The organism is Acinetobacter sp., from assembly GCF_036666595.1.
In the GTDB taxonomy this organism is placed as follows: Bacteria; Pseudomonadota; Gammaproteobacteria; order Pseudomonadales; family Moraxellaceae; genus Acinetobacter.
The window spans coordinates 57,672-115,342 of record NZ_JAVWVO010000006.1 but is presented as its reverse complement, the minus strand read 5'-3'; the positions used below and the strand labels follow the sequence as shown (position 1 = coordinate 115,342).

The following is a 57,671-nucleotide window of genomic DNA, read 5'->3' as shown; positions in this document are numbered from 1 at the left end:
TTAAACACAAGATGACCACAGTCGGATGACGGTTTACAAAAGTCATTAATGGTTTCGATGCCAACAGCATGACTACCATGGCAACCACCATAGCCACCATCATCACATTAATGTTATCGACCATACCAATCGCTGTAATCACCGAATCCAGTGAGAACACTGCGTCAAGGATTACAATCTGTGCGACAACCGCGGTGAAACCTGCATAAACCACATTGGTGGTCAGCTTAACTTCTGGCTTACCTTCAATTTTTTCATGCAATTCGGTAACAGCTTTATAGACTAGGAATAAGCCACCAAATAAAAGAATCAGATCTCGCCCAGAGAATGTCCAATCCAACACAGTAATCAGCGGTCGAGTCAACGTGACTAACCAAGTGATGATAAACAGCAAGCCCAAGCGCATTAAAAGTGCAAGCGACAGACCAATGACACGCGCTTTATCGCGTTGCTCAGGAGGAAGTTTTTCAGCCAAAATGGCAATAAAGACTAGGTTATCAATACCTAAAACAATTTCTAATATAATAAGCGTAAGTAAACTTACCCATATTCCCGGATCTAATAAAAATTCCATTATTTCATTACCCCAGAATTATGTTTCTGTTTTAAAAGCATAGACCTGCACGGCGACGGATCCATATTTGTGACCTGTTCAACTAAAGATGAAATAATTATGCCTGAGATGTTTGAGTTGTAATAATTTTTTTATGGTTTTTAACAAAATTTTAATATTCGACCACTTATTATGCAAAAAATACATAAAAATATCGAAATCTCTGTTCGAAATTTTGTCACTTAATGCCAATTATCGCATTATATGAAGATTAGACGCAGCGGTCATTTTTTAGTTTTTCTAATTAAACACATCTCAAACAAAACACAAATTATTGTTTTTATTTAATTATTTATTTTAATAATAGTTAAAAAATATCAATTCACTACATTTATGATTTCCACGAATGACACTTTTTGTTAAAAACACTAGTTCACAAATCCATTTTTTTCACTAAAATGAAACACGACCAGCATTGTTGTAAAAGTGGTCAATTACCCAAACCAAGGATGCACGGATTGACAATCCGATCAAAGTAATCGAAGACAGGATTCATCGCTATGAACAATGAAAAAGCATTGACCTTCAATAAGACGTCAAAAATGCTTGCCAATACTAGCTATGAAGGCGCATATCTGCATTTAGACTCCTCATTTGATCAGCATCAAGTTAAAGTTGTGGTTTCGCATAATAACCAAAAGTTTGATATGCACTTGCCTATCGTTCTACAGGACGGTGTTCCCATGGCTAAACTCTCTTTGGATTCTCACCAGAATGCTGAAGTCGAAGATGAAGTTGTACAATTTGCACAAAGCATTGTGAGCTTCCATCAAGATAAAGACGGCTATACCCTGTCTCTTCTAAACAGCCACGCTTAACTTTTCTTGATCACTGGTAAAGGTTACCCATTAACAGATTTCGTTTATGGTGATAAATCCAGTAATTTTGTATTGATAAGTATATGAGTGTTCACATAAAATGTGTTCAAATGATCTATAAAATAAAAATACGATTCACGGGGAATCCGTCACATGACCAAAAAGTACAGTAAGTTCCTACCAGGTTCTGAAGATTTTTCTTTAGAAAGTTTTCCATTTTACTGGGTAACGCAAGTACATGCACAGTATGTACTCAATGTCGATCACGCTTTAAAAAAGTATGGTTTAGATAACTCACGTCGTCGTATTTTACTGGCTCTAGACTCAAAGCCACATGCCAGTGTTTCTGATTTATCTGACATGGTGGTCTCTAAAATGTCGACAACCACCAAAATTGTCTATCGTTTAAAAGATGAAGGATTGGTTGAAACTTATTCTTGTGAAGACGATGCCCGTATTACCCGTGTCCTTCTCACCGAAAAAGGTGTTGAAATGACCAATAAGATCAATGATCTCACCAGTGTTGTACTTGAGCAATCATTTGAAGGCTTAACACCTTTGCAAATTGAAAAAATGATGGAAAGCTTAAAACACGTGTTTAAAAATTTAGCTCGCTAAACCGCTTAAAAGTCGAAAAAGTTGAGTTGGGGACTCTCTTTTTCGACTTTTATTTTCGGCACATGTGAACACTCAAACTCTTCAATAGGAAAGCCTTGTACAAAGGATTGAATATTTGGTGATTTCCAGCTGAGCCACTCCTCTAAACGTTCATGTGGAATCACGATCACTGAGCGCTTCACATCCCCCGGCTCATGAAACTCCCGCATCATTGGATGGTCTATGGCATCCATCGTAAGCATGGTTGCTGAACGTACTACCTCGCCTGCTATACGACAGATTTCATATAGTGCAGCAACAAAAATAACCTGCCCATCCTATCGTCTGACACCCCATCTCTGCGGCTTTTGCTCTATATATTTTGACTCATAAAATTCAAAAACGGGAATCACCCCAAACTGATATTTTGAAGTGGCTTCAATAAAACTGGCCTTTTGCAGAAGTGTCTCGCTTCGAGCATTATAAGTTTTGCTTGCAATACTCTTATCTTCAGCCCATTTCGGTATTAAACCAAAATGCACCTTACGCCACTCAAAACCTAAATTTGATTTGAACAATAAAGGCAGCTCATAACCGGGATAGACCTCTTCAACATAATCAAAAGGAATTTCAGGTAGACCAAACTGTTGTACTTGAGCAAGGGTTAGAGGTTTAAAATTAGCGCACATGGATTTTCATCCAACTTGATGGTTAACAATAGTATGACGAGCTTTATATAGTGAATTGTATAAGGCTTTTATCCGCAGCGTCTAGTCGAGATACTTATTTCACACTACGCTTAAACCCATTCATAGCTCTAAGCAAGTGCTAATCTATAGGGCGCTATTACCCGAAATTAAATCAGTCTTATTCATTTCTTATATAAACGCAGTACGACTTATTTCATCCAATAAAAAAGCCTCCGAAGAGGCTTTTTTAGCTTTACAGATTAGTCACCTGTATAACCTTTTAACTTCAAACGTGCAGCATGCAGAAGTGGTTCTGTATAACCTGATGGCTGCTCACCACCTTTAAACACTAGGTCATACGCTGCTTTGTATGCATAACCATCGAAGCTAGGCGCCATAGGTGTGTAAAGCGGATCGTTTGCATTTTGCTCATCAACGATTTTCGCCATACGCTGCATCACTTCTTCAACTTGCGCTGCAGATACGATGCCATGACGCAACCAGTTTGCAACGTGTTGAGATGAAATACGTAAAGTTGCACGGTCTTCCATTAAACCAACGTTGTTGATATCTGGAACTTTCGAACAACCTACACCCAAGTCAACCCAACGCACAACATATCCCAAGATCCCTTGAAGGTTATTTTCAAGCTCTTTGGTTTTCTCTTCGTCAGTCCAGTTTGTGTCTGTCGCCAAAGGCGGTGTTAACAAATCATCTAATGATAAAGGCTCTGTATTCAATAATTCTTTTTGACGCTCAGACACATTGCACTGGTGGTAGTGAATCGCGTGAATGACAGCACCAGATGGAGATGGAACCCATGCACAGCTTGCGCCCGCTTCTGGATGTTCAATCTTAGTGTTGTACATGTCTAAAAGCATGTCTGGTTTTGGCCACATGCCTTTACCAATTTGCGCTTTACCACGTAATCCCGCTTGAAGACCGATCATTACATTACGGTTTTCATATGCAGGGAACCAAATTTGTGATTTCACTTCACCCTTACGAACAAATGGACCTGCTTCCATAAAGGTATGGATTTCATCACCTGTACGGTCCATGAAACCTGTGTTAATAAAGATCGTACGGTCTTTTGCTTGCGCAATACAGTTTTTCAAGTTTACAGATGTACGACGTTCTTCATCCATAATACCGATTTTTAAAGTTTTTGCAGGCAAGCCAAGCGCTTGTTCTGAACGCTCAAACAACTCAACAGCAAAAGCAACTTCTTCAGGACCATGCATTTTTGGTTTTACGATGTACATTGAACCTTTACGAGAGTTCTTGTTTTCGTTTTCACCTTTAATGTCTGCGAAAGACAATAGTGGAGTGATTAATGCATCCATAATCCCTTCGTAGATTTCAGCGCCATCTACAAGGATCGCAGGGTTGGTCATGAGGTGACCCACGTTACGAAGAAGCATCAATGAACGGCCATGAAGTTTCGTTTCACCACCAATCAAATTTTTGTGCGTACGGTCTTTATTCAAAGTACGCGTAACGGTTTTACCATTTTTCTCGATAGACTCTGAAAGTGTACCTTTCATCAAACCTAACCAGTTACGGTAGCCTTCAACTTTCTCTTCTGCATCTACAGCAGCGATCGAATCTTCTAAGTCTTGAATTGTGGTTAAAGCAGACTCAAGTACTAAATCTTTTACGCCAGCCGCATCTGTTTTACCAATTGGGCTGTTTGCATCAACTTCAATCACAACGTGTAAGCCATTGTTTAAAAGTACGATTTCTGTTGGTGCAGATTCTTCGCCATTGAAACCCACAAATTGTGCTTCTTTAGCCAAAGTCGATGTTGAACCGTCTTTTAACGTCACAACTAACTTTTTGCTTTCAACTGCATATTTTGTCGCATCAGCATGCGAACCATTTGCTAATGGGAAGGTTTCATTTAAGAAGTTTTTAGCAAATGCAATAACTTTGTCACCACGTACAGGGTTATAGCCTTTACCTTTTTCCGCGCCACCGTCTTCAGGGATCACGTCAAAACCGTAAAGTGCGTCATATAAAGAGCCCCAACGTGCGTTTGCAGCATTTAAGCAGTAACGTGCATTACGCACAGGTACCACCAATTGCGCACCAGCCAATAATGCGATTTCTTCATCTACATTTTCTGTGCTGATTTGGAAATCTTCTACTTCTGGTACTAAGTAGCCAATTTCAGTAAGGAAAGCTTTGTAAGCTCCAAGTTCAAATTTGTTGTTGCGGTGCCATTCATCGATCTTCGCTTGAATGTCGTCACGCTTAGCCAATAGTGCTTTGTTCTTTGGGCTAAGATCGACAACGACTTGTTCAAAGTTTTTCCAGTAAGTTTCACTGTCCAAACCTGAACCTGGAAGTGCTTCATTTTCGATGAAATCGTAAAGTTCTTTAGCAATCGCTAACTTGCCTTTTTGAATACGTGCAGTCATTGTCTTTCCTGATATTGCTACTTTTTATACAAGAGATTCTAGTATACCGATTTAAACTTGGCTGAATAGTAATATCACCGTGCGAAATAGTGATCATTTTTTATTTAATAAAGTATACAAACTACCAAATAAAATACTGCTCAAGGCACAAGCATTATCAATTTACAAAATGCTCTTTAGTAGTTTATTAAGTTTTTGAAATGCCGAAATTAGACTTAAGTGCAGTTTTGTATATTTTTTACACTTAAAACCAATGTTCTCCCTATTTTCAATCCTGATTAAGCCATGATTATTCAAAAAAGTCGATAAATTAATCGATGAAAATGCACATAAAAAAAGCACCCTTTTGGGTGCTTATATTTTTAAATTTCTTCTTGTTGTTTACTTGCCTCAGCTTGTATTTGTCGATGCGCTTCATTCAAGTAATCATCTGATTGCATTTCCAATAAACGTGAACGCGTGCGTTCAATTTCAAAGGCTAATTTATCACCAGAGTACAAATCAATAATTGTATCTTCTGAGGTTAAAATCAGTTTTACCCCACGGTCATAAAACTCATCAACCAAATAAATAAAACGACGTGTCCCTTCAGAAAGATAATCAGTCAAATGCGGAACATTACTCACCAACACAGTATTATAAATATTCGCAATTTCGATAAAATCAGCAGGACTACGTGGTTTTAAACACAACTCTGAATATTCACACCATAAGACATCTTCGGTATGTCCGATCGTTTCTACAATACGATTATTAATAATAATCGGCTCATCTGAAATGGTTTGGGTTTGGGTCAATGCGCTAAAACGCTGTGCGATCCAGCGTTGGTGCTCATGTGTTAAAGGAGATTTAAAGAGTTGCGCTTGCTTTAAAACACGCAAACGATAGTCCACGCCTGCATCTACATTTAAAATCACACACTGCTGTTTCACCATTTCAATGGTTGGAATGAAACGATCACGGTGAATGCCGTTTTTATATAAACCATCTGGCGCAATGTTTGAGGTCGCCACCAAGGTAATACCACGTGCAAAAAGCTTTTGGAACAAATCACTGAGAATCATGGCATCCGTCACATTCGAGACGAAGAACTCGTCGAAACAAATGACCACTGCTTCTTTATAAATTTGATCCGCAACCGCATCTAAAGGGTTACGCTGACCTGAAAGCTTGTTGAGCTCACGATGTACATGTTGCATAAAATGGTGAAAGTGCATCCGTGTTTTACGACGAAATGGAATTGAGTCATAAAACTGATCCATCAACCATGTTTTACCACGGCCTACACCACCCCACATATACACACCACGGGGAGAAGTTTGACGGCGGAAACGACGGAATGCTTTTTTAGATGCCTTAAAACGTTGAATTAATTCATGCCAAACGCGATCCAGCTCATGAACGGCCTGAGCTTGTGCCTCATCAGACATAAACTGCCCGGATGCTAAGGCTTGCGCATAACGCTCTGCAGGAGATAAGGGACTGAATGCGGTAGGTGAATTAAAATCTGACATATCATTTAATACTGTTTTTAGGCTATATCAATTATAGCGGAGTGGAAAAGTTAATATATAACACTTTGGCATAATTATGCTTAGGCTATTTCCCATATTGTCGTGGACTGTAACCAAACCACCGTTTAAACGCATGATTAAAAGCTGCAGGCTCCGAGTAACCCAATAACTCTGCAATCATTTCAATGGAATATTCCTGATATTCCATCAAATGAAGTGCACGGTCTTTCATTAATTGCTCACGAATTTTTTTATAACTGCTATTTAACTGTTGCAACTGGTGTCTTAAGGTTCGCTCTGGCAAATTCAACGCTTGCGCGGTTTCAGCCATGGTCGGCAGTAAACCACGTTGCAACTCCAAATAATCCTGTACCCGTTGAATCAGACTCGGCTGTTCTGCCGTTTCTTCCAAACGTTGTAATTCCGCCTGACATTTGCCCGCATAAACGTTAAATGTCATCAAATCTGCTGAAGGAATCGGCACATTTAAAACCCATTCATCAAACCAAAATTCAGCTTGTTGCGTACCAAAACTGACTTGCTGGCCATAGACCTGCTGATAGAGCGCCAGTTTTTTCGTACCTTCAGGTCGTGCAACAGGTAAAGTAATTCGAATCTCAGGCATTTCCAGCCCAATCATCTTATAAATATCTTGTAAAAACTTATAGGTTCCCGCTATCTCAGAATGTGCACGCAACTGTCCCACAGGTGTTTGCAAGTCTCGCGGTAGATAACACAGTGCGACTTGATCATTTTGTTTTTTCAAACCCAATAAGCCACTCAAATGCGTCAAACTTTGATAGCGAATACCTTGTTCTAACGCGGTGTGTGTCGTTGGACTGGTCATCAACAACATCAGTAAGGGGCCATATCCTGCCAAGACATAATGCTGACCAATGAACAAGCCTTGCTCAGGCTCAATATCCTCTGCAATGATTTTCAAAATATCCCACTCTAGAGCAGGATGGATGATCGCATTCGGATCAAGCGACTCCACACGTAAGCCAATGCTTTGTAACTTTTGATCGACTGCGACTCCTGCTTTACGCATTCCTTGAATCAAATACATCAAGCCAAGTACAGAACGTTTCATAATCAATTAAAAGCAAAATATTGGCCTATGTTTTACTACAGCCACCTAGCGTACAACAATTGCCGAATCTATCAATTTTCTTGTCAGGGCTATCATAGACCTTCTGGATAGTTGCTCTACAATAAAGTAAAACAAAAAGGAAAAAACAAATGCAGGCAGCAAATTCAACAACCCCTCAGGTAAAAATCGCCATTATTGGTGCAGGCTTTGGTGGTTTAGCGATGGCTATTCGCCTTTTGCAAAACAATATTCGTGATTTTGTAATTTTGGAAAAAGCCAGTGAAATAGGGGGCACATGGCGTGAAAACCAATATCCGGGCGCTGCTTGTGATGTACAGTCACATCTCTACTCCTTGTCTTTTTCACCCAAGACCGACTGGTCTAAACGTTATGCTGAAGCACCTGAAATTTATCAATACATGCAAACACTTACCGCTGAGCATCAATTGCAGCCTTATATCCGCTTTCACACCGAAGTCAGTGCTGCACATTACTTAGATAATCAGTGTTTATGGCAACTCACCCTTAATCAAAATGAAACTCTGACCGCTCAATTTGTCATTTTCGCATCTGGTCCACTGCATGTACCACAAATTCCACATATTGCGGGCATCAAGAAGTTTAAGGGCAAAGTTTTCCATTCATCACAGTGGGATCATAACTATGACCTCTGCAATAAAAATGTTGCCTCTATTGGCACTGGGGGAAGCGCGATTCAATATATTCCTGAAATTGCAGAAAAAGTGAAACAACTTTACGTACTACAAAGGACAGCAGCATGGGTTATTCCTCGGGATGAACGTCGTTATTTACCCATTGAGAAAACACTGTTTAATCGATTTGATTGGTTTCGAAAAATTCATCGAGCTCGTCTGTATTGGACAAATGAATCTCGTGTAGTTCCCATTATGAAACCACAGGTCATGAAATATGCACAAAAACTAGCAGAAACGTATATTCACCATCAAGTCAAAGATCCTGAAACCGCAGATAAGTTAATTCCCAACTATATTATGGGTTGTAAACGCATCCTGGTCTCCAACAAATATTATCCAAGCTTCAACCGTAAAAATGTGGAGTTGGTTACCAATGATATTTTGGAATTAACTGAGGACAGTATCATCACCAAAGATGGAAAAAAGCGTGCAATTGACTGCCTCATCTATGGTACAGGTTTTGTGACTGACCCTCGTATTTATCTTAAATCCTTTAGCTGCACAGGGCTGAATCATATTGAGCTTACAGACGCATGGCAAGATGGGGCCGAAAGTTACTATGGAATTAGCACCAAAGGTTTCCCAAACTTATTTCAGCTTTTAGGGCCCAATACAGTCTTAGGTCATAACTCAGTTATTTTTATGATTGAGTCACAAGTAAATTACATTCTACAGCTCATCGAGATGGCACAAAAAATCCAATCTCAAGCAATCGTTGTGAAAGCAGATATTCAAGACCAATTTAATCACCATTTACAAAGTCAATTTACAGATACCATTTGGCAATCTGGCTGTGTCAGCTGGTATCAACAAGCGGACGGGAAAAATTTCTCTTTATGGCCCAGCTATACATGGAAGTATTGGCTAAAAACACGAAAAGCCAATCCAGCAGACTATCGTTTTTTAAATTCTAAGCAAGATAGTCAAGCAATAAATTAAGATCGCGGTCATAATAAGTTAGTATTTTTTCACACTTTATTTGACATGCAATCGTTTTGGTTGATTTTTCAGCTTCTTATTTGTTTAGCACTTGGATTTGTTTTGGCTCGTCGTTTACCCAAATGGCTTGAACGACTTGCCTTTCAAATCCTGCCCTATTTTACTTATATTCTCTTAATCGCAATTGCGATTGAGTTTTCAACGACTTTACATAACATTGCCCAACCTTGGCAGATACTCAATCATGCAGCTCTTTTAGCAGTTATGACCAGTATCGGTGCTTTTGTCTGTTGTTATATATTATTTAAACTTTTGGGCTACCAACCGAGTCATGGCAAAGTGTCCATGAGACTTGTGAGCAAGTCATTAATCAATATCAGTTATGCATTTATCGCACTGGCCTTGGGTTATGGCTTGGCAGAGCTATCATCAGGTTTCGGCTATACCCTTCATATCAGTACATGGAACTTGTTACTGGTTTTCATGTTTTTGATCGGGCTTGATTTAGCCTATTCGCCACTAGATCGTTCATGGTTGAACTGGCAAATACTGCTCGTTCCCCTTGGTTGTATTTTAGGTTCAATTATCGGGGCGTTTGTAACGGCCTATTTTGTGCCGAGCATTCAACTAAAAGACTTGATTATGTTGTCTCAAGGTTATGGTTTCTACTCCATGACTGGCATTGTGGTCACGGAGTTAAAGAATGCACATTTAGGCAGTATTGCACTGATGAACGATTTGTTCAGAGAAATCTTTGCGATTGTGTTCATGTATATCATTGGCTGGCGTTACCCCCGCTCTGCGATTTCATCCGCAGGAGCTACAGCAATGGATGTTACCCTACCGATGGTCAAACAAGCCTGTGGGAATGACTTTATTCCACATGCTATGGTGAGTGGTTTCATCCTGTCAGTTTTGGCGCCAATTATCGTCAGTGTCTTGGCTGCTCTGTAAAGCATAGCGCTCTATTCAGTGCTGTCTTTTTATTTTGCTATTGCCACTTCGCTCACCAACAATTATTTTTAAAATTTAATCCATAAAAAAAGCCTTTCGAATGAAAGGCTTTTTAGATTTCTAGTCGCTTAAAGCGTCGCTAAAATATCTTTGAGCATCTGACACGGGTTTGCAGACTGCGTAATTGGTCGACCAATCACTAGATGTGTTGCACCGTCTAACATTGCTTGTTTTGGCGTTACGATACGCTTTTGGTCATCCGCACTTGAACCCTCAGGGCGGATGCCCGGTGTCACCAATGCAAACTCAGAACCTAAAGTCTCACGCAGCATTTTTGCTTCTTGCGCTGAACATACTACACCATCTAAACCACTGTCTTTAGTCAGTTTTGCTAAACGTTTGACTTGTTCAAATGGTTCAATATCCAGACCAATATCGGCTAAATCTTCACGGCCCATCGAGGTTAACACCGTTACCGCAATCAGCTGAGTGTTATAGTTACCCGCCTTTAAGCGCTCAACGCAGGTTTCCATCATTTTACGGCCACCTGAAGCATGGACATTTACCATCCAAACCCCCATATCTGCAGCAGCACATACCGCTTGCGCAGTCGTATTTGGAATATCGTGAAATTTTAGATCTAAAAAGACTTCAAAGCCTTCACCATGTAAAGCTTTAACAATAGATGAGCCTTCATGGGTAAATAATTCTTTACCGACTTTTACACGGCATAATTGAGGGTCTAATTGCCCAGCAATCGTCATTGCGTCATAATGACTTTTTGCATCTAAGGCAACAATAATACTCATGGGGAGACCCTTCAAACTCACAAAATTATGGCATTATACGGATTAAGCCTAAAACGACCAAGACTATTTTTCTAAAAACCATTTAAAATTCAAACTAAGTTCTTTATTCATATACTTTTTATATAGTTATCAATATTTTATAACACAATAAAAAACGCCTTTGGCTATATATCCAAAGGCGTTTAAATCAAACTTGCTTCAATACTTGGTAAGATAAAAACCTTACTTGATATTGTGGCTTAAAGCGGTGTAGATGGACGATCATTAGGATTGATGTCTAACACCGTTTTCTCATGTCTTGTATGTGCTGCAGCTTCAGCAGCAGCCAGCTGAGCAGATTGAATCTGCTCTTTACGAAGGTGATCAATGTCTTTACGTAGTCGCTTAATTTCCCAACCTTTCTGGAATACACGAAATACCTGAACACCAATTAACAAACCCAACACAATTCCTAAAGCCATTGTTAATAATAACAATAGACCTAAACGCATTGCTGGAACCTGTATAAACAACAGATCAACGGTTAGCTCAGTTCCGTTTTGTAGTACCAAAGCTAGGCAGTAGCCAAACAGTACAATTAATAATGCGAATAATACGTAACGCATAAGCACCCCAATAAATTTTATTCGCCTGCAGTCTCGTTTACTGCATCACGTAATGCTTTACCTGGTTTGAAATGTGGAACAGCTTTAGCAGCCACTTCTACCGACTTACCCGTTTTAGGATTACGCCCAACTCGAGGTTCACGGTGATGGAGTGCAAAACTACCAAAACCACGAATTTCAATACGATTATCAGAAGACAAAGATGCAATCATTTGATCAATCATAATCTTAACAGCTTCTTCCACTAATGGCTCTGCTAAGTGCGGGTTTTTAAGAGAAATACGCTCTATTAAGTCAGACTTATTAAGTGCTTCAGTAGTCATCTGCGACCTCTTTAATTATCAAGCTACCTTGTAGATAGATTGATAATAACCTGTTTAAATACAAAACGGTAGCGTAATAAGTGAATACTACGCTACCGTTTATTGTATTTGTGTAAAAAGTATTAGTTAACTTACATTAACAATACAATTCAAACATCTACTTAGTTGCCCATTTGAGCTTTGATCAAATCACCAATAGTCTTAGGACCATTGTCTTGACCAGTAGTTGCTGTCTTCAAGTTAGCAACTGCTTCTTTCTCTTCAGCTTCGTCTTTCGCTTTGATAGACAAGTTGATAGAGCGAGATTTACGATCTACGTTGATGATTTTCGCTTCAACTTCTTGACCAACTTCAAGGAACTTAGTTGCATCTTCAACGCGGTCGCGGTTGATTTCAGATGCTTTAAGAGTCGCTTCAACTTCGTCAGCTAACTTAAGTGTTGCGCCACGAGCGTCAACAGCAGTTACAGTACCTTTTACAAGCGCACCGCGTTCGTTAGCAGCTAAGAAATCGTTGAACGGATCGCTGTTCATTTGCTTGATGCCAAGGCTGATACGGTTGCCTTCAGCGTCTACAGACAAGATAACCGCTTCAACTGTGTCACCTTTCTTGTAACGACGGATAGCTTCTTCGCCTTGTTCGTTCCAAGAAATATCAGACAAGTGAACTAGACCATCGATACCACCTGGTAAACCGATGAAGATACCGAAGTCAGTAATTGACTTGATAGTACCTGAAACTTTTTCACCTTTGTCGTGGTTCTTAGCAAACTCTTCCCATGGGTTAGCACGAGTTTGTTTGATACCAAGAGAAATACGACGACGCTCTTCGTCAACTTCAAGAACCATAACATCAACTTCGTCACCAATCTGAACAACTTTAGATGGGTGGATGTTTTTGTTAGTGTGGTCCATTTCAGAAACGTGTACTAAACCTTCAACGCCTTCAGCGATTTCTGCAAAACAGCCGTAGTCAGTTAAGTTAGTTACGCGAGCTTTAACGATTGAACCTTTAGGGTAACGGTTCATGATCGCTAACCATGGATCTTCGCCTAATTGCTTAAGACCTAAAGATACGCGGTTACGTTCTTTGTCAAACTTAAGTACTTTAACAGTAACTTCTTGACCAACTTCAACAACTTCTGATGGATGCTTGATACGCTTCCAAGCCATGTCAGTGATGTGAAGAAGACCATCAATACCGCCAAGGTCAACGAATGCGCCGTAGTCAGTAAGATTTTTGATAGTACCAGTAACTGTTTGACCTTCTTCAAGCTGAGCAAGAAGAGCTTCACGGTCAGCTGAAGATTCAGCTTCCATAACAGCACGACGAGATACAACAACGTTGTTACGTTTAGCATCAAGTTTGATTACTTTAAATTCTAACTCTTTGCCTTCTAAGTGAGTAGTATCACGAATAGGACGAGTATCAACTAAAGAACCTGGAAGGAACGCACGAACTGGACCGATGTCAACAGTGAAACCGCCTTTAACTTTACCAGAGATAACACCAGTAACGATTTCGCCGTCTTCAAAGATTTTTTCAAGTTTAGTCCAAGTTTCAGCACGTTTCGCTTTTTCACGTGATAAAACTGTTTGACCCATGCCGTTGTCAAGCGCTTCAACAACAACATCAACAGTGTCGCCAACTTGAACTTCAAGTTCGCGTTGTTCATTTAAGAATTCAGCGCGGTCAACAATACCTTCTGATTTAAGGCCAGTGTCAACTGTTACCCAATCAGAATCGATGTTTACTACAACGCCTTGGATGACAGCACCCTTTTCAACGTTGAGGTTTAATTCGCTTTCTTCAAAGAGGGCTGCAAAAGATTCGGTCATGATATACCTGATAAAGTCAGCGGTCTTGGATCAGACAAGGCCGGTTTAGTTAAGCGTCTACATAGTCCATTTTGAACTGATCAAGCTATGCTTCTGCTGAATATAAAAATTCGTTAGTTTGCTAATTGCTTATCGATATAAGCCGTCATAAGCTGAAATACCTCATCAATGTTCAATTCAGAACTATCAATGATGTAGGCATCAGCTGCTGGTCTGAGTGGAGCAACTTCGCGCTCCATGTCACGTTTATCACGCGCCTCAATATTAGCTAAAATATCGTTTATTTTAGCATCCAGCCCCATACCCTGCAACTGCTTTACTCTGCGTTCAGCACGAGATTGGGCTGAAGCGGTTAAATAAATCTTGGCTTGAGCCTCTGGAAAGATGGATGTGGCCATGTCTCGGCCATCTGCAACCAATCCTGGTGCTTGTGCAAAAGCATGCTGGCGATCGACCAGTGCAGCTCTAAGCTCAGGAATTGTTGCAACTTTTGATGCAAACTCACCAACCCGTTCAGTTCGAATGGTTTGACTAACATCTTCACCATTAAGCAAGACTTGTGTGCCTTGTGCAGAGCTTAAAAATTGTATGTCTAAATGTTTAGCAATTTCGACACATTGACTCAGTTCGCTTGACAAAGCATCTAACAAATCCTGTTGATGCAATGACAGGCCCAACAAGCGATATAACGCTCCCGAATCAAGTAAATGAAATTGATAATGAGCTGCTATTTTTGCAGCCAGTGTGCCCTTACCCGAACCACTTGGACCATCAATTGTGATTATTTGAACTGTCATTGCTTACCCAAAGTTTGTTATACAGATTTAGCGAGTTTTGAAAAACCTAGTTTAATCGCAGATTTAAGCTGTGCAAGGATTAATTTACTTACAAAAGGTGCACGTGCCTGTAATTCAATCGTATAGGTCACTAACGTTTTATTCGAATCAATCGGCTCAAACTCAATAATACCCAAATGATGTTTAATGAGTGGATTTTTAATAATCTTGTATTCAATGCGCTCATTCACATTCATTAATGTAATTTGCTCTTGCAACGGTTTAATTGGCCCAAACCCCATACGGCGTACAGAACCAAGTCCATCCGGACGTTCTGGATCTGCTGAATCTTTCACTCGCACCACTTGAACTGGTGCAAAAGCGACGTTATACGTTGAGTGTTTAGAAAGTAGATCAAACACCTGCTCTACGGGTGCATTAAATTCTTTTTTAATCTGAATATTATTCATGGTTGTTCCAGCGCCTTATTTGACAATAATTATTGTCATTTCATTTTACATGAAATTATTATTTTACGAATTCATTCATCCCTTTTCTTGTAGACGGGATAGTCGCTTTTGTTCGCGGCGCATTTTAAAAAAGTGACTGAGCTGCTGTGAGCATTGCTCATGTAAACAACCTGACTCAACCAAGAACTGATGATTATAATAACCCGTTTCAAATAATTTACGTGCACTTATAAGAGAGCCCGCTTTCGGTTCTGTCGCACCAAATACCACTTTTGAAACGCGTGCATGCACCAAAGCGCCCACGCACATAGTACAAGGCTCAAGTGTCACATACATGACCGCATCATCAGGTAAACGATAGTTTTGTATATTTTGACAGGCATCGCGCAGTGCTTGAACCTCAGCATGTGCGGTAGGATCATTTAGCGTAATAGGCGCATTAAAGCCCGAACCAATAATTTTATTTTGACTCACAATGACTGCCCCAACCGGGACTTCACCTTTTGACGCTGCAATAGCAGCCTGCTCTAAAGCAAGCTGCATCCATTCACTATCTGTTTTTAAAACATCAGTCATAAAGATTAGATTACATCGTAATGTTTAAGGAGTTCATTCCAGCTTTCAATACTCGTTGTCGGTGGATTACCAGCAAAAATACCCTTCAAGCTGTTACTAGCCCCTTGTTTCCATGCTGGTGACAAGTCTTTATCCACTAAACGCGCACGCACACCCTCAACAAAGTCTGCATGACGAATTTTCCAGTCCGAAATTTGCGTTTCAAGCTCAAACACTTCATTCCAAGAATGAACCTGCTTGCCCCACTGCCATAGCAACCATGTTAGTGCAGCAGTTGTTGGTGAGCCTTTTTGCAAGTTCTCGCTGGCTTGACGAAGCCAATCACTACGTGCATCACTTAAACCAACAATAGCATCATAATCATGCTCGAAGTTCACACCACGACACACACTATGAATGACATCCAAAGAGTTCTGTAATGGGCCTGGACCTACCGGACGATGCATACTGTTTAATGTGTCATCAATGGCCCTAAAATCACCCGCAGGATAATGGTTCCAGTCAATATTGATGACTTTCTCAAGCACCGTATTGCGCTGTGCATCACAGATATGTGTTGCCCAACCAATACCATATGCGCCCGCAGCCGTCATGATTGAACCCGTTAAGCCCGTGAACAAACCAATTGCTCCACGATCCGCCAAGAAACGCGTTGCACCCACATCTGGGTACAAACCAATATTAATTTCAGGCATCGCTAAACGTGAATGCGGTGTCACCAAACGGAATGGCGCTGCCATAAACAGACCCAAACCGCCACCCATGACATAACCTTCACCCCATACCAAGACAGGCTTAGCATAGTTGTGTAGTAATAAATCTAAAGCATATTCTTGCTCAAAGAATTGATTGGCTGTTTCAACTTCATCATTAATAACCAGTTGACGAAGTTTACGTACATCACCACCCGCACAGAATGCTTTTGGTGTGGTTGAATCCAACCAAATGGCTTTTACTGCGTCATCATTATGAAAATCTTGAAACACTTCAAATAAAGCTGAAACAATCGTTTCATCTAAAGCGTGAAGTGATTTTGGTCTATTCAGACGAACAATGCGCCAACCATTTTTTGCTTCTTCTACAATCAAATCTGGATGGTAGTTTTTAGAAACGGGAGAATATGTCATGCGTCCAGCTGCCAATCTATAGGCTCAATGCCATGTTGTTTAAGATAATTATTGGATTTTGAGAAAACTTTACAACCGAAGAATCCACCACGGTTTGCTGCTAAAGGTGACGGATGTGCCGCCTTTAACACCAAATGCTTTTCTTGATCAATCCGTTGTCCTTTCCGCTGCGCATATGCTCCCCAAAGAATAAAAACAATATGCTCGCGCTGTTCATTTAAAACATCAATCACATGATCGGTAAAATCTTCCCAACCTTGTTTTTGATGTGATGTGGGTTGACCAGCTTCAACGGTTAATACACTGTTCAACAGCAAAACACCTTGCTGCGCCCAACGAGTTAAATCCCCATGTTTAGGAATATCAATTCCTAAATCTTTATTTAACTCATGGAAAATATTACGTAAAGATGGTGGTAAAGCAAGCCCCTTTTGCACAGAGAAACTGAGCCCATGTGCCTGATTCGGCCCATGATATGGGTCTTGTCCGAGTATTACCACTTTTACATTCGCCAAAGGCGTCGTATTAAATGCATTAAAAATCAGCGCATTTGGCGGATAAATCACTTTATTCGCTTTTATTTCTGTAACAAGAAACTGCTTTAACGCATCCATCTTAGTACTAAGCAAAAAGTCACTTAATCCATGTTTCCAACTGGCATCCAGCTGAATTTTATCAAGCTTGGTTTGCTGTTGTTCTGTTAAAGACATACTTGCGCCTTATTCCCTTACTGTATATTCCGTGACAAATTTCACAGTTTGACTTGCAATTCTACATTCGGATTGTGAAATTGGATACCTTCTTTTAATTTGGTATACATTTCAGTGTCCGCCCATTCCGCTTGGATTTGTTCTGAAAACTCGATCTGGCTTAAATCTAAAAGCCCCATCTGTGTATTTTCAATATCTTCAATAAAACTCTGCGCATAGCCCGTATCAGTCTCATGCACAATCACAGAGTACACTTCTACATCACCCTCACCGTTTTGAGTCACGGTCGACGCGAGTACTTGCTGTGCAAGATAAAAGAAAATACGTGAAAATTGTTCAGCCGATGGCGAAACAGGCAGTGACACCCAACGCGCACTAAATGTTTTACATGCTTGGATATATTCTGGATCATCGTTTTGCCAAAAACAAATCGCATGATCAAAAGAGTCATAAAGGTCTTTAATCACCCCTTTCAGCAAGCCAAAGTCATAAACCATTTGACCATGATCTAATTTCGACGCTTTTAGGAGTAATTCAACTTTATAGCTATGACCATGAATGGAGCGTTTACAACGATCCGATGTACAGTTGCGTACAATATGGGCATTTTCAAACTTAAATAACTTACGAATTAACATATGCCGTAATGCAATCAAACTTTCTGAGAATTGACTTTAATTATAAAGCAAAAGTAAACCTATGCTCATTTATTTTATTGTTCAATCCAATTGGTAAATCATATCAGCCTTACATTTAGCCTTTAAAAAGGTGACATACTCCGATAAGCCACATATACCGCTTGATCTTTTCGCACCAAATCACTACTAAACTGACGCTTACGCTCACTCAGCAGCACTTCAATTCTGGCTTTAAAATAGTTCGATTGAACTCCGAGAAAATCATTAACAGCAGCCCGCTGAGCCTCGTCCACTTGTTTAAATGGATCAACCTCCCACAGTTCATTAACATTGGAAAAATGCTCCAAATTGGCCTGTCTTTGCTTTTGTAAATTTTGAATAGCAAATACATCCAACTTAGGATCAATGCTAGCCAACACCAGTGCATGTGCAGTATTTACATTCACCTTTAATTCATTACTCGGTAAAGCACTCACATAAGGTGCAATCAGTTGATAATTGCGCCCCTCAAACCCCCGCACCAACTTCAACTGTTCAACATTATAAAAAGCACGATTTGATGCCAGATAACCCTGAGCTAAACTTTGATAATATGCAGATTCAGCCCCCATCGGCCCACTGACTTCATCGTCCTCATCTTGCCAATCAATCACTGCTTCTGAAAGTTGTGCAGGCAATCCAACACGTACCAACAGCTTTTCAAACCAAAGTTTTGCAGCTTCATTCGGCTTTTTATCCGACTTTACTAAAGCATTTAAATTAAATTTTCCCGACTCATCTTCTAAACGCCCAGAAATAAAACCATCTTCCACTGGAAAAGCAGGCATGGGCTTTGCCCACGTTTCTTGTAGATGATCGACCTCTGCTGCATTTTGAGCATCATCCACCAATAACTCAGAAAAAAAAGCTTCAGCACTTTTTGCATATAACAGAGCTTGGTTTTGTCGCATTAAATAGGCTGTACTCTCTGCGGTATTACGCTGATGTTTCGCAATCGTAGCCGCGAGGATGGTTGCTAAAGCTACCATCACCAAAATAGTGATCAATGCAATGCCATGCTGAGAGCGCTTCAAAACATCCACCTATTTACAACGAATACATTTAAGGAAAAATGTTTTTGCATAGAGTCCGTGAGTTTCATATCCTGCAACTTAATTTTTTTGTTTTAAAAAGTCTGTATTTAATAAACTAAACACCCATTCATAACTCACTTCATTGACAGTGAGGTTTATTTTTAAACCGCGCGGTAGTATTTTTGCCTGAGTCACATCATTTTCACTCAATGCCACCTCGGGCCATTGTGCCATTTCATTGGGATTGAGTAACATAATTTGAAATTGATCAACTGAATCAAGTAAAACACTGGTTTCAGGTTGATCATTACCGGTTTGATTTAAATTTTTATATTTATAACGGTACAGTTTTTTTTCATCTGCTTTATAAATATATTCAACTCGCTCTTCAGGCGGTATGCCTTGCATCAAAGGATCAGTCACGCCAGTTTTACTAAAGGTCAACTGACCATTTTGCAACATGACTGCGGGTTGAACCTGCCCCGCAACATTGGCAGTAATTGGTACAATTTGCACCGTGTCACGTAACACTTGTTGATATGCTTCTTGTAGCTGACCTAAGCGCTGTTCATGTTGGGTATTACGCTCTTTAATCTTGATCAGATAATCAAAAACCTTCCAACCCAAAGCTGAAAGCACAGCAAAAATCGCGATTGCCACCAACAACTCAACCAAAGTAAAGCCTGAGCGTTTTGTCATGGTTGGCTTCCATCACGATGGTTAAAAAAAACTAAACTCGTAACACCCGAATCTACTTTTCCAGTTTCAGTATTCACCAAGCTCACCTGTACATTGACGCGTTGCACATTAGTACTGATCGTTGCCTGCGCAGATTTATCAATTTGCCAAGTTTCACCTTGTTGGGTGATTTGTTTAGAGGCCGTGCCTTGTAGCCAATCACGATTGATTTCCATCATAGAAATTTCATTCAAGGCAACAAATTGTGCCTTGGTACGCAAGATGGCATGGGCTGTAGACTGAGTATATTGCATACCCACTTTGGTTAAAGCGACCGCTGCTGTAGCAAAAATAGCCAGAGCCACCATCACTTCCAGTAACGTAAATCCTGAGCGAGGATTAATGAAATAGCATTCCATTCGAGCGCAAGCCGGCAGGCTCTTCTTTAAATCTTTAGCTCGCATTTATTTTACCCAAATGATCAATTTCAATTTCTGCACCCACGGGCTCATTGGCATAATAAAATTGAATACGAACAGGTTTTGCTTCACCATTCCCCAACCAAATCAGTTTAGGTGCATTCTCTTGGGTTAAATCATCGTTCCGGGCTTGGGAAACATCATAATCTAAGGATTGCACCGCAAAAGAAACATTTTTAGCTAAAATTTGCTGCGGGAACTCATTATATTTTTGCCATTTTTGTTGATTCAGCATTGCATTATGTTGTTGTTCTGTTGGTATGCTGAATTGAGGGTTTTTATATTCAACAACAGTATAAGAAAAATCAGCCACATCGGTCGCAGGATGAACCTCTAGTGCCAAAACACGTGCTTGATCATTTGCCTCACGTGCAATTTTCTGCACATCCATGATAAAAAAATCACGGGCTTGCGCTGCTTTACGTTGATCGACACCATTGATATTCAACATCACCAATGACGCCAAAATGGCCATAATAACAATAACCACCATCAATTCAACCAGTGTAAATCCTTGAATCCTTGAGGGTGGTTTCTGTTTCATACATCCTATCCGCTAAGCAAGATATCCTGCTGCGCCCGTTTGTTTAGGCATCGCCAGAGCTTGGTCAATGTAAGCCACGCGCAAAGTATCACGCGAGCCCAAATACCGTTGATAAAAACTAGAGTTCAAAATCGCTGCGGCACCATGCGTCAAAGACCAAATAGATGCCAAATAATCACGTACTGTCATTTGACTCTCTATCGATTCTAAATACCGTTCGGTCATACGAATAATTAAACGTAGACGTTGCTTTCGAATTTGATAAAGTTCAGTAAATAAATGATAGATCCCAACACCAGTGGTCGATAATCGCTCTTCTATTTGATGAAACAACACCGTGCGTTCAGGATGATGCAAATGATGTAACATAAAAAAAGCAAGATGTTCAGGGAACTGCTTATCTGTATCTTTAATCATTTCAAGCAACATTTGCTCATTACGAATAATGAGCAACATATAGAGTTCATCTTTACTTTGAAAATGTTTATAAAGCGTACCTTTTGCTAGATCTAATTCTGCTGCCAATGCATCAAGGGTCATCCCTGCTTCGCCATTTTCTAAAAGCAACTGTTCAGCCACTTGGAAAATTAACGCTTCTCTTGCTCGAAACTGAGCCTGACGATCCATTTTCACCCTAGTACTCTCTTATACGCTTTTATCGTTTCAATTTATTTACTTCATGTTGAGAAGGTTTTCAAAGTTCTGTGTTGTGATGAAAGCCATCTCTTCTAAGGACTTATCATATACATCTGCCAAGGCTTTGGCTACATAAGGAACATACTTTGGCTCATTAGACTTTCCTCTATACGGCATCGGTGCTAAATAAGGACTATCCGTCTCAATTAATAAGCGATCTAAAGGAACTTGCTTCGCCACATCTCGCAGGTCTTGCGCATTTTTAAAAGATACAATCCCTGAAAATGACACATAATAACCGCAGTCTAAAACAGCTTTGGCTGTTTCCCAGTCTTCTGTAAAGCAATGCAAAATTCCATGGGTCGATTTTTCAGCACGAATAATATCGACAGTATCGTACTTGGCAGAACGGGTATGCACAACAACTGGTTTTTTTACGGCTTGTGAAGCATGAATATGTCGTGCAAAACAGTCTTTTTGCTCAGCAATGAAATCTGTACTATGAAAATAATCGAGCCCAGTCTCACCAATTGCCCAAACTTTTTCAGGCTGCGCCAACTCAATTAAATAGTCTGTGGTCGCGCGGGCCATGGTTTCAGGATCTTCACAAGGATGCACCCCGACGCTATAGCCTACATCGTCATGCCGTGCCGCAATTTTTGCGAGCTCAATATGATCATCAATATCAACCGAGATACTCATAAAGCGATGAACGCCCGCTGCACGTGCTTGCGCTAATGCTAAATCCAAATCCCCATCATAAGGGGTTAAATCCAGCATGGTTAAATGGCAGTGTGTATCTACAAACACAGGCGTTTCCTACTTCATGTACTTAATTACATAGTGTAACTAGTTCGCCCTTCAGACTTAAGACCTGCAAGCAACTTTTCCGCTTCTGATTTGTAATAAATCCCTTTCTCCCCAGAAAGTTGAATACCAAATCCTTGCAGTTTGATTCCATTTTGCTTTTGCGAGATCCAAATCACTTTACCTGTTAGAGGGATTTTCTGTGCTTGCTCTGGTAATGTTGCCAAAACAAAGACTTCCTCCCCCATTTTTACAGGTTGCTTGGATGGAATAAATAAACCACCACCAACCACAAAAGGCATGTAACTTGCATATAACGTTGCTTTATCTGGAATATTGGCTTGAATGATTCCGCCCATACGTGGTTGCATAAAATTCCCCTGTTTTAAACATCCATCAACCGAATACACAATTGGTCGAGCACTAAATTAGTTTGTACGTTTTGTTCAATATATTGTTTTGACTGTTGCAACTCGGCGTAAATTGAAAACAAAGTTTCAAGTGAATACCGTTCTGCCAGCACACTGAAATCCAAATCAGTGTTTTTTAACTGCTGATTTAGCTTGACACAAATCAAATCTGACAACAAGTACTCAAACATTTGACTAAAATCACTAAATGCGAGTGCTTTATTCCACTTAGTCGCAATTGCCATCGGCATATTTTTATCCATCACCAACTTTTGCCAATCCTTTAAAAATTCAGCACGTTGAGGAATCCATTCACTCTCGGACAATGTAATTGCCTGCAACGGCATATGATTGGACAAATTCATCAACAAATGTTGTTGTGCCAAATCGCTATGGGGCAAATGCTGATTTAAAAATTGCTCTGCTTGCTGTTCATTAATGCGATCCAAAGCAAAATGTTGCAAACGACTGCGAATGGTTGCAGGCAGTTTTAAATAATGATCTGCCAATAAAATGATAAGTACACGATCCCCAGGTTCTTCAAGCGTTTTCAATAAAGCGTTAGCTGAAGCTGTGTTCAAAGCCTCAGCAGGTTCAATAATAATAACGCGCCAACCGTCTACCGTTTGCTGTACAAAAGGCAGCAGATCACGAATTTTCTCAATTTTGATTTTGGCATTTTGTTTCTTATTGTCTTCATCTGTACTGATATGCACATAATTGGGATGTGTATTCGCCTTTAACCACTGACAACTTCCACACCCCCCACAGGCCAAATGATTTGGTTGCCGCTTAGCGCATAAGACCCAAGTAAGGAACTGCTCAGCAAAAGTCTCTTTACCACAACCTTTTTTGCCATAAAACAATAAGCCATGACCAATATTGGGAAATCGCGCGGTTAAAGTTTCCCAAATATTTTGATGCCACGGATAAATCTGCTCAGGCAGCGTTTGTTTCATGTAGATGACCTAAGTTCTATTATGCAAAATGAGCCACATCCATGGCATTTAAACGATCTAAATCCTCTTGTGTATCCACACCTGGTGGTAAGTTCGCTTCTGCGATATCAATGGCAATACGATGTCCATTTTCCAAAACACGCAGTTGCTCTAAGCTTTCAAGCTTTTCAAGTGTGCCCATATCCCATGTCACATATTCTTGAAGTAATTTCACTCGGTAAGCATACAAACCCAAATGACGGAAGGCTTGATTATGCAACGTTTGTTCCACTTGTTTTGCAGCATCACGGTCATATGGAATAGTGGCGCGACTAAAGTAAAGTGCTTGTTTGTACTTTGACATCACCACTTTAACAATACTGTCGCGTTTAAATTCATCTAACTGGTGAATTGGTTCGCACAAGGTCGACATTGAACAATCGGCTTGTGACTCTAAAAGTTGCGCGACTTGCTTGACCAAAGCCGCTGGCAATAAAGGCTCATCACCTTGAACATTAACAATGATATCTTCGCTGGCCCAGCCCTTAATTTTTGCCACTTCACTTAGACGGTCTGTTCCCGAAGGATGATCCGCTGAGGTCAACACCACATCCACGCCTTCAGCCATGCAAAGGTCATAAATTCGCTGATCATCCGTTGCAACGCAGAGATCATCAAAACCTTCCACTTTCTTCGCCTGATCAACGACCCGTAATATCATTTCACGGCCATGAATTTTAAGGAGTGGTTTTCCAGATAAACGTGTGCTTGCGAAACGCGCAGGAATAACAATATGCTTCATAAAAGACCTTAAGAAATTTTAATACCTACAGCGGCGAGCTGTTGATGTAAGGTGTCATAACACGCCGTCGATAACACTGCATCGACAGGAACAACCCAAATATCGCGGGCAAAACTAGGATTTTGTTTGAGCAACGCTAAAATTTTCACTGCATCTTTTTCAGTGGTAATAATAGGATTGGCATCATCAAAGACCAAATCCTCTAACTCATATTCATAATGATCGGCAAACTCATGACACTGGAACTGCTGCACTCCCATACTCTCTAAAGTACGATAAAAGCGCTGCGGAAACCCGATCCCCACGACCGCATAAAAATCATCTTGCGGATTGAATGCTTTTGCTTCAGTACTATTCAACAGGTAAGGCTCTGCAACTTCTAAGTGCATGTGCATACTACGTGTAGGATGATCTGCATGTTCGATCACTATGCCTTGATCCAGTCTAGACTTTGGCTCTCGTAAATAACCTTCGGGCAATAACTTTTCATTGCCTAGTCCACGATTATTATCTAGGACAATCCATTCAATTTGGCGATTCAATGCCCAATGTTGCAGTCCATCATCACTAATGATCAGATCAATGGGATAGTGAGATAAAAGCAGTTCAATGCTTTCTTGGCGATTTGGACCCACTGCCATCGGTACATCAGTAGATTGCACGATGAGAGTTGGCTCATCACCTACCGTTTCAGGCAATGAGTTGAGATCCACCATCGTTGGAAATGGGCCCTTGGCACCATAACCACGACTGATTACACCCACTCGAATATTTTTACTTTGCAAATAACTCACTAAGTGAATAAGCAGAGGAGTTTTACCACTCCCACCCACAGTAATATTACCAATCACCATGACAGGTACAGGAGCCGTATAGGCTTTTTTAATATTGCACCGATACAAACTACGGTTTAAAAGAAAACCGCCTCGATATAACCAAGACAGCGGACGAAGCACAATTAACCACTTTGCCTGTGAGTTCCAAGCATCCTGAATAAACTGTGCACCTGACATGACTTAGTTTTCCTCAAAATTACGCTGATGGAGTTGATAGTAAGCACCCTGCTTTGCAATAAGTTCAGCATGTGTACCTTGCTCTACTATACGCCCTTTATCCATCACCACAATACGGTCTGCATTTTCAATGGTTGATAATCTATGTGCAATCACAATTGTGGTACGATCTCGCATTGCGGCATCGAAGGCACGCTGAATGAAGTACTCTGATTCATTATCAAGCGCGCTGGTGGCTTCATCCAATATCAATACAGGCGCATTTTTCAAAATCGCACGAGCAATGGCTATACGTTGACGTTGACCGCCCGATAAATTGAGACCTTGTGCACCTAACTTAGTGTTGTAGCCTTGTGGCAAAGCCATAATGAAGTCATGCGCATAGGCCGCTTTTGCTGCTGCAATCACCTCTTCATCAGAAGCATTTTCAAGCTGCCCATAAGCAATATTGTCACGTACAGTGCGGTTAAATAAAACCACTTGCTGATTTACCATTGCCACTTGGGTACGCAGGCTATTGATTTCAATATCGTGAATATCAATACCATCAAAGAGGATTTGACCCGAGGTCGTATCTTGAAAACGTACCAGTAAATTTACTAGAGACGTTTTACCAGCACCAGAGCGCCCCACTAAAGCAATCGTCTCACCCTCTTTGACGCTTAGATTAAAATCATGCAGTGCTTGATAGCCATCCACATAAACTAAGTTCACATCTTTAAAGTCGATATTACCTTTCAACACTGGAGTTAAAGTGCCAGTATTTTTTTCTTCAGGCAGATCTAAAATTTCAAAAACTGAATGTGCTGCTGCCATGCCCCGTTGAATTTTTTCATTCACGTCAGTCAACGCTTTAATTGGCCTACTCAACATGCCTGCTGCAGTAATATACGCCACAAATTGACCCGCGCTGGTATCTTGCAGTATTTCTGGGCGTAGTGCGATCCACATCACAATACTCAGAGCAATTGACATAATCAACTGTACAATTGGACTATTGAGCTGTTGCACAACCACCATTTTCAAACCGCGTCGTAAATTCTCCAATGAGGTATCTTTAAAACGTTGTTGCTCATACCCTTGACCACCAAAGCCTTTCACCACCAAGTGACCATTGACTGTCTCTTGTACCACGTGATTGACATCCCCCATGGTGTCTTGGACTTGAATGGAAAGCTTACGCATACGCTTTGCTGCTTTACGAATAAGCAAACCTATCAGTGGCGCAAAAATCAAAATACACAAAGTCAGACGCCAGTTGCTATATATAAGGTAACCGAGCAATGCAAGAGTGATTAGACCTTGCTGAACAATAGTTCTTAATGACTCTGTAGATGCGGCTGTAAGCTGCTCCACGTTATACATAATTTTCGCAGTGATATGACCACTGTTATTGTCCAGATAATACTGCGAGGGAAGACGCAATAATTTGGCAAAGACTTCTTGGCGAATATTAAAGACCAAGTTTCTGGAAATGACCGCTGTAAAGTAGCCTCCCATGAACAAACCCAGCCCACGAAAGAACATTACCACAACAACCAAAATTGGGAACAATGTCGTAAAACCTTGATCACGGTGTTGAATCGCTTCAATAATTTTTTCAAGTAATTTAGCGACAGAAACTTCTGTCGCCGCATTCATAGCAAAACCAATCACCACAAGAATCGCTACGCCCCAATACGGTTTTAAATAGCTCAGTAGACGTAGATAAACTTTTAAATCGTGTTTCACTAATAACCTCGAGAAGGCACTTTGGTACTAATATTGATATTTACAAATCCCAACTGACCTGCTACATCCATCACACGAATCACATCCTGATGGGTTGCTTTTGCATCTGCAGCAATCACAAACATTAGATCACGACGGTCATTGGAAATCTGTTTAATTGCGGTATTTAATTCTGAAACATCTTTCGATGCAATAGACTGACCATTAATTGAATAATGCCCTGTGGAATCTACCACCACTTCAATTTTATGATCAAATGTTTTCGGTGGAACACCTTGCGCATCAGGCAAGGTTAAATTCATACGACTAAATTGATTGAATGTGGTGGTCAGCAATAAAAACACCAAAATAAATAATAAGCAATCAATCATTGGTGTCAGGTTAATATGAACATCTTCAACTTGCGAGCGTTTGAATTTCATACTTCACCTTAGCTCGCTTGTTTCACAACAACATCATCTTGGTTTTCAAGCATAGTTTCTGTTTGCTTATAAAATAAAGCCGCATGAAACAAAGTCGATTGCTGTTCTAATTCAGCAACATACTCTTGAACTAAACGCTGAAAATAACGATATGCAAATAGTGCAGGAATCGCAATGAACATTCCTGCCGCAGTTGTAATCAGTGCTTTAGAAATCCCCGGAATCATCAGTGTTGGATTACTACTATTCCCAATATCAATCATTAAAAATGACTCGATAATCCCGAGTACCGTTCCCAATAATCCTAAAAGAGGCGCGACAGCACTCAATGTTCCCAAAAAATTGATGTTTTTTTCAAGATAACCAATTTCCTGAGAGGCTATTGCTTCCATCTGCGCACGTGCAAACTGTTCACCTTGTGCCTTACTTTGATAACCAGCTTCCAAAATACGACCTAATGTCGTTGCCTTTAAATCTTGATTTTGTTTAAGTTTAGGCAAAATCATTTGTACGCTTTGCGTTGGGCCTAATAGCAAATCTTTCGGTAAAATAGTGGATTTCTTCAAGCGAATAAAACGCTCTAAACTAATCGCAACAGTAAAGATCGAACAGAGAACAAGGGGCAGCATAAGCCACCCACCTGCTTTGACCAATTCCCACATAACACTTCCCCAAGTATTTAAAAATAGAAAATAAAATTATTCAGCTAAGCAAATATTCAAAATACCATCCAACTCGTCGAGTGAATGATAATGAATCGTGAGCTTGCCTTTCCCTTGTTTATTATGATCAATTTTGACATTTGCACTAAAACGATCTGTTAAGCGCTGTGTCAATTGTTGAAGATCTGGTGCAATTTCCGTTTTCGATTTTTCTTGTTTCGGCGCATTAAGATCACGAACATATTGTTCAGTTTGGCGAACAGATAAACTCTTCTCTATCACCAATTCTGCGACTTTCAGTTGATCTTTCCCTTTCAAAGTCAAAATGGCACGGGCATGTCCCATGTCCAGCAATCCTTGTTGCATAAAGTCTTTAACTTGTTCAGCTAGACTTAATAAACGTAGTAAATTACTCACCGTGGTACGCGCCTTACCCACCGTATCTGCAATTTCTTGATGACTTAAACCAAACTCTTCATGAAAACGCTGTAAAGCCATCGCCTGATCAATCGGATTGAGATCTTGACGTTGAATGTTCTCAATCAACGCCAGTGCAATTGCAACTTGATCTGTTAAATCACGAACAATGGCTGGAACTTGCGTTAACCCAGCAAGTTGAGCCGCACGCCAACGACGCTCACCTGCAATAATTTCATAAGGGTGCTTTTCATTATCAATTGGACGAATCACAATCGGCTGCATTACACCGTGTTTTTCAATCGATGCCGCTAACTCTTGTAAGTCTTGCTCATTAATAAAACGACGTGGCTGATATTCACCACGTTGTAATAGATGCACATCAATTTGTTTTAGCTGACCGTGATCAAGAGCTTGTGCTTCAAGTTGTAATTTCTCTTTTTGAATGGAACCGAGTAAGGCATCTAAACCACGACCTTTTGCCAGTCCACGTTTTTTAACGGTCATGCGTTACTTCCTTTTTTCACTTTGCTTTTCTTAATCATTTCAGCTGCTAAATGTAAATAAGCAACTGCACCCTTCGAGCTTTTTTCAAAATAAATCACAGGCAAACCATGCGCAGGTGCTTCAGCTAGACGCACATTACGTGGAATGACAGTGTCATAGAGTTTTTTGCCAAAGTATTGTTCTAATTCTTCAGACACATCACGTGTCAGTGCATTACGTGCATCATACATGGTGCGTAAAACACCAATAATTTTTAACTCAGGATTTAATGCTTGTTGAATACGATCAATGGTCTGTGTTAAATCTGCCAAACCTTCCAAAGCATAGTATTCACACTGCATTGGAATCATCACACCATCCACCGCTGCCAGCGCATTAACCGTGATCAAGCTTAAGCTTGGCGCACAGTCCACAATGATGTAGTCATATGCTTGTTCAATTTCTTGCAACGCATCACGCAGAATAAACTCACGCCCTTCTTGCTCAGCAATCGCAAGTTCAACTCCTGCCAAATCACGGTTTGCACCCAAGACCTTATAACCCACTTCCGCCTTGGTAATTGCAGTTTCAATCGGTACTTCACCCAGTAACACATCGGTCACTGAATACAGTAGGTCATTTTTTTGAATACCTGAACCCATGGTCGCATTGCCTTGCGAGTCCATATCGACCAATAAAACACGCTTTTTAAGTACTGCTAAAGATGCAGCCAAATTTACTGCGGTTGTGGTTTTACCTACACCACCTTTTTGGTTCGCAATCGCAATAATTTGTGCCATGACCCGCCCAATCCTTTGAATTTTTTTAGATACGTTTTAATAAAAGTAAGTGTCGTTGTTCGTCCAAACGTGGAACTTTTAACGCAATAATGTCACAACTAAATTCGTTTTTGAACGCTTCAACTTCGTCATGCGGAACCAAGCCTTTCATAGACGCAATGATGCTATCTGGGTGCATATAAGGCTTCGATGCATTGATAAAATCGGTTAAAGAAGCAAATGCACGACTGGTGATGACATCAAACTGACCCAAATCATGGATGCTATCTTCATTTTCAACACGCGTTTGAACTGCAATTACATTGGTTAATTTTAAGTCTGCAATAAACTGCTTTAAAAAACGAATTTTTTTGCCATTGGAATCAAGCAAAACACATTGGCGCTCAGGTTGGCATAGAGCAATAATCATGCCCGGCATACCACCACCTGTACCAATATCCAGCAAACGACCTTTCGGCAAATCTTTTAAAATACTTAAACTATCTAATAAATGCTTCACCAGCATTTCTTTAGGATCGCGAATCGCTGTTAAATTGTAAGCTTTGTTCCACAGCACAAGTGCGTCTTGATACTTCAGCAATAAATTTAATGCTTCTTCACTCAAATCTAAGCCAAGCTTTTGACTACCTTGCTTTAAGTCTTGAAAAAATGGATGCATAAAGAAGACATCTCAATAAAATTAAACTGAAGTATACCGATTTCTCAGCCGTGGAACAGTAGCTAACGCTTAGTGATTATGCACTTAAACGTACATACCTTGACGAATCTGTAGATCTAGATCACTTAATCGCTCAGGTGTGCCAACATCCACCCATGCGGCTTGCATTTTCTCAGCAGAAACTTTTCCCGCAGACATCGCTTCTTTTAGCAATGGAGCCAATGGACGCTTACCTGCTTCCAAGCCCTTAAACATCTGTGGATGAATAACCGCAACACCACTATAAGTCAGTGCTTCGCCTGACTGCTCTTGTTCAAAAGTATAAGCACGCCCTTGGTTTAAGATAAAGTCGCCTTTGGGATGCTGTGTCGGGTTCGGTACAAATACCAGATGTGCCAAATCGGTGTCCAACTGCACATCAAGTAAAGACGAAAAATCAAAAGTGGTCCAAACATCGCCATTCACTAAAATAAACGGTTCTGTCCCCAACAGTGGTAGAGCATTAATAATACCACCCGCTGTTTCAAGCCCTTCTACTTCACGCGTCCAACGAATAGTCACTCCAAACTGCGAACCATCGCCAAGCGCACCAATCAACACATCGGCCAACCATGCAGAATTGATCACAATTTCTGTGACTCCAATTTGCTTGAGTTTTTCAATATGCCAAACGATCAGCGGTTTGCCACCAACTTCAAGCAGAGGTTTCGGTTTATATAATGTTAAAGGACGCATACGGTTTCCAAGCCCAGCGGCCAAAATCATCGCTTTCATGCTGCAACAACCTCATATTTGCCATATTTTGCTTCAAATTTTGGCATCACTTTATCGCAAATAAATTGCATGAAAGGTTGTAGTTCTGCATAAGGTTTGCTTTCTTCGAGTAAATACCACATCACACGTGGCAAATCTTTGAGATAGCCTGATTTGCCGTCACGTTCAAATAAACGCACAAAAATGCCTAAAATCTTAATATGCCGTTGTATCGCCATCATGTCAGCATCTTGCTTAAACTGTTCGAAGTCTCGCCCTTCTTTGGCAGAAGCTGGCAATAAGTCATAAAACACTTTAAACCAATGATAAACACGCTCAGGATTCCACTGCACATACGCATCACGTGTAATTGAGATCAGATCATAAGTATCTGCACCAATCACAGCATCCTGAAAGTCAATTACACCCTGCTCTTGCTCGTCTGCTAAAAGCATGAGATTACGACTATGGAAATCACGATGTACAATCACTTGAGGCTGAGCCAAAGCAGCATTGGCTAAAATTGCAAATGTACGTTTAATCAGCGCAGACTCATCATCAGAAGGTTGAATCTGTAAACTTGGCAATAACCAATCTGTCAATAGCGACATTTCGGTCATTAACTTCTCATAAGAATAAGCTGGGAAATGACCTTCACCATCAATAGATTGCAATTGAATCAACTGCTTAAAACTTTGCTCATAATGTGCATCAACAGTCTTGTCATCTAACTGTGTTGACAGTAGCACATCACCAAAATCTTCAAGCAATAAGAAGCCTTGCTCCAAATCTTTCGCCACAATATGTGGTACACGAACACCGTTCGTATCAAAAAATTCATCAATCGTCACAAAAGGCACACAATCTTCTTTTTCTGGTGGTGCATCCATCAGCATAAATGTTTTATTATTCAACTTGATTCGTGCATAACGACGGAAACTTGCATCGCCTGCTAAAAAGTTAATTTCAAATTGATCTGAACCAAGTACAGATGAAATCCATGTTTGTATCAATTGTTCACGTTGTGTATTCATTTGCGATAAATTCTAATACAGGCTGAGTTTTTAAAGTGCTAAGTGTAGCCACTTATCAACTTTTTCTCTATGATGCGACAATAATTAATTGCGTTTTAAGCATACTTGGTAAATGAGACACATGAAGCATCAGTTTAAATTTAATCCTTTAGCGACTGCGATATTTACCCTTCTTTGTGGTAGCTCAATCACAAGCTATGCTGCAACACCAACCACGTCTATTTCAGACGAACAACAATCGCTAAAACAAGCACTACAAGAAAGCTATCCTGGGCAAAAGTTTTTCGAACAATACTATGTCGATAAGTCATCACCTGAAGCTCAACAGCGCCAAGGTCGTTACTTAAGCTCCGCGTATTGCCAAGGCACATGGTTAACCCCTGTAAGCCCTGAAACCAAAGCTGCTGACGCAGCCAATGCGACATCCACCATTACAGCGGACTATGGTCACTACAACCCACAAGGTGACTCTGTTCTTGAAGGTAATGTTCTGATTGATCAAGAAGGTCGTCAAATTCGTGCCGATAAAATCACCATTGACCAGACTCAGACCTTTGCCAATGCTGAAGGTCGTGTGCAAATGGCGCAAAGTGGCTTATTAGCGCAAAGCGACCAAATTAATTACAATCTAAAAACTCAACAAGGCGATCTGAAAAACAGTTTCTATATTTCAGAAGAACAACATGCGCATGGGCGGGCTGACCAAATCCTACGTGAGTCACAAACGACCACCACGCTAAAAAATGCAACTTATAGCACCTGCCCACCAGAGCAATCGCCAACATGGAAAATCCAAGCAGACGAAATTAAGTTAAATCAAGAAACTGGACGTGGTGAAACACGCGGTACAAAACTTTATGTTAAAGATGTACCCGTTCTCGCTGTTCCTTATTTCAACTTCCCAATTGATGACCGTCGTACTACCGGTATTTTGACACCAAGTTTTGGCTTCACCAATGACGGTGGTATCGAGCTTGCAGTGCCTGTTTATCTCAACTTAGCACCTAACTACGACGCGACTGTTACGCCACGCTATATCAGCGACCGCGGTCCAATGTTTGAGGGTGAGTTCCGCTATCTAACCGAAAACTTTGGTTCAGGTCAAATTTGGGGGGGTTACTTAGCTTCTGACCGTAAATATGACGATGAAGACCGTAAAGATTTGCACTTTTTACATAACTGGCAAATCAATGAACAGTTCTCAACCAACCTTGAATATAACTATGCTTCAGACAAAGACTATTTTACTGACTTAAGCAACAACCCTAACACCAAGACAGACTTAAACCTGCGTCGTGCTTGGGAGTTGAACTATAAAAATGGAATTCCTGGTCTAAAAGCCCAACTAAAAGTTGAAGACTTCCAAACATTAGATGAAACTACACCCTACGTTGACCGCCCGTATGCACGTTTACCACAGTTCTTACTCAACTATAAAGCGGGTAATGCACTGGGCTTAGAATACGAGTTCAACAACGATACGGCTTACTTTAAAAAGGATTTTGGGACTATCGACGGCGATACCAATGATAGCTTTGAACCAAGCGGCACCCGTGTCTATAATGACTTTTCTGTACGCTATAACTACCGTACACCGTGGGCTTTTGCCATTCCTGAAGTATCTATTCGTAATGTAAACACATTCTACGATCAAGATACCATCAATGAGTTTGACAACACCAACCGCTCATCGAACGACAAATCTTATGTCGTGCCACAGGTGACTTTTGATGCAGGTTTAACTTTTGAAAAAGAAGGCACTTTCTTACAGACGTTAAGCCCACGCATGTTCTATGCCTACGCACCCTATAAAAATCAAGATGGCGCACCAAACTTTGACTCTGCAACAGCATCGATCAACTATGATCAGTTATTTAGTGCAAATCGCTTCTATGGCCATGACCGTCTAGAAGACAATAACTTCTTGTCATTGGGCTTAAGCTATAGCCTATTTGATACGGTAGGTCTAGAGCGCTTAAAAGCCAGTGTAGGCCAAAGCTATTATTTCGAAGACCGCCGCGTAACGCTTGACCAAACAGCAGATGTCTTTGACAGAGAAAATCACTCTGGTCCGATTGTCAGCGTATCTAGCCAGCTCTCGCAAAACTTTACCCTCGGTGCAAATTCAGCATGGATGGCAAATGGTGATAATGCGCAACGTGATTTACAACTTTACTTTACGGGTGATAAAGGCAACCTCTATAACGTTGGCTATTTCTACCGTAAAGAAATTGCAGACCGTCAAGAACATTACGACCAAGTGGTTGCATCTTTTGTACAACCGATCCATAACAACTGGCGTATTATGGGCCACGCTCAATATGACTTAGACAACAATGTCGCTCGTGAATACCTCCTTGGTGTCAATTACGAGTCTTGCTGTTGGGGGATCTCCGTTTATGGTCGTGAGTACTATAACGACTTAGATGACGTCAATGCTGCAGGTGTAGAACCTAAACGTGCAATTATGGCCGAAATTACACTTAAAGGCTTAGGCGGACTCAACAGTAAACTTTCATCATTACTAGAAAATCGTATTCTAGGCTTTAACAATATTAATCAGACTTGGACAGACCGTTAATGAAGACAAAACAGTTCAAACAATTTTTTAAAGCGAGTGCTTTGGCTTTAGCTCTCGCAACCGCTATTCCAACTTTTGTACATGCGTCGGATGAAGTTGTTGCTGTAGTCGATAACAGTGTCATTTTAAAGAGTGACTTAGAAGCAAGTATGGCTGAACTCAAACATCAACTTGAGAGCCAAAAGAAACAAGTCCCACCAGAGCAATATTTGGCACAACAAGCGTTAGAGCAGCTGATTATTCGTCAGACTCAGCTTGAGCAAGTGAAACGTTACAACATTCAACCTGATGAAAAAAGCTTGAATGAAGCAGTTTTAAATGTTGCAAAACAATCGGGTAGCACAAGCCTAGAAGCATTCCAACAAAAGCTCGATAAAGTGGCACCTGGAACCTATGCTTCTTTGCGTAGTCGCGTTGCTGAAGATTTAGCAATCAATCGTTTGCGCCAGCAAATCGTTACCTCTCGTATCCAAATTTCAGATCAAGACGTTAAAAACTTCTTGAACACCCCACAAGGTCAAGCAGCACTCGGCAATCAAGTACATGTGCTACATGTGCGTGTTTCAGGTGACAATGCTGACGCTGTGGCGAAGCAAGTCAAAACTGTACTAGCAAACGACAACGACGTCGCTGCAATTGCTAAAAAGTTCAGCACTGCTGGCACCAAAGTTGAAGGTGCAGATATGGGCTTTAGAGCACTTTCTGACATCCCTAGCGAGCTTGCAGCACGTGTGAGTCCACTCCAAGTGGGGCAAACCACAGATTTAATTACAGTACGAGATGGTGTACATCTTTTAAAATTAGTTGAACGCAAAGGTGCTGAGCAAAAAGCGATTATACCTCAATACAAAGCACGCCATATTTTGATTCAGCCCTCTGAAGTGGTTAGCCCCGAAAATGCTAAACAAATGATCGAAAGCTTGTATAACCGTGTCCAAAAAGGTGAAGACTTTGCAGTCTTAGCTTCAACCTTTTCTAATGACACAGGTTCAGCACGTGATGGTGGTAGTTTGGGTTGGGTCAGCCCAGGTGTGATGGTTCCTCAGTTTGAAGAAACCATGAAAAATACACCGGTAGGTCAAACCAGTAAACCTTTCCAAACTCAGTTTGGCTGGCATATTCTTCAAGTGACTGAAACACGTCAACAAGACATGACTGCTGAATACCAAGAACGTATGGCACGTCAAATTTTAGGTGAGCGTCAATTTGATGCAGAGCTTGATAGCTGGTTACGCGAAACACGCAACAGAGCTTATGTCGAAATCAAAGATCCGAACTTAGACCGTAAGAACAACAAGTCATAAGATTGAACACATAGAAAGACCAGCATTCATGCTGGTCTTTTTATTTTCCGCTTAGACTAAAACTAAAAATTTGGCATAAAAAAAGCCTCTCATGTGAGAGGCTTTTTTAACAATCAATTAACGATTATTTTCGTCATCTTGAGTGTCTTCAAATTTTGATTCGCCATCAAAACCAGTCGATTGACCACCGAAGCCACCTTGACCACCGAAGCTACCTTGACTACCGAAGCCACCACCTTGACCACCGAAGCCACCTTGACCACCGAAGCCACCTTGACCACCGAAGCCACCTTGTTGACCACCAAAGCCGCCTTGTTGACCACCAAAGCCACCTTGTTGACCACCAAAGCCGCCTTGTTGACCGCCAAAGCCGCCTTGTTGACCGCCAAAGCTACCTTGTTGACCAGCACCAGCAGGTGCACCAGCTGGACGTGGGTTACGTGCAGGAACAACTGTAGAAATTGCATGCTTGTAAACCATTTGGCTTACTGTATTTTTTAATAAAACAACATATTGGTCGAAAGATTCAATATGACCTTGTAACTTAATGCCGTTTACAAGGAAGATAGAGACAGGAATACGTTCTTTACGGAGAGAATTTAAGAACGGATCTTGCAAAGTTTGACCTTTAGACATGTTATAACTCCAAAAAAATTTAAAAATCAGCGCAAAAAACTATCTTTATTTTTCAATTAAAAATTATAAAAAAGATAGTAGCTAAATTTTGCTTTATCCGTAGCAGTTTCGCAAGTCTTCTTGTGCCTGCGTGATAGTAGAATACGTTGTAAATTTATGTGCCTCTTGCAAAGATCTTAACCAAGTGTATTGACGTTTGGCAAGTTGTCGTGTCGCAAAAAGTGCTTTATCCTCCATTTCACGTTGTTTTTCGACAGTTTTATCTCCTTTCTGTAAAAATTCGAGTGCTTGTCGATAGCCAACTGAGCGCATAGAGGGTAAATTTTCATCTAAATCGTATTTTTTCATAAGTGCTTCCACTTCATTTAAAAATCCGATGTCCCACATAATTTTCAATCGTTGTGCAATTCTTTGGTGCAATTCGGCACGGTCTGGCATCAAAGCATAATTATGAAAATTATAGCGATAAGGCACGTTTTTAGGTTGTTCAGCTTGAAGTTTAGTAATAGGCTGCCCTGTCAATTTGTAAACTTCTAAGGCACGAATAATCCGTTGTTTATCACTCACTTTAAATTTTTCGCCCGCCAGTGGATCCACACTACATAATTCAGCATAGACCGCAGACCAACCCTCACTTTCACCTTTGGCTTCTATTTCAGCACGAACAGCATAATCTGCGCTCGGTAAATTGCTTGAAAGACCTTCTAAAAGTGCCTTGAAATAGAGCATGGTTCCACCCACCAAAATCGGGGTTTTACCTCGTGCATGCATGTCATCAATTAGACCACATGCATCTTCAACAAAGTTTGCAGCCGAATAGACTTCTAATGGGCTAATAATATCGATAAGGTGATGTGGATATTGCAGTAACTCTTCTTTGGTTGGTTTAGCTGTACCAATATCCATATCCTTAAAAACCAATGCTGAATCTACAGAGATCAGCTCAAAATTTCCTTGCTCATAAAGCTGACATGCCAAAGCAGTTTTACCACTTGCAGTTGGCCCCATTAAATTGATGACCGGCAATTGAGTTGACATGTACAACTACTCTCCTCGAGCAAAAAGCTTATCTAGTTGAGCCAATGGAAACGCACGCCAAGTTGGGCGACCATGGTTACATTGGCTGGCAAATTCAGTTTGTTCCATTTGACGAAGCAAAGCATTCATTTCAGAAAGGCCTAAAATGCGATGGGCGCGAACAGCACCATGACAGGCCATACCCGCTAGAATTTGATCACGCTTTTGCAGTAAGCCCTGCGCTTCATCATTTGGATCCAAATCATTAAGTAATTCAGGCACCAGCGCCTCAAAATTGGCTTTATGTAAAATCGCAGGCACACCACGAACAATCACCTGTTCATCACCATATTGATCAATTTCGAGACCTAAGCGTGCCAATTGATCTTTGAGCTCTTCCACTCGTGTCGCTTGCATCCGTGTGATATTAATCACTTTGGGAATAAGTAACTGCTGAGAGGTCCAAAACTCTGGTTTATCCCATGCTGACTTCATTTGCTGTAGCAGAATACGCTCATGTGCTGCATGCATATCAACAATAATCAGCCCTTCTGTATTTTGAGCCAGCACATAAATACCATGCAGTTGTGCAATTGCAATCCCCAACGGATGTTCATCGACTTTAGGGCTTTGCACTGTAAAATCAGCCAAAGGCTGAGCTTGATCAACAGCAGATGATGTATCACGTAGAGGTGCTAAATAGCTTTGCAAGGCATTACTGAGCTGTTGTGAGCCCTGATAGCGTGAAGGTTGCGCCGAATAATGGACGCCTTGCGGTTGATTTGAACTAAAGTCAGTGAGCATATCCGATGGGGCTTGCTCACCAGTTTGTTCAGGCTCAACACGACGATGCAACTGCAAAGGCTCTTGATAGCGAGGCTGCAGAGACATCGAAGCTTGATTCTCCGCAACCTTCATTGCATCAGATAAATCTGCGGTTGCCGTTTGAAACTGCGATAAAGTCTCTTTAGCATAGTGACGTACAAATTCATGTACTTCACGTTGATTTAAAAAGCGAATTTCATGTTTGGTCGGATGTACATTGACATCAATATTTTCAGGGTCGACTTCCAGAAAAAGCAAATACCCCGCATGCTGATGTCCATGCAAAATACCATCATAAGCCATACGCAGCGCATGAGAGATGGTTTTATCTTTAACAATTCGACCATTCACATAAACATACTGCAAGTCAGCCTGGGCTCGCGCATCGGAGGGATGTCCCAACCAACCTGTTAAACGCATATTGATGCTATCTGCATCCATCCAATAAGCATTTTCAGTAAATGCGCGCCCTAGCAACTGCTGTACGCGCTGAAAACGTAACTCACCACTATCTGCAATCGGCAAGTTCAGTTTGATGCTTTGATTATGTTCAAGTACAAAACGAATATCGAAATGCGTCAGCGCTAAACGTCGGACGATTTCCTCAATATGACCAAACTCTGTGCCAGGTTTTTTGAGAAATTTTCGACGCGCAGGCACATTAAAAAATAAATCTTGTACCCGAATATGCGTACCTTTCGGTGCAGCTACAGCCTGAATCTCTTGACGGTCAAATGCAGTTCCATTGACTTCAACTTGATAGCCAATTCCATCATCCGCTTGACTACTGGTCAAAGTTAAACGCGACACCGCTGCAATAGAAGCCAATGCCTCTCCGCGAAAACCTAAACTGACAATTGCATGTAAATCTTCAGCAGTTTGGATTTTACTGGTCGCATGGCGCATCACCGCCAAAGGGAGATCTTCAGCGTGAATCCCTCGACCATTATCCATAATTTCAATTAAAGTACTGCCGCCTTGCTCTACCCGAATAATCAGCTCTGTCGCACCTGCGTCAATCGAGTTTTCAAGTAACTCTTTGACCACAGACGCTGGACGCTCAATGACTTCACCTGCTGCAATTTGGTTGGCCAAAGCAGGATTCAAAGTATGAATACGGCGTATCTTTAAATCATCACGCATTGTTTAATTGGCTCTCTAAAGCTTGTAATAATGCTACTGAATGAAAACTTAAGGTAGCAGACCGTGTCAGTTCATCTTCCGATTTTTGAATATCAATAATTAAGTCTGCCTCAGGGATCTCATCGCCCCCTTTAGACGGCCATTCAAACAAAAACAGTGCATTGGGCGTTTCCAAATAGTCACGAATGCCCATTAGCTCAAGTTCATAGGGATCGTTTAAACGATACAAGTCAAAATGGAAAATATCACGCCCTTGAACTTGGTAAGGTTCAACCAAGGTATAGGTTGGGCTTTTCACGGAACCTTGATGACCTAAATGCTGTAAATAGTGGCGTGTTAGCGTGGTTTTACCCGCACCCAAATCCCCAATCAAATACACTACACCCGTCGTAAAATGCTGTGCCAAAATTTGCGCTAAATTTTGGGTATCTTGTTCATTATTGAGCGTTAAATTAAATGAATACTGCATAATACTCACGACAAGTGACAAAAGAACAATTATGATAGCACTGGACTCACAAAATGCCCAAGCCACAAGCTTGAAATCTCGTATTTAACTGCACCAACCGATTAGATATTGCCTGCACATCATGCTCAACATAAAACCTGCTGAATTTTGCCCTCCCATGCTCAATGGCGTGAGTGCAAGTAAAGTGTTTCTACCTAAATTGAAGCCCGCACCACACACCGTATTGGCTTATTTATCTGACCAATTTCCGCATATTGAAGCAAGTGAGTGGCAGCAACGTTTTCATGATGGCTTGGTCTATGATGCTGAAGGTAATGTACTCCATACAGATTCGGCATATCTTGAAAATCAGCATGTGTTTTATTACCGCTTTTTAGCGCACGAAATTGAAGTTCCATTTCAGCATGACATTTTATTTGAAAACGATCATTTCTTAGTAGTGGATAAGCCACACTTTCTGACCATCAGTCCAACGGGGCAATATGTTCAACAAACCCTATTGGTGCGCCTGAAAAAACAAACAAGCATTGAGCATTTAACGCCCATCCACCGTCTTGACCGTGAAACCGCTGGCTTAGTGATGTTTTCCAAATGTATTCACAGTCGAGGTCTGTATCAGCAAATGTTTGCAGATCGACAGGTTCAAAAAATCTATCATGCGATTGCACCGTTTAACCGCGAACTCAACTTCCCACGCATAGTAAAACTGCATATGCAAAAAGGTGAACCGTTCTACACCATGCAAGTCCTAGACAAAGCACCGAACAGTGAAACCGAGATCATCCTTTTAGAGCATGATGCAACATGGGCAAAATATGAGCTTAAACCCGAGACAGGCAAACAACATCAACTCCGTGTACACCTCAACTTCTTAGGTCTTCCGATTAAAAATGATCCGTTCTATCCTAAAGTTGTACATAAAGCCGACGATGATTTTAGTCAGCCTTTACAGCTCTTAGCTAAGCATCTTTCATTTAAAGATCCAGTAACTCAACAGCTTATGCAGTTTAGCTCCAATCTTGAATTGACATTGTAATCTGCTTGTCATTACAAAATAATTTAAAATTCCATTGTATGAATATTGAAATTACAATGGAATTGATTAAAATAACTTCTACCCTTAAGTCGTTCAAATTATTTAAAAAATCATGAGAAAAACAGAAGTCTATCAAATTCGACTCGATTCCCAAGAAAAGAAACAAGCTTTTGCTGTGTTTAAACAACTGGGAATTACGCCTGCGCAAGCCGTTCGTTTGTTCTTCAAACAAGTGGTTTTAACCAAATCCATCCCTTTCTCAATTGAAAACCAGAACATCAATCTTGAACAGCTGATTAAGCTACGTAAGCTCAAGCAAGAACAGAAAGCGGTTGAACACATCACCAGTGCAGACTCAACGGCTACCAATGATTTATTTGCAGACGATGAACACATTGATCTTTTTGAGGAATTAGCGGCAATCTTGGGAGAAAGTGACAAAACTTAACAGTGTTGCATTTCTAAACAAATTTTAGAAATATCCCTTTCAAAACTTAGGTATGCTTCATGTAAACATTATAAATACAGCATGGAGTAATACATGATCGTTAGACGTGCCACTTTAGAAGACTTAGAAAAACTTGCTGTATTATTTGATGAATATCGCCAATTTTATGGTGCATCTTCCAACTTAGCGCTTTCCCAAAAGTTCCTTAAACTTCGCCTTGAAAACGAACAAAGCGTCATCTTCATTCATGTCAAAGACGATGTGATTACAGGTTTTGTCCTGCTGTATTTAGGCTTTTCTTCTGTGGCCTGTGCAACTTACTATATTTTAGATGATGTTTACGTTTCTCCACCGCATCGTCGCCATGGCTCAGCAAAACAATTGATTGATACCGCGATTTTATTTGCGCGACATGAAAAAGCCATTCGTATTACGCTTGAAACGCAAAAGAATAATTATCAATCCCACAGCTTATATGAAGCCATGGGCTTTGTAGCGGATAATGAATTTAAGACCTATCATTGCTTTCTATAGCATTCAGCGTCTAAAGACCTTCTCTCTCAAGATCATTGCGTGTCTTGGCTAAAGCCACTTGTTCGGCATTTAAATAGATCCAACGTCCCTCGACTAAATCTGGTATCCCCGTTAAGTCGAGCGCTCCAATTTGCTGACGATGCAAGCTCTCAACTTTATTTCCCACTGCCGCAAGCATACGTTTCACTTGATGATATACCCCTTGATGCACGGTCATTTGCAGTTCACATTCAGCTAAGCGTTTTACATCTGTTGCAGCAAAACTCCCTTTTTCATTTCGCAGTTCAACCCCTTGCTCCAGCTGCTGAACTTGTTCATCTGTAACAGGGTCGGCCGTTTTCATCCGATACACTTTTGCCACATGCTTTTTAGGGTGTGTCAGCGCTTGTAAAAACTGACCATCATCGGTAAGTAACAATAAACCTGTGGTGTCTTGATCTAGACGACCTACACACTGAATACCACGATTCATCAGTACATCATCAAACAAATCAAAAACACTAAAATGATGCGTCGCCTGATGTGAACATTCATAGCCTTGAGGTTTGTTTAGGGCGATATAGATTTTTTCACGGTATTCAAAGCTCTTCCCATGTACCTTGTAGTTCAAAGCATCCAATTTGAGTTTATATTTAGGGTCAGTAATGATATGCCCATCAATTTCAATGGCTGCATTTTTAATCAACTGTTGGCAATGCTTTCGCGAACCAAATCCTTGCGACTGCAACATTTTTTCCAACAGCATCAGCACACCACATTTTTAAATAAAGGCTCATTTTATACTGAAATACAGGAACATCAATCAAAGGACTCGGATCATTCGGCAAAGTGGCTAAAAAAACGTTACAATGCACATGTTTTTTTGACCAGTCTCTCCCCTATGCCGAACTTAGATTTGAACCTGATCGTCCTCCTGATCCTGCTGGCTTGTGGTATTTTCAGTCACAATTCTGCAGTAACCATTGCTGCTGCAGTACTCATTATTTTACGGATGACGCCACTAAGTGAATACTTCCCACTCATCCAACAACATGGATTAAATATCGGGATCATCATTTTAACCATTGCAGTTTTAGTGCCTATTGCAAGTGGTAGAATTAGTGGTGAAAGTATTTTTAAATCTTTTTTAAGTGTGAAATCATTACTTGCTATCGCGATTGGCATTTTGGTTGCATGGTTAGGTGGCCGTGGTGTGAAACTGATGTCCAACCAACCTGATGTTGTTGCAGGCTTGCTGGTCGGAACCGTTGCAGGAGTGGCTTTACTACGTGGCGTTCCAGTCGGCCCACTCATTGCGGCTGGTTTACTTACCTTAATCATTGGTACAGGACAGCCCTAGCCTAACGAATACAAAAACAAATCCAAATTCTCAAGCTGAGTTGGATTGATCTGTATTTACTGCTTTTAAATTTGATTTCTTATATAGAATGATCACTCAATGTAGCGCTATGAATAGATACTCATCGTGCAGAATCTTCAGAGTTCGCATGAATATTATACTTGCTTAGTTTACTTATAACTTTTTTGAACAACCAAATTTTCATGTGATAAAGAACGTATAATACTTTTCATTTCCTCCTCTATTTATGTCCTCTCAAGAAAATAGCATCTCTCCAACGCGCCACTTATCTGTCATTATTTTGGCATTGGCACTCGGTGGTTTTTGTATTGGTACCACTGAATTCGTTGCGATGGGACTCATCCAAGAGATCTCACAAAGTTTCAATCTCAGTATTCCTGTCACAGGGCATTTTATTAGTGCTTACGCTTTAGGCGTGACTATTGGCGCACCTGTGATTGCCATTTTGGCCGCAAAGGTTCCGCGTAAAACGCTCTTAATTGGCCTCATGCTATTTTATGGTATCGCCAATGCCAGTACAGCACTCGCAAACAGCTATGAGTCTATGCTGATCTCACGTTTTATTGCAGGTTTCCCTCACGGCGCTTACTTTGGTATTGCCGCTTTGGTGGTAGCAGAGTTTGCAGGAAAACAAAAGCGCGCTTCGGCTGTCGCAATGCTCATGATGGGGCTGAATGTCGCGACCGTGATTGGTGTGCCTTTTGCGACATGGCTGGGTCAACTGTATGGTTGGCGGGCAGGTTTTGAGTTTTCTGCATCTATCGCATTTTTGACCGTAGTCGCAATTTGTTTTGGCTTACCTAAAATGCAGCTAGATCACACAGCCAGTATTCAAAATGAACTGCGTGGACTTAAAAACACACAAATGTGGATCACGCTTGCTGTCGGTGCAATTGGATTTGGCGGGCTGTTTTCTGTTTATAGTTATGTCTCACCTATTCTGACTGAATATACCCATGCCAGCATTCAAGTCATTCCGTTTGCACTGGCATGTATTGGGCTCGGGTTGGTCGTCGGCGGTGTTGTCGCAGGACACTTTGCCGATAAAAACTTAAACAAGGCGATTATTTGGGTCTTAATTTCCAATGCCTGCTCTTATGTGCTTTGTGCCCTGTCTATGGATCACCTTGCCACTGCTTTTATTGCACTCTTCTTAGTCAGCTTCAGTATTGCTGGTTTGGGGCCTTTACTGCAAACTCGCTTGATGGATGTCGCTGGCAATGCACAAGGCTTAGCTGCTTCACTTAATCACTCTGCATTTAATATTGCCAATGCCTTTGGTGCCTTTCTCGGCGGCTGGTTAATTAGCCAAGGTTTAGGTTGGCTAGCTCCAATCTGGGTCGGGGTTCTACTAAGTTTGGGTGGGCTAATTATTTTACTGGTGGCTTTTCAGCATGAGAAGAAGTCGATATCCGCATGTAAAAATGATGCAAATCAGACTTGTTAAATCCAAATCAATGACTTTCATCTAAAAACAATAAGCGTGCATAAAAATTCAATCGTATTTTTATGCACGCTTTTACAATCCATCATTCAGATTAATGTCAGGCCGTTAAAAATCTTACTGGCATTTTCTTTTTAAACTCTAGATTTTATTCGATATGCGATAACATCATCTCAACAAGAAGAGAAATACGAAACTCCTTAACTGTCTAGCATAATCATTCAGGTAGTTTCTTGCCGCAGTGTGGGCAATAGGCATATTGCTCACGCTCTTGCCTTAAAGATTCTTCTTTTTGTTCACGAATGAGCTGTAAAATAATATCGTGTGTTTGCTCTTTGGTCAGTCCCACATCTTTACGAACTTCTTCAATTTTTTCTGTCTCTAAGACAAAATCAATATCGCTATTTTGGATTAGTTCTCGAAATCTGAGCTCAAGTTTTTCTTTACGCTGCTCAAGTTCATTGGCTAAACCATTGGCTAAAATACCCGCAGGCAATGCCGCTAAACCTACCCCTAAAATGGTAATAATCGCACCAAGAAAACGTCCTAGCGGCGTAATAGGTGTCACATCACCATAACCCACGGTGGTCAGTGTAACTACGGCCCACCACATTGAGGCTGGAATAGAGCTGAAAACTTCAGGCTGTGCCTGACTTTCAATCAAATACACCCCTGCAGCCGCCATAATGATCATAATCATTAAGATGAAAATAACTGCTTGAAATGAGCCTTTTTCACGTTCGATGACTCGTAATAAAATTTGTAGAGAAACAAAGTAGCGGGTTAACTTGAGAAGTCGGAGCAGACGAACAATTCTTAAGAATCGTAAGTCGAACTGAACAAAAAAGTTTAAATACGCAGGTAGAATAGCCAAGAGGTCGATAATCGCCCCACCACTTTTAACCCAATTTAGGCGATTTTTCCAATCCGACTCAAAACTATTAGATTCAGCAATTGACCAAAAACGTAAGAGATATTCGACGCTAAAAACGATAATAGAAAAGATTTCAAAATAATAGAAAAAGTCTTGATACAACACATAGTACTTTTGCACCGACTCCAGCAAGACCGCAGCAGCATTACTCATAATCAGTGCAATTAGAAAATAGTTCAACCCTCGACTTAAGGGCGTCTCATAATCTTCATTATGCAAATTGTTATAAACAAATTTGCGTAGCGTGTACCAAGCTGTCAATTTCATTACGATTCTAAGTTATTCTTATCCCTTAAAATTCAGTTTAACTGAAGTTCTCAGCAATGTAAGTAAGAAATTTCTGCACGAAACGCCCTAGTTTTAAGATGTTATTCAATATATAACAGTGCTAGACGAACTTGGTCATAGCCCATACGCGGATTTGTCAGTTCCACAATTGGACGAAGCTTAATCGCACCATCTTCACTAAAGTGTTCTGTTTGCTGACGCTTCATTAAGCGTTTATAAATTTTCCGCACTTGCTCAACTACTTCTTCTCCAGGATGTGCTACGGAAATATCTAGGCCTTGCTCTTTGTGTAGTTTTGCCAAATGGTTGATAATAGTTGCAGCTGTCAAACCGCGCTCTTGTGCGATATCGGCAATTTCATAACCACCTTCAAACAATTCACGTGTTTCATCGAGTGTTGCAGAAGCATAGTTGGCTTTACCTGCATTACGAGCAATTTTCTTTTCATTACGCTCAATCTCAATTTCATTAAGCGTTCCGCCACAGTGACGAATAAAAGCCTTGTGCTGTGGCTCAAGATCGATGGCCTCGAAATATGTTTCGGCTTCATCGGACAGTTCTTGGAAGCGGCGGTCTGCCTTAATGGCAAGACTATCTAACTCCAAAGCTTGTTCATTAAAACCCAGCAGCCTTAAACCATCCAAAGTCTTTAAGCGCGACAAAGCCACATAGCCCTGTCCTTTTTCAAAGGTATGACTGAGGTTAATTTCCGCTGCCGCTAAAGTCATCCCTTGTGACTTATGAATGGTGATGGCCCATGCCAAACGCAATGGAATTTGCTGAAAACTGGCAATGGTTTTGCCAGCATCATTGTCTACTGACCAGGTTTCAGGTTCAACCACCAGTACTGTTCCGTCAGTCAGTTTGACTTTCGGCAATATTCCAAAGTCATCATCTTCTTCAAAGCCCACCACTTCGCCTAAGCTACCGTTGATATAGCCCACATCGAAGTTGTTCTTTACAAACATCACTTTGGCATTTTTCTTGAGGGTTAAATTTTCAGGTGCACGCACAGAAGACTTTAAGGTTTCAATAAGCTTGTCATTGCCATCACACACCGCCTCAAACTGTCGACCTTCATTTTCAATTTCATTCAAATGTTTGAAGTTGATGGTGTCCACATCCATATTATGCGTATATAAACGTGTAAAGATTTCTCCAATATCTTGCTGACGTGTAGCTTGTAAAGCCTGCAAGTGCTGAGAGTTAATACTCTGACTGCGAATGGCATTTAAAATATCATTGAGATAATCATTGCCCTGACGGTGCTGTTCGGTCAAATAGCACACACGAAATTTAGCTTCCACCCATGCATCAGACATAAAACAGAATTTATCGCGATTGCGTTCTTCATTTTTACCGACTGGCGGTAACTGGAAGAAATCACCTGCAACAATCACTTGAATTCCGCCAAATGGCTCTTCACTTTCTTTAAAGAACTTAAGGACTTTATTGACCAAATTGAGTTGCTTGGCATGCAGCATCGAAATTTCATCGATGATTAAGACTTGGGCATTTTCTAAATGCTCTTTTAAGTATTTACGTTCTTTCATGCGTTTGAGTTCATCTTCCCCCAACGCATCCTTAATTCCAATGCCAGCCCAAGTATGAATAGTCATGCCATTCATATGCGTTGCGGCAATACCTGTAGAAGCAGTAATCGCCACAGGTACTTTGCGGGCTTTTAAATAGTTAATGTATTGGTTCAGCGTATAGGTTTTTCCTGCACCAGCGGAACCGGTTAAAAAGACATTTTCGCCCGCTTTTAAGAGTTTGAGTGCAGTTTCTTGCTTCATAAGACCTATACCATTGATGAACGGCTATAGCCTACCGAGTTTTTGCTAAAAAGTTAAGCAGATCTCGTCACACAACAAATGATGTACGACAAATTAGGTCCATTGTTGTTTAAATTTTAAGAGCTTGGTTATTGGGTTTGGTTCAGCATGGCAATGAATTGTTCAGCGACGACCACATCATCGGGTAGCGCTTTTTGGTTGTTTGGATATTCAAGCTGATCAAATAACAGTTGCCCTGCAATATAATGACAACCAAGCGTCAAGTGTCGCTGTGCATCGGTATGACTCATATGAAATGCAGCATATTCACGCACAATGATTCGCTCAGCAAAACTGGCTGCTAAACAATGTTGAAAGCGACGAGACTCTGCAATGATGCGATCAATATCTTTAAGCTCCTCAAGTACCCAACTCTCAATAAAATAATAAGCTTCATGACTGATCGGTTGCCATGAGACACAACCAAGCTTTCGTTTCAGTTCAGCGAGTAACTCTTGGCTATGTAATTGATCATGCCATTGCACAGCCTGATGAAACAGGCTCTTCCATGTGACATTTTTTAAAACCTCCTTTTGCGTCTCAAAATGTTCAGGCAAATAATCGCGCACATAAGCATCAAACACCGAAATTCGTAAAGGGAGACGATTTAAATAAAACAACTGTCGAAAGCTTTCAATATGCAGTTTATGTTGCTTTAACTGAAGATAAAAATCACGGTGTTGTTGCTTATCTTCACTAAAATAGACCACTAAGTCTTCTGGGAGTTTCTGCACAATTTTATCTAGATGCTGAATATAGGCCTGCATTACACGACTCAATTTTGTGTAGACCCGTTTCCCCCATTCAGGCTGTTGTTCGACCACACGGCGCAGCAGTTCGAGCCATTCATCTAAATACAAAATAGACGGACTGATCGCTATCCGCTGATCATCCATATCTTGGCGTCTATTTTTTAAGACCACATGCTGGTTGGCCTCCAGCTCAAACCAATGCTGTTGTAAGGCATGTTCATAGCAACTTTGTATAAATAAGCGCGCAGCAACATGTTGGAAGTACTTTAAGGTAGTCACAATAATTTCGGGATGATAAGACTGCGTATCGAGATAACTCAAAGCCGTTACGGCAACGCGTATACTACTGTGCTGAATATTTTGACTAACCCAGTCTGTCACCACCGCTTTTTGTTTGAATAACCAATTTACGGTACGGCTTTCATCAAAAATCGGGAGTTTGGCGACCTTCTTTTGCCATGTCTTAGTTTCAGCTTTTAAAAAATGGCGCTTTGCCATCAAATCACGCGATGTCCAAAAATCTCGATGCATAAGCCGCACAAAGCCAAGCATATGGGGCTGCTCTTTAGCATGCGGATACAACAAGTGAATATCGTGCGTATGATCTATCAACTCTTGTAAAGAAAACCGTTCAGGAAATGCCGTTTGTACAATGCGATAAACATGCGGTTCTATGAATTGACTGGCACTGCAACACAGCTCGTCATAACTATTCATCAAAGACTGTAGCGGTAAAATATCTTCCGCCTGATCTGCATCTAAGCTGCATAAGCGCTGCAACTCGGCCAGCAGACTTCGCTCAGAAGCTGGATCAGCTGTATTGAATTCAACTTGCTGGCACAGCTGTTGAAAGAGTTCTGATTGCGTTTGCCGTATTTCAGTCAAAATCGTTTGCACGCGACTCGTCCCATCAAACAAAACAAACAGCTGTTGTAGAATCAGCTGCCGCAGCTGTTTAACTTTATTGCGCAAATACAAAGAATGTTGTGGGGATTGATCACCCACTAAAAACACAATGTCGTGTAAACAAAATTCTTCGAGCGCTTCTGCATAGTGTCCTTGATAAATAAACTGCGGGACACACAGCTCCGCCTGTTCAGCTGGCGCATAAAACTGAATATGAAAACAATGATTTAAAATTTGGATCCGTTGTGTTTTTACGTCGACACTTAAAACGTTTTGCACATTGAGTGTGGAAAGAAAAGCGGACTGCTCGTGATAAAGCTGCTGAATACTTGGAACAACTTGTCTTAACTGTATAGCAAGACTTTGATGTTGCTTAAGCTTATCGTTTTGCTCCACGGCTGGTCCTCTTTGAATTTGGCTATTTTCACCACAACTTCAAAACCAATATAAACAAATCCTGAACCACAGGCTATGCCTTTTATCGATAGCTATTCTGTTCGGTGAAGCCATTTATCCTCATTCCCTTACTTATGGTAGGTATTTGGTAGGTACACAAGTTTTTTGAATCATTCAATACTCTAAAAACGGTAATGAGCACCGATAACAACATAAATAATGGTAGAAGGAATCGCACCATGGCTTTTAAAAATATTGCAGATCAAACGAACGGTTTTTATATCCCTTGTGTTTCACTTTTTGGTCCAGGCTGTGCCAAAGAAATTGGTGGCAAAGCACAAAACCTCGGTGCAAAGAAAGCACTGATTGTGACCGATGCTGGTTTATTTAAATTTGGAGTAGCCGACGCCATTGCAGGATATCTCAAAGATGCAGGTGTTGATAGCCACATCTTCCCAGGCGCAGAACCGAACCCAACTGACATCAATGTCCACAACGGCGTGACTGCGTATAACGAACAAGGTTGTGACTTTATTGTCTCCTTAGGTGGTGGTTCTTCGCATGACTGCGCTAAAGGTATTGGGCTCGTGACTGCAGGTGGTGGCCATATTCGTGACTACGAGGGAATCGATAAAAGTACGGTTCCAATGACCCCTCTTATTGCCATCAACACCACGGCAGGTACAGCATCAGAAATGACACGTTTCTGTATTATTACCAATACAGATACGCACGTAAAAATGGCGATTGTAGACTGGCGCTGCACTCCACTGATTGCAATTGATGACCCTAAACTGATGATTGCAAAACCTGCAAGTTTAACGGCAGCAACGGGTATGGATGCCTTAACCCATGCAGTAGAAGCCTATGTTTCAACAGCAGCAAACCCAATCACTGATGCCTGTGCTGAAAAAGCCATTTCGATGATTAGCGAATGGTTAAGTCCAGCAGTTGCGAACGGTGAAAACTTAGAAGCGCGTGATGCAATGAGTTATGCGCAATATCTAGCAGGTATGGCATTTAATAATGCATCTCTAGGTTATGTCCATGCTATGGCACACCAACTCGGTGGCTTCTATAACCTACCTCACGGCGTATGTAATGCAGTCCTACTTCCACACGTCTGTGAGTTCAACTTAATTGCCTGCCCTGACCGTTATGCACGTATTGCTGAGCTGATGGGAGTTAACATCACAGGTTTAACTGTGACAGAAGCTGGATATGCTGCTATTGACGCGATTCGTGAACTATCTGCATCGATTGGTATTCCATCGAGCTTGTCTGAACTGGGTGTGAAAGAGCAAGATTTGGGTGTTATGTCTGAAAATGCACAAAAAGATGCCTGCATGCTGACGAATCCACGTAAAGCAAACCATGCTCAAGTGGTCGACATCTTCAAAGCTGCACTCAAATCAGGTGCTTCAGTGGTCGATTTTAAAGCAGCGGTCTAAGTTCTCTCCTTAACTTTTTGTTTGCTTTGACAATTTAAGTGGAATGAAACAGACGTCCATACTGTTTCATTCAGGTAAGCCTAATCCTTGCTTATCTGTGCACTTAAATTGTCTTTTTTTATTTGTGGTTGACAAAGTTTTGCACTTCATCAAGGATAAGAAAACTCATGACAATAACAACCAGAGCAAATTATGTCAGCAACTCAAACTCATTCTGCGTATACACCCGATGTCCTCGGCACAGGCTATGAACAATTAAAACTCAGTTTTCCAGACGATTATGAAGGTGCAGTCTGCGCAACCCTCGTGCGCAAAAAAGCCCCGCAAAATAATCAAAAAGCTGTGCTGTATATCCATGGCTTTATTGACTACTTTTTCCAAACCGAAATGGCTGAACAATTTAATCAGCATGGTTATGATTTTTATGCGCTCGATTTAAGAAAATATGGTCGTTCTCACTTGAGTCATCAAAAATATTACAACGTCCGTGATCTCAGTGAATACGATGCTGAAATTACCCAAGCCTTAGAGATCATTGGCAATGAAGGCCATACTGCGGTGCTACTCGCAGGACACTCTACGGGTGGCTTAATCACGACTTTATACGCTGCGCACAATCCTAAGCATCCGCTGATCAAAGCACTTTGGGCCAATAGCCCTTTTTATGATTTTAATATGCATCCCATTAAGCGCAAACTTGGCGTGCCGCAGCTCAGCCGACTCGCAAAGCATTTTCCTGACCTCAAGTTTCCAAGTGAGCTGAATAAATGGTATGTACCGAGCCTGCATCAAAACGAGCATGGTGAATGGAACTTTGATTTGGAGTGGAAACAACCAAGCTATTCTATGGTTCGAATCAGCTTTGTACGTGCAATCCATGAAGCACAGAAAGAAATTCATCGTGGTGGTTTGAAGCTCTCTGTCCCTGCACTCATCATGCATTCACATCAAACGCTCAACCCAAAAAAATGGGGCGTAGCCGCGCAAACCAGTGATGTGATTTTAGATGTTAAAGACATTGAAAAGCAGGCCAAAAATTTACAAGGTGACGTCAGTGTCGTGACCATTCACAATGGCTTACACGACTTAGTCCTCTCTGCACCTGAAGTTCGTGCTGAAGTTTATGCTGAGCTATTCCAGTGGCTCGAGCAAAAAATAACGTAATACACCTTTCCAACACAATTCATAATTTTTAAATTTTATATTTCTCGAGTAGCTGATGCGCAGGATGTCCATCCGGTGTCAGCTCAATGAGTCGCTCAACGGCATCAATTGCCTCTGGGTAACGTGCGACATGTTTAAACAACATATCGGTTTCATTGGCTTTAAAAATCGCACTGCTTAAACGTGACTCCAAACAATCGCGCCATGCACATAGAAATGGACTTTCTGTTTTAGGCAGTAAAACACCTGAACACAGCTTCAATGCAGTCTCGATATACGCAGCATCTAAGGCCTGCTCGGCTTGTAAAAAATCGGCCTCGATATGCGCCAAAATCCGATAGGGACGAGATCCCAACATACCGCCAAGCAAGTCACGCAGTTGCGACATTTCGGCCTTAAGTGTTCCCACACTCACCTTGCGCTCACCGTATAAAGCCTGATGCAATGTATCCAAAGTCATGCCCTGTGGGCACAGCGCCAAGATGGTCAAAATTTCAATTTGTCGCGGTGTGAGTACCATCACTTTGCCATTAAAATGTACTTGTGGCACACCAAAAGCACGGATATATAACTGTTGACGCTGATATTCTAACAGTGCCGTTTGGATGATAGATGCACAGCGCTCTGCTGCGAGTAGACCAAGGCTATTATGATTTTTCCATGTGGTGGATAAATCAATCACCCCTAGGACGTGTTTTGAGTAAGGGTCGATGATTGGTGCAGCATAACAGACCCAATCATGGATGGAGCTCATGTAGTGTTCATTTGAAAAGACACAACTGGACTGTTGCGTTTTTAAGGACAAGGCCAATGCATTGGTCCCCACCAATTCCTCTCGCCACTGCCCGCCTTCAACAAAATGTACACTTTCTGCCGCATTACGCATTTGTCTGCTGGACGCACTCCAAATAATGGTACTACCAATATCGCCTACAGCGACCACCATCGAAGACTGTTGTGCAATATGTCTTAGTTCATCTGCGCAGTAACTCAAAGCATGTTGTAGCGCTGAACCTTGTGACATAGAACCTTCAGAAATGGGCGCAGCAAAGCGATCTTTTGGAATTTCTGCGGAGTTAGAGCGCTGCCATGAACTTGCAATACTTTTTCCCAATTGTTCAGCTTGTACCGTCGAAATACTACTGCTGGTTCTAAGCTTTTCTATTTCTTGTCTTTTCTGTATTAAATGTTGCATTGCCATCATTCCTTATTCTCAAAACAATTCCTGATATACGTCCACTGTATTACGTGGTTGTAAACATTTGTCAAAGGCTTGTAAACCTCCTTCCTTCCAACCTTTTTCCAACCTTATATTAGTTATGCTACTTAAATATTGTACAGATGTACCTTATACCAAAGCTGTAGATGCTTTTAAAAAATCAATAAGCAAAGGAACTTCAATATGCGCTATGTAGACCCTAACCAATCTGGTTCTAAAGTAGAATTTAAAGCACAGTATGACAACTTTATTGGTGGCGAGTGGGTTGCCCCAGTAAAAGGTGAATACTTTGAAAATATCTCTCCTGTCGACGGTAAAGTTTTTACAAAAGTCCCTCGCTCATCTGTTGAAGACATCGAACTTGCACTTGATGCTGCGCATAAAGCCAAAGAACAATGGAACAAATCATCTCCTACGACACGTTCAAATTTACTCCTTAAAATTGCAGATCGTCTAGAACAAAATCTAGAAAAATTGGCTGTGGCTGAAACATGGGATAACGGTAAACCGATTCGTGAAACGCTCGCAGCGGACATTCCTTTAGCCATTGACCATTTCCGCTATTTCGCAGGTTGTATCCGTGCGCAAGAAGGCGGCATTTCTGAAATTGATGAAGATACCATTGCTTATCACTTCCACGAACCATTGGGCGTGGTAGGACAAATCATTCCATGGAACTTCCCAATTTTGATGGCGACATGGAAAATTGCTCCTGCACTTGCTGCGGGTAACTGTATTGTTTTAAAACCTGCTGAACAGACGCCTGCGAGTATTTTGGTTTTAATTGAACTCATTCAAGACTTGCTACCACCTGGTATTTTAAACATCGTCAACGGTTATGGTGTTGAAGTGGGTCGTCCACTCGCAACCAATCCACGTATTGCTAAAATTGCATTCACTGGCTCTACTGCTGTGGGTCAAATGATCATGCAATATGCCACTGAAAACGTGATTCCTGTGACTTTGGAATTAGGTGGTAAATCTCCAAACATCTTCTTTGAAGACATTATGGATCAGGACGATGAGTTCTTAGACAAAGCCCTTGAAGGTTTTGCCATGTTTGCACTTAACCAAGGTGAAATCTGTACGTGTCCATCACGCGCATTGGTTCAAGAAAGTATTGCAGATAAATTCCTTGAAATGGCAGTTGAACGTGTGAAACGCATTAAAACGGGTCACCCGCTCGATACAGAAACGATGATTGGTGCGCAAGCTTCACTTGAACAGCAAGAAAAAATCTTGGGTTGTATCGCAACAGGCCGTGGTGAAGGTGCGCAAGTACTAACAGGTGGTAGTGAGCGTAATGAAGTAGGTTCTGGTTTCTATATTGAACCAACTATCTTCAAAGGCACCAACGACATGAAAATTTTCCAAGAAGAAATTTTTGGGCCTGTGCTTTCAGTGGCAACATTCAAAGACTTTGACGATGCGATTAAAATTGCCAACGACACTATTTATGGTTTAGGCGCTGGTGTATGGTCACGTTCAGCACATACTTCTTACCGCGCAGGTCGTGCGATTCAAGCGGGTCGCGTTTGGACCAACTGTTACCACATCTACCCTGCACATGCCGCTTTCGGTGGTTATAAAAAGTCAGGGATTGGTCGTGAAAACCACAAAATGATGCTTGATCATTACCAACAAACTAAAAACCTACTTGTGAGCTATGCAACTAAGCCTATGGGCTTCTTCTAAGCACTTAGTTTATTCGCATACAGTTCTCTACGTGTTTAGGGTAATTCGTTACCCTGAACACTCTCACCATCAACCATCAACCATCAACCATCAACCATCAACCATCAACCATCAACCATCAACCATCAACCATCAACCATCAAAACAATAATTCAAAGCTGTGTCATATAAACATTAGACAGGACGTCTAGTCGCTTGGTACTGAAATTGCATAAATATTGCATCCATCAAGCCATCTATAAAAACTCAAGATATGGAGCTTCACATGACCGATTCTCCCATTAACAGCTCAACGACTCCGCTCTCTACTTCAACGGTAAGCACATCTGACGACTATTTTGAAAAAAGGCAACTGAAACAAGGTGCTGTAGGCTGGCTATTATTAGTTGGTTTAGGCGTGGCTTATGTCATTTCAGGCGACTTTGCTGGCTGGAACTTCGGTCTTGCTCAAGGTGGCTGGGGCGGTATGTTTATCGCAACGGTTGTCGTAGCCATCATGTACTTATGCATGTGCCTGTCGATGTCTGAAATGGCCACCATGCTGCCCACTGCGGGAGGCGGCTATAGCTTTGCGCGTACCGCATTTGGCCCATTTGGCGGCTATCTCACAGGCACGGCAATTTTAATTGAATATGCCATCGCCCCTGCGGCTATCGCATGCTTTATTGGTGCCTACTGCGAGTCCTTATTTGGTGTCGGTGGATGGATCATTTATCTAATCTGCTATCTGGTTTTTATGGGTATTCATCTTAAAGGTGCAGGTGAAGCCCTCAAGATCATGTTTGTCATTACCGCCATTGCAGCCGTAGCTCTTTTTGTCTTTATCATCGCAATGGCACCACATTTTAACAGCGCCAACTTATTTAACATTGCACCAACTGAAAATATCGGAGCAAGTAACTTCCTACCGATGGGTTATATCGGCATTTGGGCGGCGGTGCCCTATGCCATTTGGTTCTTTTTAGCGGTGGAAGGTGTACCACTGGCAGCAGAAGAAGCCAAAGATCCATCCAAATCTTTACCACGTGGTTTGATCGGTTCGATGCTGATTTTGGCCGCTTTTGCCCTACTTATTCTGTTCTTAGGTGCTGGTGCTGCTGGTGCAGAACAACTTAAAGAATCAGGCGCACCCTTAGTTGATGCACTGGTAGCCGTCTATGGTCAAAACAGCTGGTTAGGCAGTTTTGTCAATTTTGTCGGTCTAGCAGGTTTAATTGCGAGTTTCTTCTCCATCATTTATGCCTATTCACGTCAAATTTTCGCCTTATCACGTGCGGGGTATTTACCGACCTCGTTATCACTGACCAATAAAAACAAAGCGCCCTATTTAGCAATTATTATTCCCGGCATCATTGGTTTTTTATTGTCCCTAACAGGTGAAGGTGATCTGCTCATCCTGATGGCAGTATTTGGTGCGACCATTTCTTATGTCTTGATGATGCTTTCTCACATTAAACTGCGCATCAGCCGTCCAGAGTTACATCGCCCCTATAAAACTCCAGGTGGGATTTTCACCTCATCAATTGCTTTGGTTTTAGCCAGTATTGCTGTGATTGCTGGGTTTGTGGTGGATCCTAAAGTTTGGTTTATGGCCGCAGGCATCTATGTGCTATTTATTGCATACTTTATTTTCCATAGTCGCCATCGACTCGTTCAAGGTACG

General features: G+C 41.2%; 56 protein-coding genes and 1 pseudogene (2 of these 57 cut by a window edge). 15 read left to right on the top strand and 42 right to left on the bottom strand.

Annotation, left to right across the window (positions count from 1 at the left end):
- Positions 1-574 carry the beginning of a TerC family protein gene (locus tag RR876_RS09770; protein ID WP_004696888.1) on the bottom strand. The gene continues 953 nt to the left of window position 1, outside the view, so 574 of the gene's 1,527 nt are visible here — the first part of the coding sequence; the start codon lies at positions 572-574; its stop codon lies off the left edge, out of view.
- A 539-nt stretch (positions 575-1,113) separates the two neighbouring features.
- On the opposite strand from RR876_RS09770, the gene RR876_RS09765 reads away from it, so the two are divergent.
- Positions 1,114-1,431, top strand: a complete 318-nt coding sequence (locus RR876_RS09765; protein WP_332477361.1) for a hypothetical protein — start codon at positions 1,114-1,116, stop codon at positions 1,429-1,431.
- 153 nt (positions 1,432-1,584) lie between these two features.
- Positions 1,585-2,049 carry a MarR family winged helix-turn-helix transcriptional regulator gene (locus tag RR876_RS09760; RefSeq protein WP_004696885.1) on the top strand — a complete coding sequence of 155 codons (465 nt, stop codon included), beginning with the start codon at positions 1,585-1,587 and terminating at the stop codon, positions 2,047-2,049.
- A 5-nt stretch (positions 2,050-2,054) separates the two neighbouring features.
- Here the strand turns inward: RR876_RS09760 and RR876_RS09755 are convergent.
- The 4 genes and pseudogenes from RR876_RS09755 to RR876_RS09740 form a co-directional block, all read right to left on the bottom strand.
- Positions 2,055-2,717 (bottom strand): annotated as a pseudogene (locus RR876_RS09755) (SOS response-associated peptidase family protein).
- A 260-nt stretch (positions 2,718-2,977) separates the two neighbouring features.
- Positions 2,978-5,140, bottom strand: coding sequence for a malate synthase G (locus RR876_RS09750; protein WP_332477362.1), 2,163 nt, complete (start codon positions 5,138-5,140; stop codon positions 2,978-2,980).
- Positions 5,141-5,502: 362 nt separating this feature from the next.
- On the bottom strand, positions 5,503-6,654 hold the full coding sequence (gene zapE, locus RR876_RS09745; RefSeq protein WP_279687201.1) for a cell division protein ZapE: 1,152 nt from the start codon (positions 6,652-6,654) through the stop codon (positions 5,503-5,505).
- Positions 6,655-6,739: 85 nt separating this feature from the next.
- Positions 6,740-7,747, bottom strand: a complete 1,008-nt coding sequence (locus tag RR876_RS09740; protein WP_332477363.1) for an AraC family transcriptional regulator ligand-binding domain-containing protein — start codon at positions 7,745-7,747, stop codon at positions 6,740-6,742.
- Between the two features lie 149 nt (positions 7,748-7,896).
- Between RR876_RS09740 and RR876_RS09735 the strand changes: the two genes are divergently transcribed.
- Both RR876_RS09735 and RR876_RS09730 read left to right on the top strand, forming a co-directional pair.
- Positions 7,897-9,402 (top strand): NAD(P)/FAD-dependent oxidoreductase, encoded by a 1,506-nt coding sequence (locus tag RR876_RS09735; protein WP_332477364.1) that lies wholly within the window; start codon positions 7,897-7,899, stop codon positions 9,400-9,402.
- A 45-nt stretch (positions 9,403-9,447) separates the two neighbouring features.
- Complete coding sequence (locus RR876_RS09730; protein ID WP_332477365.1) at positions 9,448-10,356, top strand: lysine exporter LysO family protein; 909 nt, start codon at positions 9,448-9,450, stop codon at positions 10,354-10,356.
- 128 nt (positions 10,357-10,484) lie between these two features.
- Here the strand turns inward: RR876_RS09730 and pyrF are convergent, their stop codons facing one another.
- The 28 genes from pyrF to RR876_RS09590 form a co-directional block, all read right to left on the bottom strand.
- Positions 10,485-11,180, bottom strand: coding sequence for an orotidine-5'-phosphate decarboxylase (gene pyrF / locus RR876_RS09725; protein WP_171057611.1), 696 nt, complete (start codon positions 11,178-11,180; stop codon positions 10,485-10,487).
- A 224-nt stretch (positions 11,181-11,404) separates the two neighbouring features.
- The gene (locus RR876_RS09720) at positions 11,405-11,770 is read right to left on the bottom strand and encodes a LapA family protein (RefSeq protein WP_004696867.1); all 366 of its coding nucleotides are present in this window, start codon (positions 11,768-11,770) and stop codon (positions 11,405-11,407) included.
- Positions 11,771-11,787: 17 nt separating this feature from the next.
- Complete coding sequence (locus tag RR876_RS09715; protein WP_004696865.1) at positions 11,788-12,093, bottom strand: integration host factor subunit beta; 306 nt, start codon at positions 12,091-12,093, stop codon at positions 11,788-11,790.
- A gap of 161 nt (positions 12,094-12,254) precedes the next feature.
- Positions 12,255-13,931, bottom strand: coding sequence for a 30S ribosomal protein S1 (rpsA, locus tag RR876_RS09710; RefSeq protein ID WP_004696863.1), 1,677 nt, complete (start codon positions 13,929-13,931; stop codon positions 12,255-12,257).
- 113 nt (positions 13,932-14,044) lie between these two features.
- A complete protein-coding gene (gene cmk / locus RR876_RS09705) occupies positions 14,045-14,728 on the bottom strand; it encodes a (d)CMP kinase (RefSeq protein ID WP_004984817.1) in 684 nt (227 codons plus the stop codon).
- Between the two features lie 17 nt (positions 14,729-14,745).
- The gene (locus RR876_RS09700; RefSeq protein WP_004696860.1) at positions 14,746-15,177 is read right to left on the bottom strand and encodes an SRPBCC family protein; all 432 of its coding nucleotides are present in this window, start codon (positions 15,175-15,177) and stop codon (positions 14,746-14,748) included.
- Positions 15,178-15,252: 75 nt separating this feature from the next.
- Positions 15,253-15,753, bottom strand: a complete 501-nt coding sequence (gene tadA, locus RR876_RS09695; RefSeq protein ID WP_332477366.1) for a tRNA adenosine(34) deaminase TadA — start codon at positions 15,751-15,753, stop codon at positions 15,253-15,255.
- Positions 15,754-15,758: 5 nt separating this feature from the next.
- Positions 15,759-16,880 (bottom strand): enoyl-CoA hydratase/isomerase family protein, encoded by a 1,122-nt coding sequence (locus tag RR876_RS09690; protein WP_332477367.1) that lies wholly within the window; start codon positions 16,878-16,880, stop codon positions 15,759-15,761.
- A complete protein-coding gene (ung, locus tag RR876_RS09685) occupies positions 16,877-17,590 on the bottom strand; it encodes a uracil-DNA glycosylase (RefSeq protein WP_004696856.1) in 714 nt (237 codons plus the stop codon). The genes RR876_RS09690 and ung overlap by 4 nt, the downstream gene beginning before the upstream one ends.
- Before the next feature lie 41 nt (positions 17,591-17,631).
- Positions 17,632-18,228, bottom strand: coding sequence for a 6-carboxytetrahydropterin synthase (locus tag RR876_RS09680; RefSeq protein ID WP_004696854.1), 597 nt, complete (start codon positions 18,226-18,228; stop codon positions 17,632-17,634).
- 122 nt (positions 18,229-18,350) lie between these two features.
- Complete coding sequence (gene gspK, locus RR876_RS09675) at positions 18,351-19,301, bottom strand: type II secretion system minor pseudopilin GspK (protein WP_332477368.1); 951 nt, start codon at positions 19,299-19,301, stop codon at positions 18,351-18,353.
- A gap of 78 nt (positions 19,302-19,379) precedes the next feature.
- A complete protein-coding gene (gene gspJ, locus RR876_RS09670; RefSeq protein WP_004984837.1) occupies positions 19,380-20,000 on the bottom strand; it encodes a type II secretion system minor pseudopilin GspJ in 621 nt (206 codons plus the stop codon).
- Positions 19,997-20,398, bottom strand: a complete 402-nt coding sequence (gene gspI, locus RR876_RS09665) for a type II secretion system minor pseudopilin GspI (protein WP_332477369.1) — start codon at positions 20,396-20,398, stop codon at positions 19,997-19,999. Before gspI ends, gspJ begins: the two co-directional genes overlap by 4 nt.
- Before the next feature lie 34 nt (positions 20,399-20,432).
- Positions 20,433-21,002 carry a type II secretion system protein gene (locus tag RR876_RS09660; protein WP_332477370.1) on the bottom strand — a complete coding sequence of 190 codons (570 nt, stop codon included), beginning with the start codon at positions 21,000-21,002 and terminating at the stop codon, positions 20,433-20,435.
- A gap of 12 nt (positions 21,003-21,014) precedes the next feature.
- Positions 21,015-21,629: a TetR/AcrR family transcriptional regulator gene (locus RR876_RS09655; protein WP_004696845.1), complete on the bottom strand. Its 615-nt coding sequence runs from the start codon at positions 21,627-21,629 to the stop codon at positions 21,015-21,017.
- Positions 21,630-21,674: 45 nt separating this feature from the next.
- A complete protein-coding gene (locus tag RR876_RS09650) occupies positions 21,675-22,448 on the bottom strand; it encodes a TatD family hydrolase (protein WP_332477371.1) in 774 nt (257 codons plus the stop codon).
- Between the two features lie 26 nt (positions 22,449-22,474).
- Positions 22,475-22,816, bottom strand: a complete 342-nt coding sequence (locus RR876_RS09645) for a PilZ domain-containing protein (protein WP_078425021.1) — start codon at positions 22,814-22,816, stop codon at positions 22,475-22,477.
- 14 nt (positions 22,817-22,830) lie between these two features.
- Entirely contained in the window at positions 22,831-23,814 is a 984-nt protein-coding gene (locus RR876_RS09640) for a DNA polymerase III subunit delta' C-terminal domain-containing protein (RefSeq protein WP_332477372.1), read from the bottom strand.
- 19 nt (positions 23,815-23,833) lie between these two features.
- Complete coding sequence (gene kdsB, locus RR876_RS09635; RefSeq protein ID WP_332477373.1) at positions 23,834-24,595, bottom strand: 3-deoxy-manno-octulosonate cytidylyltransferase; 762 nt, start codon at positions 24,593-24,595, stop codon at positions 23,834-23,836.
- An 8-nt stretch (positions 24,596-24,603) separates the two neighbouring features.
- Entirely contained in the window at positions 24,604-25,608 is a 1,005-nt protein-coding gene (gene lpxK, locus RR876_RS09630) for a tetraacyldisaccharide 4'-kinase (RefSeq protein WP_332477374.1), read from the bottom strand.
- A 3-nt stretch (positions 25,609-25,611) separates the two neighbouring features.
- Positions 25,612-27,339 carry a lipid A export permease/ATP-binding protein MsbA gene (msbA, locus tag RR876_RS09625; protein ID WP_078388679.1) on the bottom strand — a complete coding sequence of 576 codons (1,728 nt, stop codon included), beginning with the start codon at positions 27,337-27,339 and terminating at the stop codon, positions 25,612-25,614.
- Positions 27,339-27,761, bottom strand: a complete 423-nt coding sequence (locus RR876_RS09620) for a biopolymer transporter ExbD (RefSeq protein ID WP_004696832.1) — start codon at positions 27,759-27,761, stop codon at positions 27,339-27,341. The genes msbA and RR876_RS09620 overlap by 1 nt, the downstream gene beginning before the upstream one ends.
- 8 nt (positions 27,762-27,769) lie before the next feature.
- Complete coding sequence (locus tag RR876_RS09615) at positions 27,770-28,423, bottom strand: MotA/TolQ/ExbB proton channel family protein (RefSeq protein ID WP_332477375.1); 654 nt, start codon at positions 28,421-28,423, stop codon at positions 27,770-27,772.
- Between the two features lie 36 nt (positions 28,424-28,459).
- Entirely contained in the window at positions 28,460-29,347 is an 888-nt protein-coding gene (locus RR876_RS09610; RefSeq protein WP_004696828.1) for a ParB/RepB/Spo0J family partition protein, read from the bottom strand.
- The gene (locus tag RR876_RS09605) at positions 29,344-30,126 is read right to left on the bottom strand and encodes a ParA family protein (protein WP_004696827.1); all 783 of its coding nucleotides are present in this window, start codon (positions 30,124-30,126) and stop codon (positions 29,344-29,346) included. The genes RR876_RS09610 and RR876_RS09605 overlap by 4 nt, the downstream gene beginning before the upstream one ends.
- A gap of 25 nt (positions 30,127-30,151) precedes the next feature.
- Complete coding sequence (rsmG, locus tag RR876_RS09600; RefSeq protein WP_004696825.1) at positions 30,152-30,784, bottom strand: 16S rRNA (guanine(527)-N(7))-methyltransferase RsmG; 633 nt, start codon at positions 30,782-30,784, stop codon at positions 30,152-30,154.
- 84 nt (positions 30,785-30,868) lie between these two features.
- Positions 30,869-31,558 carry an N-acetylmuramate alpha-1-phosphate uridylyltransferase MurU gene (locus RR876_RS09595; RefSeq protein WP_332477376.1) on the bottom strand — a complete coding sequence of 230 codons (690 nt, stop codon included), beginning with the start codon at positions 31,556-31,558 and terminating at the stop codon, positions 30,869-30,871.
- Positions 31,555-32,571, bottom strand: a complete 1,017-nt coding sequence (locus RR876_RS09590) for a phosphotransferase (protein WP_332477377.1) — start codon at positions 32,569-32,571, stop codon at positions 31,555-31,557. Before RR876_RS09590 ends, RR876_RS09595 begins: the two co-directional genes overlap by 4 nt.
- 121 nt (positions 32,572-32,692) lie before the next feature.
- Here RR876_RS09590 and lptD point away from each other — a divergent pair, with 121 nt between their 5' ends.
- On the top strand, positions 32,693-35,152 hold the full coding sequence (lptD, locus tag RR876_RS09585) for an LPS assembly protein LptD (RefSeq protein ID WP_332477378.1): 2,460 nt from the start codon (positions 32,693-32,695) through the stop codon (positions 35,150-35,152).
- Complete coding sequence (locus RR876_RS09580) at positions 35,152-36,456, top strand: peptidylprolyl isomerase (protein ID WP_332477379.1); 1,305 nt, start codon at positions 35,152-35,154, stop codon at positions 36,454-36,456. The genes lptD and RR876_RS09580 overlap by 1 nt, the downstream gene beginning before the upstream one ends.
- A gap of 117 nt (positions 36,457-36,573) precedes the next feature.
- Here the strand turns inward: RR876_RS09580 and hfq are convergent, their stop codons facing one another.
- The 4 genes from hfq to tsaE form a co-directional block, all read right to left on the bottom strand.
- A complete protein-coding gene (hfq, locus tag RR876_RS09575) occupies positions 36,574-37,092 on the bottom strand; it encodes an RNA chaperone Hfq (protein WP_332477380.1) in 519 nt (172 codons plus the stop codon).
- A 93-nt stretch (positions 37,093-37,185) separates the two neighbouring features.
- Complete coding sequence (gene miaA / locus RR876_RS09570) at positions 37,186-38,130, bottom strand: tRNA (adenosine(37)-N6)-dimethylallyltransferase MiaA (RefSeq protein ID WP_004696812.1); 945 nt, start codon at positions 38,128-38,130, stop codon at positions 37,186-37,188.
- 6 nt (positions 38,131-38,136) lie between these two features.
- Positions 38,137-40,077 (bottom strand): DNA mismatch repair endonuclease MutL, encoded by a 1,941-nt coding sequence (mutL, locus tag RR876_RS09565; protein ID WP_332477381.1) that lies wholly within the window; start codon positions 40,075-40,077, stop codon positions 38,137-38,139.
- A complete protein-coding gene (gene tsaE / locus RR876_RS09560) occupies positions 40,070-40,546 on the bottom strand; it encodes a tRNA (adenosine(37)-N6)-threonylcarbamoyltransferase complex ATPase subunit type 1 TsaE (protein WP_026056383.1) in 477 nt (158 codons plus the stop codon). The genes mutL and tsaE overlap by 8 nt, the downstream gene beginning before the upstream one ends.
- 121 nt (positions 40,547-40,667) lie before the next feature.
- Between tsaE and RR876_RS09555 the strand changes: the two genes are divergently transcribed.
- From RR876_RS09555 to RR876_RS09545, 3 genes are all read left to right on the top strand, one after another.
- Entirely contained in the window at positions 40,668-41,582 is a 915-nt protein-coding gene (locus RR876_RS09555; RefSeq protein WP_332477382.1) for a pseudouridine synthase, read from the top strand.
- 112 nt (positions 41,583-41,694) lie between these two features.
- Entirely contained in the window at positions 41,695-42,030 is a 336-nt protein-coding gene (locus RR876_RS09550) for a type II toxin-antitoxin system RelB/DinJ family antitoxin (RefSeq protein ID WP_004696803.1), read from the top strand.
- 93 nt (positions 42,031-42,123) lie between these two features.
- Complete coding sequence (locus RR876_RS09545; RefSeq protein ID WP_004696801.1) at positions 42,124-42,564, top strand: GNAT family N-acetyltransferase; 441 nt, start codon at positions 42,124-42,126, stop codon at positions 42,562-42,564.
- 10 nt (positions 42,565-42,574) lie between these two features.
- Here the strand turns inward: RR876_RS09545 and RR876_RS09540 are convergent, their stop codons facing one another.
- Positions 42,575-43,309 (bottom strand): pseudouridine synthase, encoded by a 735-nt coding sequence (locus tag RR876_RS09540; RefSeq protein ID WP_332477383.1) that lies wholly within the window; start codon positions 43,307-43,309, stop codon positions 42,575-42,577.
- A gap of 135 nt (positions 43,310-43,444) precedes the next feature.
- Here RR876_RS09540 and RR876_RS09535 point away from each other — a divergent pair, with 135 nt between their 5' ends.
- Complete coding sequence (locus RR876_RS09535; protein WP_279735083.1) at positions 43,445-43,903, top strand: DUF441 domain-containing protein; 459 nt, start codon at positions 43,445-43,447, stop codon at positions 43,901-43,903.
- 247 nt (positions 43,904-44,150) lie between these two features.
- Complete coding sequence (locus RR876_RS09530; protein ID WP_332477384.1) at positions 44,151-45,371, top strand: MFS transporter; 1,221 nt, start codon at positions 44,151-44,153, stop codon at positions 45,369-45,371.
- Between the two features lie 214 nt (positions 45,372-45,585).
- Here the strand turns inward: RR876_RS09530 and RR876_RS09525 are convergent, their stop codons facing one another.
- The 3 genes from RR876_RS09525 to RR876_RS09515 all read right to left on the bottom strand — a co-directional run bounded on the left by RR876_RS09525 (position 45,586) and on the right by RR876_RS09515 (position 50,479).
- The gene (locus RR876_RS09525; protein ID WP_332477385.1) at positions 45,586-46,569 is read right to left on the bottom strand and encodes an ion transporter; all 984 of its coding nucleotides are present in this window, start codon (positions 46,567-46,569) and stop codon (positions 45,586-45,588) included.
- Between the two features lie 101 nt (positions 46,570-46,670).
- On the bottom strand, positions 46,671-48,386 hold the full coding sequence (locus RR876_RS09520) for an AAA family ATPase (protein WP_332477386.1): 1,716 nt from the start codon (positions 48,384-48,386) through the stop codon (positions 46,671-46,673).
- Positions 48,387-48,514: 128 nt separating this feature from the next.
- The gene (locus tag RR876_RS09515) at positions 48,515-50,479 is read right to left on the bottom strand and encodes a hypothetical protein (RefSeq protein ID WP_332477387.1); all 1,965 of its coding nucleotides are present in this window, start codon (positions 50,477-50,479) and stop codon (positions 48,515-48,517) included.
- Between the two features lie 239 nt (positions 50,480-50,718).
- Here RR876_RS09515 and RR876_RS09510 point away from each other — a divergent pair, with 239 nt between their 5' ends.
- Positions 50,719-51,930 carry an iron-containing alcohol dehydrogenase gene (locus RR876_RS09510; protein ID WP_332477388.1) on the top strand — a complete coding sequence of 404 codons (1,212 nt, stop codon included), beginning with the start codon at positions 50,719-50,721 and terminating at the stop codon, positions 51,928-51,930.
- A gap of 192 nt (positions 51,931-52,122) precedes the next feature.
- A complete protein-coding gene (locus RR876_RS09505) occupies positions 52,123-53,094 on the top strand; it encodes an alpha/beta hydrolase (protein WP_332481906.1) in 972 nt (323 codons plus the stop codon).
- A 28-nt stretch (positions 53,095-53,122) separates the two neighbouring features.
- Here the strand turns inward: RR876_RS09505 and RR876_RS09500 are convergent, their stop codons facing one another.
- The gene (locus RR876_RS09500; protein WP_010326873.1) at positions 53,123-54,298 is read right to left on the bottom strand and encodes a transcriptional regulator; all 1,176 of its coding nucleotides are present in this window, start codon (positions 54,296-54,298) and stop codon (positions 53,123-53,125) included.
- Positions 54,299-54,496: 198 nt separating this feature from the next.
- Here RR876_RS09500 and RR876_RS09495 point away from each other — a divergent pair, with 198 nt between their 5' ends.
- Entirely contained in the window at positions 54,497-56,008 is a 1,512-nt protein-coding gene (locus RR876_RS09495; RefSeq protein WP_005401131.1) for an aldehyde dehydrogenase family protein, read from the top strand.
- Positions 56,009-56,273: 265 nt separating this feature from the next.
- Positions 56,274-57,671 carry the 5' portion of an ethanolamine permease gene (eat, locus tag RR876_RS09490; protein ID WP_332477390.1) on the top strand. Its footprint extends 48 nt past the window's final position, so 1,398 of the gene's 1,446 nt are visible here — the first part of the coding sequence; it begins with the start codon at positions 56,274-56,276; the stop codon falls past the right edge of the window.

What these genes read in the sequence shown, in the direction of transcription:
- RR876_RS09765 (WP_332477361.1), top strand. Translation starts at nt 1,114, where the DNA reads ATGAACAATGAAAAAGCATTGACCTTCAATAAGACGTCAAAAATGCTT.
- RR876_RS09760 (WP_004696885.1), top strand. Translation starts at nt 1,585, where the DNA reads ATGACCAAAAAGTACAGTAAGTTCCTACCAGGTTCTGAAGATTTTTCT.
- RR876_RS09750 (WP_332477362.1), bottom strand. Translation starts at nt 5,140, where the DNA reads ATGACTGCACGTATTCAAAAAGGCAAGTTAGCGATTGCTAAAGAACTT.
- zapE (WP_279687201.1), bottom strand. Translation starts at nt 6,654, where the DNA reads ATGTCAGATTTTAATTCACCTACCGCATTCAGTCCCTTATCTCCTGCA.
- RR876_RS09740 (WP_332477363.1), bottom strand. Translation starts at nt 7,747, where the DNA reads ATGAAACGTTCTGTACTTGGCTTGATGTATTTGATTCAAGGAATGCGT.
- RR876_RS09735 (WP_332477364.1), top strand. Translation starts at nt 7,897, where the DNA reads ATGCAGGCAGCAAATTCAACAACCCCTCAGGTAAAAATCGCCATTATT.
- RR876_RS09730 (WP_332477365.1), top strand. Translation starts at nt 9,448, where the DNA reads ATGCAATCGTTTTGGTTGATTTTTCAGCTTCTTATTTGTTTAGCACTT.
- RR876_RS09720 (WP_004696867.1), bottom strand. Translation starts at nt 11,770, where the DNA reads ATGCGTTACGTATTATTCGCATTATTAATTGTACTGTTTGGCTACTGC.
- RR876_RS09715 (WP_004696865.1), bottom strand. Translation starts at nt 12,093, where the DNA reads ATGACTACTGAAGCACTTAATAAGTCTGACTTAATAGAGCGTATTTCT.
- rpsA (WP_004696863.1), bottom strand. Translation starts at nt 13,931, where the DNA reads ATGACCGAATCTTTTGCAGCCCTCTTTGAAGAAAGCGAATTAAACCTC.
- cmk (WP_004984817.1), bottom strand. Translation starts at nt 14,728, where the DNA reads ATGACAGTTCAAATAATCACAATTGATGGTCCAAGTGGTTCGGGTAAG.
- RR876_RS09700 (WP_004696860.1), bottom strand. Translation starts at nt 15,177, where the DNA reads ATGAATAATATTCAGATTAAAAAAGAATTTAATGCACCCGTAGAGCAG.
- tadA (WP_332477366.1), bottom strand. Translation starts at nt 15,753, where the DNA reads ATGACTGATGTTTTAAAAACAGATAGTGAATGGATGCAGCTTGCTTTA.
- RR876_RS09690 (WP_332477367.1), bottom strand. Translation starts at nt 16,880, where the DNA reads ATGACATATTCTCCCGTTTCTAAAAACTACCATCCAGATTTGATTGTA.
- ung (WP_004696856.1), bottom strand. Translation starts at nt 17,590, where the DNA reads ATGTCTTTAACAGAACAACAGCAAACCAAGCTTGATAAAATTCAGCTG.
- RR876_RS09680 (WP_004696854.1), bottom strand. Translation starts at nt 18,228, where the DNA reads ATGTTAATTCGTAAGTTATTTAAGTTTGAAAATGCCCATATTGTACGC.
- gspJ (WP_004984837.1), bottom strand. Translation starts at nt 20,000, where the DNA reads ATGACAAAACGCTCAGGCTTTACTTTGGTTGAGTTGTTGGTGGCAATC.
- gspI (WP_332477369.1), bottom strand. Translation starts at nt 20,398, where the DNA reads ATGGAATGCTATTTCATTAATCCTCGCTCAGGATTTACGTTACTGGAA.
- RR876_RS09660 (WP_332477370.1), bottom strand. Translation starts at nt 21,002, where the DNA reads ATGAAACAGAAACCACCCTCAAGGATTCAAGGATTTACACTGGTTGAA.
- RR876_RS09655 (WP_004696845.1), bottom strand. Translation starts at nt 21,629, where the DNA reads ATGGATCGTCAGGCTCAGTTTCGAGCAAGAGAAGCGTTAATTTTCCAA.
- RR876_RS09645 (WP_078425021.1), bottom strand. Translation starts at nt 22,816, where the DNA reads ATGCAACCACGTATGGGCGGAATCATTCAAGCCAATATTCCAGATAAA.
- RR876_RS09640 (WP_332477372.1), bottom strand. Translation starts at nt 23,814, where the DNA reads ATGAAACAAACGCTGCCTGAGCAGATTTATCCGTGGCATCAAAATATT.
- kdsB (WP_332477373.1), bottom strand. Translation starts at nt 24,595, where the DNA reads ATGAAGCATATTGTTATTCCTGCGCGTTTCGCAAGCACACGTTTATCT.
- lpxK (WP_332477374.1), bottom strand. Translation starts at nt 25,608, where the DNA reads ATGTCAGGTGCACAGTTTATTCAGGATGCTTGGAACTCACAGGCAAAG.
- RR876_RS09620 (WP_004696832.1), bottom strand. Translation starts at nt 27,761, where the DNA reads ATGAAATTCAAACGCTCGCAAGTTGAAGATGTTCATATTAACCTGACA.
- RR876_RS09615 (WP_332477375.1), bottom strand. Translation starts at nt 28,423, where the DNA reads ATGTGGGAATTGGTCAAAGCAGGTGGGTGGCTTATGCTGCCCCTTGTT.
- RR876_RS09610 (WP_004696828.1), bottom strand. Translation starts at nt 29,347, where the DNA reads ATGACCGTTAAAAAACGTGGACTGGCAAAAGGTCGTGGTTTAGATGCC.
- RR876_RS09605 (WP_004696827.1), bottom strand. Translation starts at nt 30,126, where the DNA reads ATGGCACAAATTATTGCGATTGCGAACCAAAAAGGTGGTGTAGGTAAA.
- rsmG (WP_004696825.1), bottom strand. Translation starts at nt 30,784, where the DNA reads ATGCATCCATTTTTTCAAGACTTAAAGCAAGGTAGTCAAAAGCTTGGC.
- RR876_RS09595 (WP_332477376.1), bottom strand. Translation starts at nt 31,558, where the DNA reads ATGAAAGCGATGATTTTGGCCGCTGGGCTTGGAAACCGTATGCGTCCT.
- RR876_RS09590 (WP_332477377.1), bottom strand. Translation starts at nt 32,571, where the DNA reads ATGAATACACAACGTGAACAATTGATACAAACATGGATTTCATCTGTA.
- lptD (WP_332477378.1), top strand. Translation starts at nt 32,693, where the DNA reads ATGAAGCATCAGTTTAAATTTAATCCTTTAGCGACTGCGATATTTACC.
- RR876_RS09580 (WP_332477379.1), top strand. Translation starts at nt 35,152, where the DNA reads ATGAAGACAAAACAGTTCAAACAATTTTTTAAAGCGAGTGCTTTGGCT.
- hfq (WP_332477380.1), bottom strand. Translation starts at nt 37,092, where the DNA reads ATGTCTAAAGGTCAAACTTTGCAAGATCCGTTCTTAAATTCTCTCCGT.
- miaA (WP_004696812.1), bottom strand. Translation starts at nt 38,130, where the DNA reads ATGTCAACTCAATTGCCGGTCATCAATTTAATGGGGCCAACTGCAAGT.
- mutL (WP_332477381.1), bottom strand. Translation starts at nt 40,077, where the DNA reads ATGCGTGATGATTTAAAGATACGCCGTATTCATACTTTGAATCCTGCT.
- tsaE (WP_026056383.1), bottom strand. Translation starts at nt 40,546, where the DNA reads ATGCAGTATTCATTTAATTTAACGCTCAATAATGAACAAGATACCCAA.
- RR876_RS09555 (WP_332477382.1), top strand. Translation starts at nt 40,668, where the DNA reads ATGCTCAACATAAAACCTGCTGAATTTTGCCCTCCCATGCTCAATGGC.
- RR876_RS09550 (WP_004696803.1), top strand. Translation starts at nt 41,695, where the DNA reads ATGAGAAAAACAGAAGTCTATCAAATTCGACTCGATTCCCAAGAAAAG.
- RR876_RS09545 (WP_004696801.1), top strand. Translation starts at nt 42,124, where the DNA reads ATGATCGTTAGACGTGCCACTTTAGAAGACTTAGAAAAACTTGCTGTA.
- RR876_RS09540 (WP_332477383.1), bottom strand. Translation starts at nt 43,309, where the DNA reads ATGCTGTTGGAAAAAATGTTGCAGTCGCAAGGATTTGGTTCGCGAAAG.
- RR876_RS09535 (WP_279735083.1), top strand. Translation starts at nt 43,445, where the DNA reads ATGCCGAACTTAGATTTGAACCTGATCGTCCTCCTGATCCTGCTGGCT.
- RR876_RS09530 (WP_332477384.1), top strand. Translation starts at nt 44,151, where the DNA reads ATGTCCTCTCAAGAAAATAGCATCTCTCCAACGCGCCACTTATCTGTC.
- RR876_RS09525 (WP_332477385.1), bottom strand. Translation starts at nt 46,569, where the DNA reads ATGAAATTGACAGCTTGGTACACGCTACGCAAATTTGTTTATAACAAT.
- RR876_RS09520 (WP_332477386.1), bottom strand. Translation starts at nt 48,386, where the DNA reads ATGAAGCAAGAAACTGCACTCAAACTCTTAAAAGCGGGCGAAAATGTC.
- RR876_RS09510 (WP_332477388.1), top strand. Translation starts at nt 50,719, where the DNA reads ATGGCTTTTAAAAATATTGCAGATCAAACGAACGGTTTTTATATCCCT.
- RR876_RS09505 (WP_332481906.1), top strand. Translation starts at nt 52,123, where the DNA reads ATGTCAGCAACTCAAACTCATTCTGCGTATACACCCGATGTCCTCGGC.
- RR876_RS09500 (WP_010326873.1), bottom strand. Translation starts at nt 54,298, where the DNA reads ATGATGGCAATGCAACATTTAATACAGAAAAGACAAGAAATAGAAAAG.
- RR876_RS09495 (WP_005401131.1), top strand. Translation starts at nt 54,497, where the DNA reads ATGCGCTATGTAGACCCTAACCAATCTGGTTCTAAAGTAGAATTTAAA.